Origin of the sequence: Dactylosporangium sp. NPDC051485, from assembly GCF_040682015.1 — a bacterium.
Classification (GTDB): Bacteria; Actinomycetota; Actinomycetes; order Mycobacteriales; family Micromonosporaceae; genus Dactylosporangium.
Genome location: NZ_JBFAZW010000086.1, coordinates 1 through 46566, shown reverse-complemented (window position 1 = coordinate 46566; position 46566 = coordinate 1). Strand labels below are relative to the sequence as shown.

Sequence of the window (46566 nt, the reverse complement as noted above, 5' to 3'; positions counted from 1 at the left end):
GGCCCACGGACGGGGCCGCGGCCGGGCGCGGGGCCGGCGGCGCCGCACCGACCGGCCCGGCCGGGAACGGAGACGGGGACGGCAGCGTGGCCGACGCTGGGTGCAGCGGCGGCGGAGGCACGGCCTTCGGCAGCTCCCAGCCCGACGGAGTCTCCACCGGCTGGGTGACCTTGTGCGACGCCGCACCGTCGGTCACCACCCGGCTGTCGACGGCGACGAAGGCGGTGAAGCGGCACAGCACGTGGAAGCGCAGCGACGTCTCGGTGATGCGGGTCTCCAGCGGGGCCGACTCGTGGGTGCCGCTGACGTACTGGTCCTCCAGGTCGCGCAGCAGCGACCGCGCCCAGACCGCGGTCAGGGCGGTCGAGTCGTGGCGCTCGGCCGGGACGGTGACCGACCACGGCCGGCCGTCGCGGGTGGTGCCGGCGACGGTCACCGCGCCGGCGACGTCGCCGCGATACCGGCCGGTGACCACGAACGGCACGCCCGGAAAGACGTCCGGGAGCCGGGACGGGGCGCGGGTGTCGTCCAGCAGCGTCAGGCCGCCCTCAGGAGTCAGGGTCAGGCCGCTGACGACCGGGGCGCCGATCCGGCGGTGGATGTGGTCCATCGCCTCGTCCAGGTGGTCCTCGCTCTCCACCAGCTCGCACCGGCCGCCGCCGGCGATGGCCAGGCGGCCCAGGAAGCCGGCGTTCACGGCTCGGTCGATGCCGACCGTGTGCACGCGCACGCCGCGCAGGTGCGACGAGATCGTGTGCAGGATCTGGTCCTCGTTGCCGACCTGGCCGTCGGTGACCAGGACCACCACGCGGTCGCGGGACTCGTCGTCGCCGAGCAGGCGCAGGCCCTCCAGGAGGGGGTCGAGCAGCTCGGTGCCGCCGCGCGCGGTCATCCGGGACAGGTGCTCCACGGCGCGATACCGGTTGCGGTCGGTGCCGCCGCACAGGCCGGCGCCGAGGGACTCCGGCGTCTCGATGCGGTCGTCGAAGGCGAGCACGGCGAAGCGGTCGTGCGCCGACAGGGTGTCGACGATCCGGCTCGCGGCGCGGCGGGCGGCGACCATCTTCCAGCCGCCCATGCTGCCGGAGCGGTCGAGCAGCAGCACGACGTCCTTCGGGCGGGGCGCCGCGTCCGGCTCCGGCGGAAGGACGGTCAGGCGGTAGGTGCCCTCCTCGCCCTCCGCGTCGGGGGACAGCGCGAGACTCTGGGTGCCCGGCCCGTAGGCGAGCCGCAGGACGAAGTCGCGGTCGGCGCGGTCCCCGGCCAGCACCGAGACATGGTTCTCGTCCCGCGAGATGGCGTGGAGGCTGGAGCGCACGGCGCCGAGGGGTAGCCCCGACGGGTCGATGTCGACGTCGATCGACAGGCGCAGCGGGTTGGGGAAGCCGGGCAGCAGGACCGGCGGGCTGATGCGGGAGGCGTCCGGGACGGCATCGGTGTCCAGCGCGTGCCCGTCGCCGACACTGTCACCGTCGAGGGGGCTGCCCGGCACATACCGCGGCGCCACCACGAGCGGGAACCGGAACGTCGCCTCCCCGTCCTCGAAGGCGAGCGGGCCGACCAGGCTGAGCCGCACGCTGACCCGCTCGCCGGGCAGGATGTTGCCGACGCGCATGGTGAACACGTCGGGGCGCTCCTCCTCGGCGATCGAGGCGCGCTGGCCGGCCGCGATGGCGGTGTCGTAGGCCTGCCGGGCGGCACCGCGCTCCTGCAGGTCGGCCTCCACGACCCGGTCGTCGGCGGTCATCGCCATGGCGACGACGGCGGCGCGGTCGGGCAGCGGGAAGATATACGTCGCCTCGAGCGGCTCGGCGTGAACGTTCACGAACTCCTGCGTGAGGTCGGTGCGGGCCACCAGGCCGGTGATCGCGGCGCGCACCTCCAGGCGGTCGAGCGGCAGGTTGCCGCGCTCGGTCCGCAGCGCCCCCAGCCCGGCCTCGTCAATCGGCGCGGCGACCGTGCGCGCCTCGTCGTCGGTCATCGTCGCGAGTCTCATTCGGCGCTCCCTCTCGAGTCCGCTTGCTGGGTTGCGATCAGGCCGAGCTCGTGCAACACGTCCATCAGCTCGCGCGCCGCCCCTCGGATGCGCGCGACATCGTCCTCGCCGGGGGTCGCCGGGAGCAGCAGCACCGCTCCCCCGCCCAGTGGCACCCCCGTGATCAGCTGTTCCTCCGGCGCCGCCGGCCGTTCCACTACCCGCGGCGCGGCCGCCGGTATCTCCACAACCCGGGGCGCGGCCGCCGGCAACTCCACCACCCGCGGCACGTGCGCCGCGGGCTGCGCCTTCCAGAAGGGCATCTCCGCGATGCGCATGAGCACGTCGTCGGGTGCCCCGGCCAGCTCAGCCTGAATGTCAGCGAGCTTGTGGCCCTGCGACTGGAGCCGCTTGATGGCGACGAGCTGCGCCAGGTGCCGCGGGCCGTAGAGCGCCGTTCTTCCCTGCATGACCGGCCGGTCGACCAGGCCGATGGTCGAATACCACCGCACTGCCCGCGCGTCCGGGACCTCGCGGACCCGGCCGTTGGGCGCGCCCGCATAGGCGGTCAGATCGAGCGTGGCGACGACCTTGCCGATCAGCACGTCGAGCGTCCAGGTGGTTTCGGCCATGCACCAATCTTGACACTGTCACAGCAACACTGTCAAGATGTGGTCGTGACAGCGTCAGGGCGCAACAGGCAGCGTGATCGAGGTGCCGCCGAGGATCTCCTGGCGGACCGGGCGCAGCTCCACCTCGTGGCCCAGCGGGGCGCCGGTGCCGGGGTTGCGGGAGAAGCGAGGGTGGGCGCCGCCGCTGATCTGCACCCGGATGCGGCGGCCGGCGATGAAGCGGTGCGCGGCGGGCCACAGCTCGACGCGGATGGGGGCGGCCGGGTCGCGGTGGTCGGTCGCGCGGGCCAGGCCGTCGCAGACGTTCCAGGAGCGGTCCTGCTCGTCGACCTCGCACAGCCGGACGAAGACGTCGAAGTGCGGCAGCGTGGCCCGGACGAACACCTCGGCATGGATCGGGCCGACGATGTCGAGGGGCTCGGCGAGCGGGGCCGAGGTGAAGGTCAGCACGTCGGGCCGGGCCTCCAGCGCGCGGTTGTCGCGGCGCCCGGCAATCTTGCCGACCAGCCGCGGGCCGCCCACGGCCGGCGTCGGGTCCTTCGGGTCGTAGACGAAGGAGGCGAGGATCTCCCCCTCGGCGGCGGGCACCTCGGACAGGGCGGCGGAGGGCCCGGCGTACCACTGCTGGGGTTGGCTCTTCGGCGGCGGCCAGTCGGACATCTCGTGCCAGCCGTCGGCGCCCCCGACGTGCACCCGCACCGGGCGCTCGCGGATGGCCTCGGGGCCGCCGGTGTGGGCCCGGAACCAGGCCACCGCCTCGGCCGCCGACTGCTGGAACAGCCCGGCGCTGCCGTGGTGCCAGGGGCCGATGGTGAGGTAGGGCTGCTGGCCCGCCGCCCGCAGCGCCGCGTAGTCGGCGAGCTGCCACGGGAGAAAGATGTCGTACCAGCCGCCGATCATCAGGACCGGCGCGGTGACGTTGGGCAGGCGGTGGGCATGCCCGCGCTCCGTCCAGTAGGGCGAGGTGGGGTCGGCCTCGGCCAGCCAGCGCTGGAAGAACTCGATCTCGTTGCCCGTGGTGACCCGGTCGGCCTCGGCCATCGGCACCCGGGCCAGGCCGCGCTGCAGGCGGGGCTGGCCGCGCAGCAGCTCGACGGCGTTGTCGAGGCGGCGGCCGCGCTGGGCGTCGAGCAGCGCGGACCAGGTGAGCACCGTGTCGAGGGAGAAGGCGCCGCCGGCGTAGGTGGGCGGGCCGAAGTCGGAGGCGGTGACGATGGTGGCCATCGCCTTGAGCTCGTCGCCGGCCTCGGCGGCCAGCGCCCACTGGACGAAGCCGACATAGCTCGGGCCGTAGGTGAGGAGGCGGCCGTCGTACCAGGGCTGGCAGCGCAGCCAGTCCAGCGAGTCGAGGCCGTCCTCGCGCTCCTGCAGCAGCGGCTCGAAGGTGCCGCCGGAGTCGCTCGTGCCACGGCAGGACTGGATGAACACGTTGAAGCCGCGCTGCGCGACCGCCCGGCACAGGAGGCTGACCGGGGCGCCGCGGCCGTAAGGGGTGCGCACCAGCACCGTGGGCACCTCGGCGTCCAGGGCCGGGGCGTAGTGGTCGGCCCGCAGGATAACGCCGTCGCGCATCCGGATCGGGATGGCCCGCGTAACCCTGACCCGGCCCGTCAGCGCGGCGGGCAGCTTCAGCAGACGTCCGACCGGATCAAGCCTCATGCGTTCCGAGACTAGCCGCGGCCAGCCCGCGGACCGCGGCGACGGTCTCTGCCTCGGCCTCCAGGGCCGCCGGGTCCACCGGGCGCCACAGCGACACTGTCACTTCCAGCCGCTTGCGCACCGCCCGGGCCCGCCACGTCCCCGCGAGGTCCCCGTCCGCGAGCACGACCCCGGGGTTGCCCAGGATCCGCCAGACCTCCTTCTGCTGCGACTTGTCCGGCACGAGGAGGTCGCGGTCGCGCGCCTGCAGGAAGGGGTCGGACGGTGGCAGCAGCCGCACCCCGCGCACCGGCGGCGCGGCCAGCAGCGCGCCGAGATCCTCCTCCGGCAGCCACGCCCTGCGCCCGTCGACCGAGACCTCGGCCAGGTCTGCGGGCCAGACCGCCTTCAGCGCGGTGACGCTCGTGCCGAGGTACTTGGCCGCGTCCCCCGGCGTCGCCGGCCCGAGCAGCCGCAGGTAGGCGCGGACGAACGCGGCGGTGCCGGCGGCCTCGGCGGGGATCGGCGGGCGCGGGTCAGCCGGGAGCAGGACGGTCCTGGGCGCGTCCTCGTCGAGCCGGACACCGCCGGCCGGGCCGCACAGCTGGAACAGGCCGCCGGAGATGTGGCGGGACCGGCAGGCCTTGCAGTCGTACGTGAGCTCGGCCGGCACCCGGTCGCTGACCGCGCGGCTCACCTCGCCCTTCGCCGTCGGCCGCGTGACCACCTCCCGCAAGGCGGCGGCGGTGGCCCGGAACGCCTCGATGCCGAGCTTGCCGGCCTCCTTCGGCAGCTGGTTGGTGGCGAAACGGGCGGCGGCGTCGGCGTGGCCGAGGGGCCACAGCGCGGCGGCCAGCCCCGGCAGGTCGGCCGGGCGGTGCAGGTGCGGGGCGCCGCGGGTGGACCAGGCCAGCACCAGGCCGCCGCCGAGCGGGTCGGCGCAGCGCGCGGCCAGGGCCTGGCGGGCCGAGCCGGCCGGCACGTTGGGCACCCCGAGGTCGAGCACGGCCAGGTCATCGACGGTCTTGACGCGCTCGTGCAGGTCGTTGCGCATGATTCGGTACCGCATGACCTGGCCCCGCCCGACACTGCTCATGCTTGTCATTCTCGCCGGTGACGCGGGAGGATCGGTGCGTGGAGGAGCACTTCACCGACGACGAGCTCGCGTTCCTGCGCCACGCCCGGTTCGGGGAGCTGCCGAAGCGGGTCCGGCCGGAGGATCGCGTCGAGCTGGAAGAGACCGAGACCCCGCGCGCCTGGATCGACGTCGGGCCGAGCCAGGAGCAGCAGCGGGCCCTCATTGCGGGAGCCGGCTGACGGTTTCGCACAGGTTGTCCGATCCGCGGCCGGTGGTAGCTGGCTGAATCGAACCTCGTGACCCCGGTTGAGCAATTTGCATATGGCTGGATTACGCCCGCGCTGGCCCTGGCCCTGGCCTTCCTGGGCTGCCTGCTCGGGACGTTCCTGGCCAGCCGCTCCCGGGCGTCCAGCGGCGGCAGCCGGGCCCGGTGGCTGACCCTGTCAGCCGTCGCCATCGGGGGCACCGGGACCTGGGTGCCGCACTTCATGGCGATGCTGGGCCTCGACGTGCCGGTGGGTGCCGTGCGGTACCACGTCGCCACCATGGCGCTCGGGCTCGGCATCGCCGTGGTGGTCTACTGCCTGGGGCTCTACGTCGTCGGCTTCGGCCGGCCGAGCCCGTGGAAGATCCTGCCGGCCGGGCTGCTCACCGGGATCGGCCTGGTCGCCGTCTACGCCACCGGGCCGCTGTCCATGCGGCTGGCCGGGAGGATCGAGTACGAGCCGGGGATCCTGCTGGCCGCGGCCGGCGCGGCGATCGTCGGGGCGACCGTGACCCTGTGGTGTGCCAGCGTCATCCGCGGGACGGGGGCGATGGTGGGCGCCGCGACGATCATGGCGATCACCGTGTGCTGCACGCACTACACGGTCATGGCGGCGGTGCGCATCGAGCCGGCCCCGCCGGCCGAGCCTGTGTCCGGTGTCACAATCTTCGCGATGCTCGTGCCGGTCTGCGTATTCGCCGGGCTGCTGCTCCCGGCGCTGGCGTACAGCACCGTCGGCTTCACCGTGCGCCAGGACACGGCCACGGAGGAGGCGCTGCTGCGGCGGGCGCGGGACATGTACTCCATCGCCACCCTCGCCCGGCCGCACCGGCACCGCAACGCGGAAGGGGACCGCGGCATGGCCACGGTCCCCTCCCAGCAGTGAGCCCCCACCTGCTCACGTGAGCTTTGTTGCCTACTTGAGCTGCGCGGCCGGGTCGGCGGCCACCTGGGTCAGCTTCTCCGGCGTGACCGAGCCGATGAGCACCCGGCCATCGTCGGTGAACAGCACGCTCACCAGCTTGCTGTTGAACGTGCGGCCGCCGTTGCCGGTGGGCAGCTGGCCGATCGCGTCCTGCACCTTCTTGGTGTCGTCCGCGTTCGCGTCCGCCCCGGCGCCGGAGGTCCGCAGCACCAGGACCGAAGTCCAGCCGGTGCCGACGACCGCGGTCTTCGGCTTCTCGCCGGTGGCCCCGGCGTGCTGCTGCTCCTGCTGCTCCTGCGCCGCCTTGGCCGCGCCGTTGCCCTCGGTGACCTTGGTGCCGGCCGGCGGGTTGAACGCGAACTCGGCGTTGTCCGGGCGGGTGAAGCTCACCTGGGTGAACGCGACCTCGAAGGCCGGGTTCGCGGTGCCGCGGGGCAGCACCTGCACCCGCAGCGGCAGCTTCTCCTGGGCGTCGACGGCCAGCCGCACCTCGCCGACCAGCGACGCGGTGTCCCGCGGCCGCAGGACCAGCTCGTAGGCGTTGCGGCCGGCGATCTTCGCCGAGTTGCCGATCGTCACCTGGGTCGTCGGGTCGATCGCCTTGAGCGCCAGGTCGGCGGCCTCCTGCGGCGACGTCGGCAGGTCGGTCGGCGTCGGGCGGGCGCCCGGCTTGTCACCGTCCCCCGGCGAGCCGGTGAAGTGCTGCGCCTCCTTGGCCTGGCTGTCCCAGATCCAGGTGTCGTTGCCGTTGTGAATGATGTCGCTCTGCCCCTGCGTGCCCAGCAGTGACACCCGTGCCTTGTCGGGGCCCGAGTACCACACGCGCAGGGTGTGCTTGCCGGCCACCAGCGACGAGAGCTTGGCGCTCTGGTCGCCGGTCAGCAGCGGGATCGCCGGCAGTCCGAGATCGGCTCGCTCCACCACCGTGCCGGACAGCCCGTCGAGGCGGGCGGTCTGCAGGTCGACGAGTAGCTGCGCGGCGGTGCGCGGCGGCAGATCGGGCTCGGCGGCGACGGCGAGGGTCTTCGCTGCCACGCCAGCACCGACCACAGCGACCGCAGCTGCCGCGGGCACCGCCCACCGAAGGACCGGGCGGGACGTGAAGTTGGACATTGGTACACCTCCTGCCGACCATGTTGCTCGGCCCCGGCTGTGACATCGCTGAGACCGTCTGTGCCGGAGCACAGCCGAGCATGCCACGCTGTTACTCGTGCGGCTGCTGGTGGTTGAGGACGAGATGCGCATGGCCCACGCGCTGCAGCGGGGCCTGCAGGCGGAGGGTTTCGCGGTGGACGTGGCCGGCGACGGCCCGAACGGCCTGGAGATGGCCAGGCACGGCGGCTACGACGCGGTCATCCTCGACATCATGCTGCCCGGGCTGTCGGGCTACCGCGTGGTGCAGACCCTGCGGGCCGAGAAGAACTGGGTCCCGGTGCTCATGCTCTCGGCCAAGGACGGGGAGTACGACCAGGCCGACGGCCTCGACTGCGGCGCCGACGACTACCTGACCAAGCCGTTCTCGTACGTCGTGCTCGTCGCCCGGCTCCGCGCCCTGCTGCGCCGCGGCGCGCCGGAGCGTCCCAGCGTGCTCACCGTCGGCGACCTGACCCTGGACCCGGCCCGGCGCCGGGTGACCAGCGGCGGCGATGAGATCGTGCTCACAGCGCGGGAGTACGCGCTGCTGGAGTACCTCATGCGCCGCCCCGGCCAGGTGGTCTCCAAGACCGAGCTACTCGACCACGTGTGGGACGCCAGCGTCGACACCGCCCCGAACGCCGTCGAGGTCTACGTCGGCTACCTGCGGCGCAAGCTCGGCCGCGACCTGCTGGAGACCGTCCGCGGCGCCGGATATCGGCTTCGCCAATGAAGTGGTGGGCTTCCCTTTCGCTCCGCGGCCGGCTGGTCCTGCTCGGCACCAGCGGGCTCATCGTCGGGCTGGTGATCGCGGGTATGGCCATGGCGACGGCCATGACGTACAGCTTCCGCGGCTCCCTCGACCGCTCCGCCGACGCCACCGTGACCGAGATGGCCGCGCTGCTCGAAGAGGGCGGCCGGCTGCCCGAGCCGCTGCCGGCCCCCTCCAACCAGATCGTGCAGATCCTCGATTCCCAGCGGCGCAGCGTCATCGCCGGCGACTCGAGTGCCGATCTTCTGGTACCGCTGCTGCGCGGCCCCGAGGTCGACCGCGCACTGGACGGCGAGCGGATCGAGGTGCCGGGCGACCGCGCGGTGCAGCCCGACATGCTGCGGGTCACCGCCCGGCAGGTCCCCGACGGCCGGATCGTCCTGGTCGGCTTGCCGCTGGGCGACTACCACCGCAGCCTGGAGCTGTTGCGCAACGCGCTGTGGGTGACGTACCCCGCGCTGGTCCTCGTCCTGGTCCTGATCGCCTGGCGGGTCGTCGGCGCCGCCCTCTCCCCCGTCGACCGCCTGCGCCTGGGCGCCGAGCGGATCACCGGCGCCGCCACCGACGAGCGCCTGCCGGTCCCCCCGTCGTCGGACGAGATCCAGCGTCTGGCCATCACCCTGAACCACATGCTCGACCGGCTGGCCGTCTCCCGCACCCGCCAGCGCTCCTTCATCGCCGACGCCGCCCACGAGCTGCGCAGCCCGCTCGCCTCCATCCGCATCCAGATCGAGGTCGCCCAGAAGCTCGACGACTGGCCCTCGGTGGCCGACGAGATCATCGCCGACCTCGACCGCCTGACCCGCCTGGTCGACGACCTCCTCCTGCTGGCGCGCGCCGACGCCTCCGACGCCCGCCGCGCCGCCCAGGAGCCCGTCGAGCTGCGCACGCTGCTGACCTCGCTGGCCAAGCGCTACGACCGGGTCACCGTGGAGCCGGGCGAGTCCCTCTGGACCGAGGGCGAGCCGGACGCGCTCCTGCGCATGGTGCTGAACCTCGTCGACAACGCCGTGCGCCACGCCCACACCGCCGTGACCCTGGCCGTGGTCGCCGAGGGCCAGTCCGAGGTCCTCGTCACGGTCACCGACGACGGCGAGGGCATCCCGGCCCCCCTCCGCGAACGCGTCTTCGACCGCTTCGCCCGCCTGGACGACGGCCGCGCCCGAGACGCCGGCGGCAGCGGCCTGGGCCTGGCCATCGTCCGCGAGCTGGTACGCCGCCACGGCGGCACGGTCCGCCTGACCGACGCCCGCCCGGGCGTCCGCGCCGAGGTCCGCCTCCCCCGCCTCCCCGACAGCACCATGTGACACCTCGGACCGAAGCTCCCAAGCCGAGGTCCGCCTCCGCAGGTCCCGGCCAGCCTCGCCCGGACCAGACACCTCCGCCAGCCGGCCCGAGACCCCTCCACCCCGCCCCTGGCACCTCCGCCAGCCGGCCCGGAACCCTCCACCCCGACCCGCCCCGGCGCCTCAGCCAGCCAGCCGCTGGCCGGAGCATCCCGCCCCTGACACCTCCGCCAGTTGGCCCGGGACCTCGCCACCGCGACCGGCCCTGGCGCCTCAGCCAACTGGTCCGGGACCTCGCCACCGCGACCAGCCCCGGCGCCTCAGCCAGCCGGCGGCTGGCCACAGCATCTCGGCCACGCTGAACCAGTCGCCCGGCCTGGACCGGTCGCCCCAAACCCCGGCAACCCCGCGTGCCGATCCCCCGTGCCGCGTTCCTGCGCCGCGGGGTCGCTGCAGCGCGACGGCCCGGCGGGCGGGCGGTGCGGTCAGGCGGTGAAGGTGATGTCCTTGGTCGCGACCGTGCCGCCCTTGCGGCCGGGGGCGGTCTGCCAGTCCCAGTACATGTTGGTGTGGGCGACGACCTGGTCGGGGGCCGGCGCGCCCCACTGGCTCAGGTCCTCGGTCGTGTGGGCATCGCCGACCAGGGTGGCGTCGTACCCACGGACCAGGGCGCCGTGCAGGGTCGAGCGGATGCAGGCGTCGGTCTGGGCGCCGGTGACGATCAGGCGGCCGACGCCGCGGGCGGACAGGTGGGACTCGAGGTCGGTGTCCTCGAAGGAGTCGAAGTAGCCCTTGTGCACCAGGGGCTCGGAGTCGAGGCGGGTCAGCTCCGGAACGTGCTGCCAGGCGTCGGAGTCGCGCGGCAGGTTCTCGTCGTGGTGCTGGACCCACACCACCGGCACCTGCTCGGCGCGGGCCTTGTGCAGCAGGGTGTTGATGTTGGCGATCACGGTGTCGCGGTTGTGGGTGCCGTTCACGGTGCCGTTCTGCACGTCGATGACGAGCAGTGCGGTGTTCGGGCGGTTCGGCAGGGTCGTCATGGGCTCCTCCTCGAGGGTTCGTGATCCGGGTCCGAAATCGGGCGGCCGTCATCAAGTCTGGACCAGCGGCCGGTACTCGCCCTCCGTCAGGCCGAAGGTCCAGGCCACGCCCTCGCGGGCGGTGCTGGTCTGCGGGGGCACGCGCAGCCAGTACACCCGGCTCGTGCCGTCCGGCTCCGGGGTGCTGTTCACGACCTCGACCATGGTCAGGGGCTCGTCGTCGGCGAAGGTCACGCGCCACAGGACGCCGGTCTCGTCCGCGGCGACCCGTCGGGCGCCCGCCTCGCGGACATATCGTTCGTACCCGAAGTGCTCCAGCATCACGCGGCGCAGCTCGGCGTTGCGCTCGGCGGCGATCTCGCGGTGGGTCAGGCGGGACAGCCGGTCGACCAGGTCCGAGGGGATCGGCATGCCGCGCCAGGCGTGAATGGCATACCCGTCGCTGTAGTGCAGGGCCGGGGTGTCGGCGGCGTGCAGCCGGCCGAGGTTGTCGCGGTGCAGGGCGTCGGGCCGGTCGGTGAGGATCACGACGTTCGCATACGGCCACCACCACGAGGAGGAGCGGGCCACCCCGGCCAGGCCGGCCAGGAGCTGCACGGCGTGCAGGGCCGCGCCGCCGCCCGCCAGGCCGGACCCGAACGCGCCGACCGGCGCATGAGCAGCAGGCGACGAGCCGCCGGGCGCGCCCGCCCGAACAGCCCCCGCCGGGCCGGCGCTGAAGTCCATGGGAGCGGGCGCCGGCCGAGCAGCCGGCGGCAAGGCCGAAACGGACGCGGCGGCGGAGCCCGACGACCCAGCCGAGCCGGGCGCCCCAACCACGCCGGGCGACCCGGCCGGCCCGGGTGGCGGCGGCACGGACCCCGGTGGCGGGGGCGGGGCGGCGGCGTCGAAGGCGGCGAGCCAGCCCGCGTCGTGCTGGCCGCCCACGGCGTCGAGAAGGACGGCGCGGGCGTGGGCGGGCAGCTCCCCGCGCAGGTGGGTGCGCAGCGGGGTCGCGATGCGGTCGTTGACCAGGCGCCAGACGTCGGCGGCGCAGGCGGACCACAGGACGGCCCAGCCGTCTGGGCCGAGCAGGGCGTGGGCCTCGGCCCGGGCGGCGGCCCACGGGGCGGTGCGGACCGCGTGGCGCACCGACGGGCCGGCGCTGCCGCTCACCGGCGGGCAGCCCAGGGCGCGGAGCTCGGCGGCGATGGCCTCGTCGGCGGGGTCGGGGGCGGCGCCGGGCAGGCCGCGGCGGCCGGTGAGCAGGGCGGCGGCGCGGGCGGCGGCCAGCGGGGAGGCGAACCACACCACGTGGCGGGGCTCGGGAAGGCCGGCCGAGCGATACGCCAGGCGGGCCGCCTCGGTGGCCGCGGCCCGGTCGGCCGGGGCGGTGGACAGGCCGGCGGCCAGCCACTTCGCGGAGACGGCGCCGAGGGCCGCGGCCCGCGACTCGGGGGTGGGGGCGGTAGTCATCGGTCAGCCACATTCCGGTAGGCGCCGGGCGCGCACCCGCGCCGGCGGACGATGCGACGGGGGGCCACGGGAACGAATGCGCGCCGGGTGGCGCAGGACACATCCCCACGCCGGCGAACGATGCGGCGATCGGTGGCGGTCAACGCGGCCAGACGGAGCACGGCGCGGTGGTGAAGGTCGGCGGGCACGACGCGCATCAGTCGGCCACGTAACGGTAGGCGCCGGGGATGTACTCGCGCTGGCGGACCACCCGGTAGGTCCCCGCCGGGATGGTGATCGGCCCGTGCTCCTCGTGGACCACGTGGGCACGGGTGACGATCTTCACGAAGAGCGTGGACGGGTCGTCGGGGACGGTCAGCAGGGCGGTGTCCGGGCCGACGATGACGTGGGCGTGGCCGGTGGCCTCGCCGCGGGCCAGGATCATGCGGCCGGTGCGGTCGCGCGGGGCCGGCACGGCGGTTGCGGGTAGCTGCGTGCCGGGCACGGGGACCAACAGAACGTCACCTTGGCGATACACGGATGTCTCCCCTCGACGGCCATGCGTGAGTGAGCGGCGAAGGAACCGCCGATCACGCGGTGTCGAGCAGGACGATAGACGTGGGGTACGACAATTTTTCGGCCCCGCGCGTCCGGACGTGACGGCCTGATGGACAATGGTTGACGAGCTACAGGAGGGGAGTATTCCCCCGCGACGGTCGTCGTCAGCACGGTGCCTCGGCACCCGGCGCCGTCGGTCATCCCGCGGATGCGGATGGCGGAAGAGACCTCCGGTGTCAACTGCACAGTCCACGCGTCCCCACGGGGTCGGCGTGGCCTGTGGTGTGTCTACCGGAGGTTATTGCACGTGGACGTTGCCGGCTGGATTTGGACAGCGACGCTCGTCGGTCTCGGCGCCGTACTCCTGTTCGATCTCGCGATCGTGGCTCGCCGACCTCACGAGCCGTCCATCAAAGAGTCGACGATCTGGGTGACGGTGTACGTCGCGCTCGCGCTCGCGTTCGGACTGTTCGTGTACGCGATGTGGGGCGGGGCCTACGCCGGGCAGTTCTACGCCGGGTGGCTGACCGAATACAGCCTGTCGGTCGACAACCTGTTCGTCTTCGTGATCATCTTGTCCCGGTTCAAGGTGCCGCGGCAGTACCAGCAGAAGATCTTGTTGATCGGCATCGTGCTGGCGCTGATCATGCGCGGCGCGTTCATCGCCTTGGGGTCGGCGGCGATCAACCGCTTCTCGTGGGTTTTCTACATCTTTGCCGCGTTCCTGGTCTACACGGCGGTCAAGCTCGTGATGCAGGGCGAGACCGACGAGTCGGACTTCAAGGAGAACGCACTGATCCGCTGGTCGCGGCGGGTGCTGCCGATGACGCCGGAGTACCGGGAGTCGCGGCTCACGGCGCGTGACGAGCGCGGCCGCCTGCACATGACGCCGATGATCGTGGTGCTCATCGCGATCGGGACCACCGACCTGATCTTCGCGCTCGACTCGATCCCCGCGATCTTCGGGCTGACCGCCGAGCCCTACCTGGTGTTCACCGCGAACGTGTTCGCGCTGATGGGACTGCGGCAGCTGTATTTCCTGATCGGCGGCCTGCTTGATCGACTGGTGTATCTGTCCATCGGGCTCGCCGCGGTGCTCGGGTTCATCGGCGTGAAGCTCTTCCTCGAGGCGCTCGCGGACAACAACCTTCCGTTCATCAACGACGGGGAGCCCGTCGAGTGGGCGCCGCACATCGGCATCGGGCTGTCACTCGCCGTCATCATCGGCACCCTCGCCATCACCACCGTCGCGTCACTGGTCAAGTCGAGACGGGATTCGCGTGCACAGCGCGCGCAACCGGACAAGACGCGCAATGCTCACTGATGCCCCGGCAGGACTCGCGCTGAGCGCGAATCGGCGCAAGGATGAGGTACCACGGCCGGGCGGGTGATGCATCTTGCACGAAATGACACAGCGGGGATTGATCGTTGCCCCGTCGGTACTGTGCCCATTCCAGCCCCGGATCTCCCCGCACGCGGACGCCGTGCAGCGCTGGTCGCTGCAGTGGGCGACCCGGCACGGCCTGCTGGACCGGCCGGGCGCTCGCCAGGCATTCGCCAAGGCCCGCTTCGCCAACCTCATGGCCCGCGCCCACCCGGACGCCGGCGAGCCCGAGTTACGGCTGGCCACGGCCTGGCTGATCAGCATCTTCGTGCTCGACGACCTGCTGGAGCGGGCGCTGGTGCGCGACCCCGAGCCGGCCCGGGCGGCCGTCGCCGAGGTGGTGCGCCTGTTACGCGACCAGCAGCCGGCCCCGATCCTGGCCACGACGCTGGGCCGGCCGCTGGCCACCGCGCTGGGCGAGGTGTGGCGGCGCACCGAGCCGCGGGTCGGGGCGGCCTGGCGGGAGCGGTTCGTCGGGCACGTCGCGGACTACCTGGCCGGCACGGTCTGGGAGGCCGGCAACCGGGCCGCCGACCGGCCACCGCTGCTGGAGGAGTACCGCCGGATGCGCCACCAGAGCGCGGCCACCGACATGTTCTTCGACCTCATCGAGCCGATGCACGGCGTCGAACTGCCCGCCGGCCTGCTCGGCGACCCGGACTTCGACACCGCCCGGCGGACCGCCGGCACCGTGATCGGGATCTTCAACGACCTGATCTCGTGGCCCAAGGAGGCGGCGGTCGGCGACCACCACAACATCGTCTTCGCGCTGCAGCGCGAGCACCGGCTCGGGCTGGACGAGGCCGTCCAGGCCGCCGTCGCCGAGCACGACGAGCAGGTCGTCGCCTTCCAGGTGGCCCGCGACCGGCTCGAGACGCGGCACTGGGCCGATCAGGCGGCGATCACCGGGATCACCGACCTCGTGCACTGGATCCGCGGCAACCTGGACTGGTCGATGGAGTCGGGCCGTTACGCCCCCGCCGACCTTCCCGGCCCCCGCCAGCCACTGGACTGAGGTGGTACTTCCTGTGCTCGCTCGAGCACAGGAAGTACCACCGGGAATCGATCAGGCGTGCGCCCTCTTGCGCGCGACGCGCTCGCGGTCCTTCTGGTCCAGCATGACCTTCCGGATGCGGATGGCCAGGGGCGTGATCTCCACGCACTCGTCCTCCCGGCAGAACTCGAGCGCCTGCTCCAGGGACAGCTTGCGGGGCGGGATCAGCTTCTCCGTCTCGTCGGCGGCCGACGAGCGCATGTTCGTGAGCTTCTTCTCCTTGGTGATGTTCACGTCCATGTCGTCGGCGCGGGAGTTCTCCCCGACGATCATGCCCTCGTACACCTCGGTGGTGGGCTCCACGAACATCGAGCCGCGCTCCTGCAGGTTCATCATCGCGAACGGGGTCGCCACGCCCGAGCGGTCGGCGACCAGCGAGCCGGTGGCGCGGGTGCGCAGCTCGCCGAACCAGGGCTCGTAGGACTCGAACACGTGGTGCAGAATGCCGGTGCCGCGGGTGTCGGTGAGGAACTCGGTGCGGAAGCCGATCAGGCCGCGCGCGGGGACCAGCCACTCCATGCGGATCCAGCCGGTGCCGTGGTTGACCATCTGCTCCATGCGCCCCTTGCGGGTGGCCAGCAGCTGGGTGATCGGGCCGAGGTACTCCTCCGGGGCGTCGATCGTGAGCCGCTCGACCGGCTCATGCACCTTGCCGTTGATCTCGCGGGTCACCACCTGCGGCTTGCCGACGGTGAGCTCGTAGCCCTCGCGGCGCATCTGCTCGACCAGGATGGCCAGGGCCAGCTCGCCGCGGCCCTGCACCTCCCAGGCGTCGGGGCGCTCGGTCGGCAGCACGCGCAGCGACACGTTGCCGACCAGCTCGCGCTCCAGCCGGTCCTTGACCAGCCGGGCGGTGACCTTGGCCCCCTTCACCTTGCCGGCCAGCGGCGAGGTGTTGGTGCCGATGGTCATCGAGATGGCCGGCTCGTCGACGGTGATCCGCGGCAGCGCGATCGGGTTCTCGGCGTCGGCCAGGGTGTCGCCGATCATGATGTCGGCGATGCCGGCGACGGCGATGATGTCGCCCGGCCCGGCCTGCTCGGCCGGCTTGCGCTCCAGCGCCTCGGTCATGAGCAGCTCGGAGATGCGCACCGAGGTCTGCGTGCCGTCCTCACGGCACCAGGCCACCGTCTGGCCCTTGCGGATCGTGCCCTGGCGCACCCGGCACAGAGCCAGGCGGCCCAGGAACGGCGAGGCGTCGAGGTTGGTCACGTGGGCCTGCAGCGGGGCGTCCTGCGCGTAGGCGGGCGCCGGGATGGCGTCGAGCAGGGTCTTGAACAGCGGCTGGAGGCTGTCGCTGTCCTCGGGGACGGTGCCGTCCTTGGGCTGGGACAGCGAGGCGATGCCGTCGCGGGCGCACGCGTAGACGATCGGGAACTCGATCTGCTCCTCGTCGGCGTCGAGGTCGAGGAACAGCTCGTAGGTCTCGTCCACGACCTCCTTGATCCGCGCGTCGGGCCGGTCCACCTTGTTGATCACCAGGATGATCGGCATCCGGGCCTTGAGCGCCTTGCGCAGCACGAACCGGGTCTGCGGCAGCGGCCCCTCGCTCGCGTCGACCAGCAGGACGACCCCGTCGACCATGGTCAGGCCGCGCTCGACCTCACCACCGAAGTCGGCGTGGCCGGGCGTGTCGATGATGTTGATGGTCACCGGGTCGCCGCCGTCGCCCGGCACGTACCGAACGGCGGTGTTCTTGGCGAGAATGGTGATGCCCTTCTCGCGCTCGAGGTCCATCGAGTCCATGACCCGGTCGGTGAGCTCGGCGCGTGCGTGGAACGCGCCGGCCTGCCGCAACATCGCGTCGACGAGGGTGGTCTTGCCGTGGTCGACGTGGGCGACGATTGCCACGTTGCGGAGGTCTGAGCGGGTCTGCATATCCCCATTGTTCCAGGCACTCCCGGAGGGCCGTGGACCGCTCCGGGCGATGTGACTTCGCGCGCCGGTACATCGAAACGCGGGGCTGACCACGTCCTTGTTTATGGGTAGCCTGATCGGGCACGGGGGAGGAGACAGGTATCGATGAGCGACGACTTTTACGAAGAGGGCGACACCGCCGAGTTCGCACCGCTTCGGCGCAAGCGCAACTGGGGCATGATCGTGCTGGGCGTCGCCATGGCCGTGGTGCTGGTCGGCTGTGGGGTCATGGCCACCATGCTCAAGGGCAACGACCAGGACAAGCGCCCGGCGGCGGCCGCGCCGAAGGAGTCGAAGGACTGGGCCACGCCGGTCCAGCCGGCCGCGCCGGTGGTGGCGACCACTGAGGCGCCGGCCGCGCTGCCCAGCAGCGGCGCGGCGAAGGTGCCGACGACGACCAAGCCGCCGGCGCCCTCGAAGAAGCCGACGATCGTACTGACCACCCAGGCGCCCGCGCCCAAGCACTCCACGCCGGCCGGGTGCACGCCCAGCCGCGGGCCGAACCAGCTGGCCAAGGCCGAGGTCAAGGGCCTGCTCAACACGGCGGCGGGCACCGCGTTCTGGGGCACGGCGACCAAGGTGGAGTACGCCGACATCCGGGTGCCGGCCCGCCTGCTCTACGCGATCGCGGAGCAGGAGAGCGGCTGGCAGTCCGACATCAAGGCCTGCGACGGCGGCCTGGGCCTCATGCAGATCATGTCCACCACGCAGAGCTTCGTGAACACCCGCTTCGGCAAGAGCTGGGACCGCACCAAGCCCTCGGACAACGTGATGTGCGGCGCGAACTACCTGGCCTGGCTCATCGCCTACTACGGCGACAAGATCGCGGTCAAGAACAACACGGACGCGAACTACGACATCGCGACCAACGCGGAGCTGCTCAAACCGGTCATCTCGGCCTACAACTGGGGCACGGTCGGCGTGGAGCCCGGCGGGCCGTATCCGAACGGGACGTACGTGCAAAACGTCCTCGCCCTGATGGACCACAGCCGGGCGGGCAATTATTAGTCCTCGGAGGTGGAGGGCCCCACGTCGGTGTAGCCGCCGGCGTCGGGGTCCCACTCGAACTGGCGGCCCTCGGAGCCTGCGGTGACGATCCGGCCGAACGCTGGGTAGCGCTCCACCAGCCACTCCAGGTCGGGCATGAGCAGCTCCCCCGCGTCGGCCAGCTGCTCGTCGGTCTCGTCGCCGACCAGCAGGTTCCAGCCGCTGGCCCGCCGGCCGTCGGGGGTGGCCGGAAGCGTGGCGTCCTCCGGGTCGTGGTACACGTAGCCGGGGGTCAGCGACTCGTCCTCCACCAGGCGCCGGGACGCGAACGCGATCAAGTAACCCATGCCGACCAGTATGGCCTCGCCCGCTGGGGCCGGCCGAGGAGGACCCATGCCCACGCCGCCGGACGACCACCGCGCCGTCGCCGCCCGCTTCACGCAGGTCGTCGAGGGCACCACCGACTGGTCCGCCCCGGCGCCCTGCGACGGCTGGACGGCCCGGGACGTCGTCGCTCACCTCGTCGGGTGGCTGCCCCCCTTCCTGCGTTCCGGGGCCGGGATCGAGCTGCCGGCCGGCCCGCCGGTCGAGTCCGACCCGGCCGGGGCCTGGCGGGCGCACGCCGCCGCCGTCCAAGCCGTCCTCGACGACCCGGCGAGCGACTCGGTCACCTTCGCCAACCCGCACACCGGCACGATGCCCCTGCCCGCGGCGATCTCGGCCTTCTACACCTCCGACGTGTTCCTGCACACCTGGGACCTGGCACGGGCCACCGGGCAGGACGAGCGCCTCGACCGGCAGCGCTGCGCGCAGATGCTGGAGGACATGCGGCCGATGGAGGAGCCGATGCGCGCCAGCGGCCAGTTCGGCCCAGCCGTCACCGTCCCCGACGACGCCGACCCGCAGACCCGGCTGCTCGCTTTCATCGGCCGCCGGCCCTGATCGCGGCGGGGATCCGCTCCAGCACGCCGCCCTCGAACACCTCGTACAGCGGCAGCGTCCGCAGGTGGACGTAGCCGATGTGGCAGTCGCAGGCCGCCTTCGGGCAGGGGCGCGGGCCCCGGCGGGCCGCCCACGAGCCGTCGTAGAGGTTGCCCAGCGGCTCGGCGACGAAGTGGCAGCGGCGGACCGTCCCGTCGCCGAAGACCGAGATCACCTCGTCGCCGGTGCGGCAGTCCCGGCCCAGGGACGCGTGCGGGCGGACGCTGTAGCCGAAGAGCGGGTCGAGCGCGGTCCAGGCCGCCTCCTCCTCGGCGGTGTAGGCGTGCCCGTCGGCCGCGTTCACCCAGAGGTACACCTCGGGCGGCAGCCGGCTCCTCAGCTCCCTGGCCGGGCCGAGGTGCTCCGGCAGCCCGACGACGCCGACCGAGTGCCGCACGCCGTGGCGGTGCAGGGTGGCGCACGCGGCCAGGAAGCGCTCCGGGGTCGTCTGGCCCGGGTGGTACGTGCACCAGAGCGCCAGCCGCGACCGATCCGCGTCGGCGACCCAGCCCAGCCGGCCGGACAGGTTCGTCTGGATCGCGGCCCGTCCCACGTGCGGCAGGTGGGACAGCTCGACGAGCGCCTCGCGGTACCACGATCGGGTGAGCCCCTCCCCCCAGGGCGTGAACAGCACCTCGATCGGCTCGTCGGCGGCCCGCACCCAGTCGACGAACCGCCGCAGCGCCGCCCGGTCCGCACGTAGCCGCTCGGGCGGGTCGCGGCGCTTGGCGAACGGGCAGTACGGGCAGTCGTAGTTGCAGCTGGCGAGCGGGCCGCGGTAGAGGATCCTCATCGCGTCACGTGCCCCGCCATGGCCGCGCGGACGCCGGCCGAGATCAGCCACGGGCCGATCGCGTCGGAGTGGGCGAGGCCCTGCGCGGTGAGCCGGTGCCCGTCGACGTAGCCCGCGTCGCGCAGCCGGGACAGGGCCGGGAAGTCCTCGTCGACGCCGGTGCCGAACCGGGCCGCATACCGCCCGGCGTCGAGCCCCTCGGCCCGCAGCAGCGACTTGAGCAGCCAGCGGCGGCGCTGCTCGGCCCCGCCCAGCGCGAACCCGACCTCGGCGAAGGCGAAGTCGTCCTCCGGGCGGGCCAGGTAGTCCTCGATGATGGCGCGGACGGGCCGGACCCCGACCGCGTAGTCGAACGAGTAGTGCAGCGCGGTGGTGTAGGAGCGTGCCCCGCAGCCGAGGCCAATCATGCCGTCGTCCTGGCAGCAGTACTGCGGGCCCTCGACCGGCGCCCCGGCCCGCCGGAACTGCCGCATCGACAGCTGCTCGTACCCCTCGGCGGCGAGCCGGGCGGCCGCGTGCCGGTAGAGCGCGAGCCGCTGGGCGTCCCAGTCCGGATCGCTCGGCGTCGGGTCGCCCCGCCGCCCGAGGCCGGTCAGCGGCCGGACGTACAGCGGGTAGAGGTACAGCTCCTCCGGGGCCCAGGCGAGCGCGGCGGTCAGCGACTCGTCCCACGTCCGCCGGGTCTGCCCCGGGATCCCGTAGATCAGGTCGATGTTGAGCTCCGCGGGGCCGGCGGCCCGGATCGCGCCCAGCGCCCGCTCGACCTCGGCGCGCCGCTGCGGCCGGCCGGCCGCGCGCGCCTCGGCGTCGAGGAAGCTCTGCACGCCGATGCTGATCCGGGTGGCGCCCCGATCCATCAGCACCGCGAGCCGGTCGGGGGTGGCGGTGGCCGGGGAGGTCTCCACCGAGGTCGGCACCCGCGTGAGCCCGGCGGCCTCCTGCAGCAGGTCGAAGAGCTCGGTCAGCTCGGCCGCGGTCAGGTACGTCGGGGTGCCGCCCCCGATCGCCGCCCGCGCGAAGCGGGCACCGGGCAGCGCGTCGGCGACCTGGCGGGCCTGCCGGCGCAGCTGGGCCAGGTAGGCCGCGGCGTGCCCCTCCGGCGGGTTGGCCCGGGTGAACAGGTTGCAGAAGCCGCAGCGCATCTCGCAGAAGGGCACGTGCGCGTAGAGGAACAGGGCGCCGGTGTCCTCGCCGGCCCACACGTCGGCCAGCCGCGGGCGCGGGTCGAGCGGGCGGTAGGCGGTCTTGTGCGGGTACGCGTACAGGTACCCCTGGTACGGCGGGCCGAGGTTCACCATGCGTCCGCCTCCAGCGTGAACTCGGCGTAGGGCACGGTCCACACGACCTCGTGGGCGATCCGGTGCCCGGTGTGGCCGTCCTCGCCGTAGGCGGTGCCGTGGTCGCTGCACAGGATCACCCGGCACGGGCGGCCGCGGGACGTGGCCAGGCGCAGCAGCGTCGGCAGGTGCGCGTCGACGTACTCCAGCGCGGCCCCGTGCGAGGCCGGCCCGTCCTGCGCCGCGCCCGGCAGGTAGTGCCGGTTCGGCTGGTGCAGCGCGGCGACGTTGACGAACGTGAACAGCGGCCGGTCGCGCGGCATGACCTGGGCGAGCCTGTCCAGCTGGGCCTCGAAGCAGGCCGGGTTGGTGACGCCGAACTCGGGGGTCCAGTGCGCCTCGTCGAACAGCGCGGGCAGCACCCGGCCCTGCGGCGAGGTCATGGCGAAGAACCCGACGCCCCCGAGGCAGATGGTGTGGTAGCCCTCGGCGCGCAGCCCGGTGACCACGTCGGGCGCCTCAAAGACCCAGGTGTCGGGGCCGATCGTGGAGGCGCCCGGGAACCTCGCCGCGAACGCCCGCTCGTGCGGGCCCGGGGCCACCGGGGTGGGCAGGAAGCCGCCGAAGAAGGCGTGATGGGCCGCATACGTGAACGACGCCGGGGTGTGCCGCCGCTCCCACTCCCCGCCCGGCAGCGCCCGGGCCAGGTTGGGGGTGCGGCCGGCGGCGAGCAGCTCGGCGGCGACGTCGTAGCGCAGCGTGTCGAGCGTGACGAAGAGCAGGTCGTGGCTGCCCAGCAGCGACTTCACCGCGCCGCCACCTCCGCCGCACGGGCCGCGACGGGTGCTTGCAGCAGCGCCGCCACCTCCGCCGCGTAGGTGTCGCGGCCGGCGACCAGCAGGCCCGGCAGCAGGTCGCCGAACGCGTTGACCTCGGCCACCGCCACCTTCTCGAAGCCCGGCGCCAGCATCAGGTCGACGCCGACGTGCAGGCTGCCCGGGAAGCAGGCCGCGGCCCGCTCGCAGGTCGCCATCGCCGCCGCCCAGCGCTCCCGCCCCACCGCGGACCGGATCGCGGCCAGGTCGCCGCGGGCGTTGCCGAGGTGCAGGTTGGTCAGCGGGGTGCGGCTGGTCCGGGCCACCACGTGGGCGGCCCGCCCGGCGATGACGACGACCCGCAGGTCGAACACCCGCCCGGCGTGGTCCGCCTTCGGGAACCAGCGCTCGACGTGCAGCCCGTCGGCGCCGAGCCGGTCGATGATCGCGGCCACCTCCCGCTCGCCGGTGTAGTGGTGGACCCGCAGCTCGTTGAAGAGCCGGCCGCCGTCCAGCGCGGCCGACGTGTAGGCGCTGACCCGGCCGCGGTGCATCGCGAGGGCGACGACACCGGAGGCCGAGCTGCCGTGGGCCGGCTTGACGAACACGCGGCCCCACCCGGCGTCGCGGACCTGCCCGTAGCCATCTGCGGCGAACCCGTCGGGGACCGGCACGCCGTGCGCACGCAGCCGGGCGTGGCAGCGACGCTTGTCGAACAGGACCGCGAGGTCGTCGACCGGGTTGAGCAGCCGGCCGGTGACCCGCTCGGCGACCCGGCGGGCGGCGGCCAGGAACCCCCGATACCAGGCGGCGAGGCCGATGATCTCGCCGTGCGCCGCCGGGGCTGGCACGCCCCGCAGCAGCCGGTCGACCTCGGCGTCCTCCCCCGGCGACTCCAGCCGCACCGTGGAGCCGGGCGCGAGGGCGAAGTCGCCGGCGCACACGTCGCGCCAGTCGACGAACGCCGGCTCGCCCAGCCCCGCCGCGACCGCGGCGGCCCGGAACAGCTCCACCCGCCGGTGGCCCCGGATCCCGACGACGCTCAGCGCGGTCATCGCCGCTACTCCGTCACCGACACGTAGCGGTCGCCGTCGTCGGCCTGCTGCTCGTCGCTGGTGTCGACCCTGACCCCGGGCAGCTCCTCGCCGAAGCGGGCGGCGACGTCGCCGGAGATGAAGTGGTGGGACAGGTTCAGGGCCCGCAGGTGGGTGAGCGGCTGGCCGAGCAGCAGCGCCTCGGCGCCCGCGTCGGACAGCGCCCCCAGCGACAGGTCCAGCTCCTCCAGCCGGGCCACCACCGGCGCGCCGGCCAGGGCGCCGGCGAGATCGTCGGCGATCTCAGCGTTGCGCAGCGCCAGCCGGCGCAGGGCCGGCAGCTCGGTCCCGTTGAGAATCGGGGCGAGGTCGGCGACGGTGGCGTCGCCGCCGTACATCTGCACGCCCAGCCACAGCTCCAGCGCCTCGAGGGCCGGGAACGACGAGTCGGCGAAGCCGCGCACGAACTCGGCCGGCAGCCCACCGGCCTCGACCGCCAGCTCCCGCAGCCGCCGGTGGCGCACCGGGGACATCTGCAGGCCTTCGGAGCCGCGGATCCGAAGGATCTCCAGGCGCGGGAACGCGGCCAGCAGTGGCGAGACGTCGCCGTGATGAATCCAGGAGATCTCGCACTCCTCGTAGGTCATCTCCCCCACGAAGAGGGCCCGCAGGCGCGGCAGCCGGTCGCGGGCGGCGATGAGCAGGTCCAGCGGCGCCGGTTCCTCGTAGGGCGAGCCCCATTCGCCGATGACCAGGGCCTCGATCGTGCCGCCGCCGACGGTGTCGAGGAGCAGGCCGAGCTCCTCGGCGAAGCGGTCCTTGTCCGCGTCGTAGTCCACTGAGAGGCGCCAGGCCACCTCGCGGGGGCGCTCGCCGCGCCGGAAGTCGCGCACTGCAAGCCCGCCGAAGGTGGTGATGTGGGAACCGATCGCCATGGCGCGGACGTTAGCAGGACCCCCCGACAATTCTGGTGGAGCCGCTCGTCGCAGGCCTGCACGGGCGCGGCTCGACCCACGCCACCCCGCGCGCGGCAAGCCCGTCGCGGGGTCCTCGAGCCGCACAGACCAGCCACTCGAGCACGGTCTACCCTTGCTGGATGGTTCTGGAAGTCGCACTTATCGACGTGCTCGAAGGCCGCGAGGACGAGTTCGCCGCCGCGTACCGCAAGGCCCACGACATTCTCGCCACCACCCCGGGCCTGCGCTCGGTGCGCATGACCCAGGGTATCGAGAGCCCGTCGCGATTCGTGCTGCTCGTCGAGTGGGACTCGGTCGACGCGCACCTGGACAACTTCCGCGCCACCGACCGGTTCACGCAGTGGCGCGCGCTCATCGGGCCGTTCTTCGACGGCGCGCCCCGCGTCGAGCACTTCACCGACGTCGAGGCCTAATCGCCCGTCTTCCGGTAGACGACGTAGTCGAGGTTCGCCGAGTACAGGGCGCCGGGGACCGCTTCGCCGGCTCGGGTCATGAACCAGGCGTAGCGGCCCTCGCTCGTGCGCACGCACACCTTCGAGCCCGGCACCAGCGCCGTCAGGGCGATCTGGCCGGTCCAGCCGGTTTCCGGCACGGCCGTGCAGGCGGCCAGCGAGGGCGTGTCGCCGCCGGGCAGCGCGGCGAACTTGGCCCCGTTGGCCGCGGACAGGCCCAGGGCGCTCGCGGTGGCGTCGGCGCCGGCGACCTGCTTCTGACCGGTGTCGAAGTCGTAGGCGTCGTCGGGCTGCCCGGCCACGATCGCCAGCTGGGCCGTGCCCGAGCGCAGGATCCCGGTGCCCGGTGACCCGCTCGAGCTCGGGTCGGCGCTCGCCGCGGCGCCGCCGGCCCGGCCGCTCGGATCGCCGGCGGCCGCCGGCATCGCCGTCGTCGGCTCGATCGCCGGCGTGGTCACCGCGGACGAGTCAGCGCCGTCCGTGCTCGACTTGTCACGCGTCGCCAGCACCCCACCGACGGTCGCGATGACCAGCACGATCAGCCCGATGAGGAGCGCCGCCACGCGCCAGCCCCGGTTGCCCTGCGGCACCGCCTCCGGCCGCTCCGGGGGTGGCTCCGCCGGGGCGGCGGGCGGGGTCGCCGGGGCGTCCTGCGTCGGCCCGGGCTGGCGCGGCACGACCGCGTAGGCGGACGTGGGCCAGCCGGAACCGCCGTCCAGCGGCGAGTCGGACATCCAGCCGCGACGGCTCCTGGGCGGCGGGGGTGGCGACCCGTTCACCTGGTCGTGACTGTGCTCCGTCGGCGAATCGTGCCGTGGGGGGTGTCCCGGCTCCATGCAGCGTGTCCTTCTGGTCCTGGCAGATGTGCAGTTGCCCGGCAGAGTATCGCTGACCACCCACGACTCGCGCCACGGCGGAACGGCCCGTCAGCGGGCCAGCATTTGGGCGACCGCGCTCGCCCCCGCCGCCGTGTACCAGCCGCTCACGGCCAGCATGCCCAGCACCGCGACGCCCACGAACAGGGCCCGCGTGTCCGGGTTCGGGCGCATCCGGGCGCTGTGCCGTGCGCGCCGGCGGCGGGTCGTCGCCGGGTCGCTACCCTCCGCGATGCATCCAGCCCAATCGCGGCGTGCCAGGCCCGGCCGGCCCAGGCTGTGTCGCCCCACTGTCATGATCGCCCCCGAATTTTCGCCTGAGTCGGAAGGTATCTTGACAAACCACCCAATCCGTGCCGACCACGCCGGGCGGACCCCGGACGCCGCGCCCGATTCACCTTCCGGTGTGATGGTGGCCATGAAGATGGTGGGGCTGACCGGCGGAATCGGGGCGGGAAAGAGCGCGGTGGCCTCCCGCCTCGCCGCGCTCGGCGCGGTGATCGTGGACGCCGACCGGCTGGCCCGCGAGGTGGTCAAGCCCGGGACGGAGGGGCTGGCCCGGGTGGCCGAGGAGTTCGGGCCCTCGGTGCTCGCGGCGGACGGGTCGCTGGATCGGGCGGCCCTGGCCCGGATCGTCTTCGCCGACGACGACGCGCGACGGCGCCTGGAGGCGATCACCCATCCGCTGGTGCGCGCGCGGACGGCGCAGCTGGTGGCGGCCGCGCCCGAGGACGCAGTGGTGGTCAACGACGTGCCGCTCATCGTGGAGAAGGGCATGGCCGGCCTCTACGAGCTGGTCATCGTCGTCTTCGCGTCGATCGAGACCCGGCTGGCCCGCCTGGCCGGGCGGCGCGGGATGACGCGCGAGGAGGCGCTGGCCCGCATCGCCAAGCAGGCCACGGACGAGGAGCGCCGGGCCGTGGCGGACATCGCGATCGACAACGACGGGACGCCCGAGGAACTGGATCGCGCGGTCGCCGCGGCCTGGGAGCGCATCAGGTCCGACTGATGCCGTTATTGCCGCAGTTGTACGTCATGTGCCGGCGGCCGGGCCCGAGACGTACGACTGGAGGGTTTTCTGGGGTTTGTGCCCGGTGCGCAGGGGCGCTCGCGGCGGCCGGTCGCGCGATGCGCGCGAACCCTCCGCGGTGCGCTCGCCGGCCGTGACGGGCCGGGGCTGCAACCGGGGCCCGGGAGGACCCGCGTGATGGGCGGGCCGGCTCTCCGGGCGGCCGCCGCGAGCGGCCTACGGCAATAACCGTAGCCCGGTGATGTTTCCCACACAATCGTCAAGCTGAATACGATCGAGTACCCAGGGCGAGCGCCCGAAAGTTGTCATACCCCCCGCGTACGGTTGTGGCATGGCGCTCGACATCCCACGCTTGGACCGCCGTTTCGAGGTGGTCAGCGAGTACAAGCCCTCCGGCGACCAGCCCGCGGCGATCGACGCGCTCGCCAAGCGGGTGCGGGCCGGCGACCGGCACACGGTGCTGCTCGGCGCGACCGGCACCGGCAAGAGCGCGACCACGGCCTGGCTGGTGGAGCGGCTGCAGCGCCCGACGCTCGTGCTCGCCCACAACAAGACCCTGGCCGCGCAGCTGGCCAAGGAGTTCCGCGACCTGATGCCGCACAACGCGGTCGAATACTTCGTCAGCTACTACGACTACTACCAGCCCGAGGCCTACATCCCGCAGACCGACACCTACATCGAGAAGGACTCGTCGGTCAACGAGGAGGTCGAGCGGCTGCGGCACTCGGCGACGATGAGCCTGCTGACCCGGCGCGACGTGATCGTGGTCGCGACCGTGTCCGCGATCTACGGCCTGGGCACGCCCGAGGAGTATCTCGACCGGGCGGCCAAGGCCAGCGTCGGCGAGGAGATCGACCGGGACAAGCTGCTGCGGCGCCTGGTCGACATCCAATACACGCGCAACGACCTCGCGTTCAACCGCGGCACGTTCCGGGTGCGCGGCGACACGCTGGAGATCATCCCGGCCTACGAGGAGCTCGCGATCCGCATCGAGTTCTTCGGCGACGAGATCGAGCGCCTGTCGTATCTGCACCCGCTGACCGGCGACGAGATCCGCCAGACGGACTCGCTGCTGATCTTCCCCGCCACGCACTACGCGGCCGGTCCGGAGCGCATGGAGCGGGCGATCGCCGCGATCGAGGTCGAGCTCGAGGAGCGCCTGGCCGAGCTCGACCGCGAGGGCAAGCTGCTGGAGGCGCAGCGGCTGCGGATGCGGACCACCTACGACGTCGAGATGATGCGCCAGGTCGGGTTCTGCAACGGCATCGAGAACTACTCGCGCCACATCGACGGGCGCGAGGCCGGCAGCCCGCCGCACTGCCTGCTCGACTACTTCCCGGACGACTTCCTGACCGTCATCGACGAGTCGCACGCCACCGTGCCGCAGATCGGCGGCATGTATGAGGGCGACGCCTCCCGCAAGCGCACGCTCGTCGAGCACGGGTTCCGGCTGCCGAGCGCCCAGGACAACCGGCCGCTGCGCTTCGACGAGTTCGAGGAGCGGGTGGGGCAGACGGTGTACCTGTCGGCCACCCCCGGCCCGTGGGAGCTGGGCAAGACGCAGGGCGAGTTCGTGGAGCAGGTGATCCGCCCGACCGGCCTGATCGACCCCGAGGTGGTGCTCAAGCCGACCAAGGGCCAGATCGACGACCTCATGCACGAGATCAAGCTGCGCACCGAGCGCGACGAGCGGGTCCTGGTCACGACGCTGACCAAGAAGATGGCCGAGGACCTCACCGACTACCTGCTCGAGCACGGCATCCGGGTGCGCTACCTGCACTCCGAGGTCGACACGCTGCGCCGGGTGGAGCTGCTGCGGGAGCTGCGCCGCGGCGAGTTCGACGTGCTCGTCGGCATCAACCTGCTGCGCGAGGGCCTCGACCTGCCCGAGGTGAGCCTGGTGGCGATCCTCGACGCGGACAAGGAGGGCTTCCTGCGCTCGGGGACCAGCCTCATCCAGACGATCGGCCGCGCGGCCCGCAACGTGTCCGGCCAGGTCCACATGTATGCCGACAAGATGACCCCGTCGATGGCCCTGGCGATCGACGAGACCAACCGCCGCCGCGAGAAGCAGGTGGCCTACAACAAGGCCAACGGGATCGACCCGCAGCCGCTGCGCAAGAAGCTCGGCGACATCCTCGACGACATCTACCGCGAGGCCGAGGACACGGCGGGCGCGGTGAGCGGCCACGGGCCGGGCGGCGCGGTGGTCATCGGCGGCGGGCGGCAGATGAGCCGGGGCAAGTCGCCGGAGAACACGCGGGCGCGGCAGAAGGGCGGCGGGACGAAGGGGCAGACGACCGCGGCCGGGTCGGCGCCGGCGCGGGCCGGGATGGCCCGGGCGGAGCTGGCGACGCTGATCCAGGACCTCAACGAGCAGATGCTGGGCGCGGCCCGGGAGCTGCAGTTCGAGCTGGCGGCACGGCTGCGCGACGAGGTGGCGGAGCTGAAGAAGGAGCTGCGGGCGATGGACGTCGCCGGCGTGAAGTAGCGGCGCTCATCGGAGCGTGCGGGACCGCCGGCCGGCTCGCGGAGGCGCTCGCCGCGCCGATGCGCCTGGGCGGCCAGGTCGTCACGGGGGGCCGGGTCGCGTGCCCCCTCGGACGTCCGGGGCGGCGCGCTACTTGAGCATCTCGGTCCAGGGCTCGATGCCGGCGACGGTCAGGTGGGAGCCCATTCAGGGATCCTGCTCGAAGCGCGTGCGGACGGCCTGCTCCGAGGGGGCGTCGACGACTCGGTACTCGTCGGAGCGCCACCGCCGCGCAGGCACCGGCCGTGAGCCGCCGGACGGCCCGGGCGACCGTCGGCCCAGTGATAGTCGTCGTCGCCACGGGCGGAGATCACAGCCGGAGTCCGGCCGCTCGACTGGCCTGAAGATGCTCCCTGCGGCCCGCTGGGGCCGCGACGCTGCGGTCCGCTACCCGGCCGCCCGCAGCGAGCGGCCGGCTCAGCTCCTTGGGGGCGTCGCGGCGGTGGGTTCTGCTCGGCCAGTCCGGCGCCCAGGGCGGGTGGCTGGCCCGCCTCACCTCGCGGCCGGCCGGGTGCCGACGGGTCTGTCAGAGCCGATCACCCACCATGAGGCTGGTCGCCGAACAGCGGCGGCGACAGGTGCCGGCCGGATCCGGCGGGTTCGTCAGAGCCGATCACCCGCCATGAGGCCGGTGGCCGAGCAGCGGCGGCGACAGGCGGCGGCCGGTTTCGACGGTGGTGGCGGGTGATGGCCGGCGGAGACGGAGAGGCCCCGGTCCCTTGCGGGACCGGGGCCTCTCTCAGGACTGGCTAACCGGCTGGCCGGTCAGTTCAGCTCTTGCCGCCGGCGAGCTTCTCGCGCAGAGCGGCGAGGGCCTCGTCGGTGGCCAGGGTGCCGGACGGCTCCTCCGGGGCGCGGGCGGCCGTCGGGGTCGACGACGTGACCGAGCCGGTGGCCGGGGCGGCCGCGGCGGGCTCCGCCGTGGCGTCGGCCTGGCGGGCCGTCTGGACCTGCTTGGTGTGGGCCTCCCAGCGCTGGCGGGCCTCAGCGTACTGCTGCTCCCACGCCTCGCGCTGCTTCTCGAAGCCGGGCATCCACTCGGCGGTCTCCGGGTCGAAGCCCTCCGGGTAGATGTAGTTGCCCTGCTCGTCGTAGGTGGCCGACATGCCGTAGAGGGTCGGGTCGAAGTGCTCCTCGCCCTCGACGAAGCCCTCGTTGGCCTGCTTGAGCGACAGCGAGATGCGGCGGCGCTCCAGGTCGATGTCGATGACCTTGACCATGACGTCCGAGCCGACCTGGACGACCTGCTCCGGGATCTCCACGTGGCGCTCGGCCAGCTCGGAGATGTGGACCAGGCCCTCGATGCCGTCGTCGACGCGGACGAAGGCGCCGAACGGGACGAGCTTGGTGACCTTACCCGGCACGATCTGCTGGATCGCGTGGGTGCGGGCGAACTGACGCCACGGGTCCTCCTGGGTCGCCTTCAGCGACAGGGAGACGCGCTCACGGTCCAGATCGACGTCGAGGACCTCGACCTCCACCTCCTGGCCGACCTCAACCACCTCGGACGGGTGGTCGATGTGCTTCCAGGACAGCTCGGAGACGTGGACCAGGCCGTCGACACCACCGAGGTCGACGAACGCACCGAAGTTGACGATCGAGGACACGACGCCCTTGCGGACCTGGCCCTTCTGCAGCTTGTGCAGGAACTCGGTCCGGACCTCGGACTGGGTCTGCTCGAGGTAGGCGCGGCGGGACAGGACCACGTTGTTGCGGTTCTTGTCCAGCTCGATGATCTTCGCCTCGAGCTCGCGGCCCACATACGGCTGCAGGTCGCGCACCCGGCGCATCTCGACGAGCGACGCGGGCAGGAAGCCGCGCAGGCCGATGTCGAGGATGAGACCGCCCTTGACGACCTCGATGACCGAGCCGCGGACGACGCCGTCGTCCTCCTTGATCTTCTCGATGGTGCCCCACGCGCGCTCGTACTGCGCACGCTTCTTCGAGAGGATCAGGCGGCCTTCCTTGTCCTCCTTCTGCAGGACCAGGGCCTCGATGTGGTCACCGACCGACACGACCTCAGCAGGGTCGACATCATGCTTGATCGACAGCTCGCGCGAGGGGATGACACCCTCGGTCTTGTAGCCGATGTCGAGCAGGACCTCGTCCCGATCGACCTTGACGACGGTTCCTTCGACGATGTCGCCGTCATTGAAGTACTTGATGGTCTCGTCGATCGCGGCGAGGAACGCTTCCTCGGAACCGAGGTCGTCGATAGTGACCTTGTTGCTGCTGGCGCTCGAGGTGGCCTCGATGCTGCTCGTCATGTGGGCTGTTGCTCCGGTCGGTGGATTTGCCTGGTGAACCTGCGCGCTCCCGCGGACCCGTCGTCGGGCACAACCCGCCTGTCACATTGCAGGATCAGTGCATTGGAAGCGCTCAGGATGTGTTCGGCGACCGTGAGCCTGCTCCATGCCGAGGCGCACAAACCCACGAGTGCACCGATCAGCCTACCCTGCGCAATACCACATGGTCCAACCCTCCCCCAGACCCGATCTGCCGACTTCGTCAGGGCCTAACGTTGCTCCCCATGGAATCGTCACCTGACGCAGGCGTCACACGACGCGCCGTGAGCCCTTCCGAGAGCCGCCGCGCGAGCCGGGGCTGGTGGGATGCCGACGCGGACGCGTACCAGGCCGAACACGGTTCCTTCCTCGGCGAGGTGGACTTCGTGTGGTGCCCGGAAGGCCTGCGTGAGGCCGATGCGCGCCTGCTCGGCGAGGTGACCGGCCGCCGCATCCTGGAGATCGGCTGCGGCGCCGCGTCCTGCTCACGGTGGCTGCACAAGGAGGGTGCGAGCGTCGTCGCGGCCGATCTCTCCGCCGGCATGCTCCGCCACGCGCGCACCGGCAACACCCGTTCGGGTGTCGAGGTGCCGCTCCTGCAGGCCGACGCGAGCGCCCTGCCGTTCGCCGAGGGCGTATTCGACATCGTCTGCACGGCCTTCGGCGCGATCCCGTTCGTGGCCGACTCGGCCCGGGTCATGCGCGAGGTCCACCGCGTCCTGCGCCCCGGCGGCCGCTGGGCGTTCTCGATCACCCACCCGATGCGCTGGGTCTTCCTGGACGACCCGGGCGAGGGCGGCCTGGTCGCCGTCCACTCGTACTTCGACCGCCGCGCGTACGTCGAGGAGGACGAGCGCCACGTCCCGACCTACGTCGAGCAGCACCGCACCCTGGGCGACCGCATCCGCGAACTGGTCGGCACTGGCTTCGTCCTCAGCGACCTGATCGAGCCGGAATGGCCCAACGGCCACGAGGCGACCTGGGGCCAGTGGAGCCCCCTGCGCGGCCGGATCTTCCCTGGCACCGCGATCTTCATCGCTACCAAACCCGCCTGAAACGGAAATTCCGGCCGCCACAACGCCACCGGAAATATCACCCGCGTTGCCGAAACCCCGCAGCGCGGGACCCTTCACTACCCCGGCGCACCAACAGGTGATCCGCGAATTCTCGCGTTTCGGACATTTAGCATTTTCAGCCCGACAGGCGAAAAATCCGATAAGTCGTGGCGCGGAGCGCCCGACTTATCGAAACAACTCCGATCGACTCGAAACAGCATCGGGCAGGCCGGGGCAGCCCGAGCCCGAAGCAGCGCCCGCCACGTAACGAGCCAACGCCCAGCGGAGGCCGCGGGAAGCGGCGACCCCCTGCGCGGGGACAAACTCCCGACCTGGTCGAAACCGCAGAATCACCCACGAAAGCACCCAAGGGGACGTCCAGCGACTCCACCGCCGGGAACCCGCCCCGGGCCGTCGGAAGGCGGGCCGCCACGGAGGCGCACCCGCTGGAGAAGCCAGCGCGGAGACGGGCGCCGCTGAAATGAGCTCACCGCCCCGGCCGGGATTCGGCGCCCGCGGGCGGGCTCGCCGCTGCGGCAGGGTAGGGCGGGCACCGCAAAGGCGGGCTCCCGCAGCGGCAAGACAGTGTCACCGCGGAGGCGGGCTCGCCACAGCGGCGACAGAGGAGCGCTACGAAGGCGGGCCCGCCACAGCAGCAAGGGAAAGGCGCTGCCGAGGCGGGCTCGCGTGACGACAAGGGAGAGGCGCTGCGGAGGCGGCTGCCGCAGCGGCAAGGAGGAACGCTGCGGCAGCCGGCTCGCCGCGACGGCCGAGGTGGGCGTCGCGGCGAGCCGGGGGCCGGGCGGGTCAGTGGTCGGCGGCGTTCCAGTCGCGGCCGATGCCGACCGAGACGCCCAGGGGGACGTCCAGGGGGTAGGCGGCGCCCATTTCCGTGCGGACCAGGGACTCGACGGTCTCGCGTTCGCCCGCGGCGACCTCGAAGACGAGTTCGTCGTGGACCTGCAGGAGCATGCGGGAGCGCAGGCCGGCGGTGCGCAGGGCCTGGTCGACGCGGAGCATCGCGACCTTGATGATGTCGGCGGCGGAGCCCTGGATCGGGGCGTTGAGGGCCATGCGCTCGGCCATCTCGCGGCGCTGGCGGTTGTCGCTGTTGAGGTCGGGGAGGTAGCGGCGGCGGCCCAGGACCGTCTCCGTGTAGCCGTCGCGGCGGGCCTGGGCGACGATCTGGCGCAGGTAGTCGCGGACGCCGCCGAAGGTGGCGAAGTACTCCTCCATGAGGACCGTGGCCTCGGCCGGGGTGATGCCGAGCTGGGTGCCGAGGCCGTAGGAGGACAGGCCGTAGGCGAGGCCGTAGTTCATCGCCTTGATCTTGCGGCGCTGGTCGGGGACGACCTCGTTGACGGGGACCGCGAAGACCGAGGAAGCGGTCGCGGCGTGGAAGTCGAAGCCCGAGTTGAACGCGTCGATGAGGGCGTCGTCCTTGGACAGGTGGGCCATGATGCGCATCTCGATCTGGCTGTAGTCGGCCGTCAGCAGGGTCTCGTAGCCCTCGCCGACGACGAACGCGCGCCGGATGCGCCGCCCCTCCTCGGTGCGGATCGGGATGTTCTGCAGGTTGGGGTCGGTGCTGGAGAGCCGGCCGGTGGCCGCGACCGTCTGGAAGTACGTCGTGTGGATGCGCCCGTCGTCGCTGATCGACTTGAGCAGCCCGTCGACGGTCGTCTTGAGCTTGGCCACGTCCCGATGCCGCAGCAGGTGCTCCAGCAGCGGGTGCTCCGTCTGCGCGTACAGCGACTGCAGCGCGTCGGCGTCGGTCGTATACCCCGTCTTGATCTTCTTCGTCTTCGGCAGCCCGAGCTCGTTGAACAGGATCTCCTGCAGCTGCTTGGGCGAGCCGAGGTTGAACTCCCGCCCGATCACCTCGTAGGCGCCCTGCGCCGCCGCCTTCACGCCCGCGGCGAACTGCCCCTCGAGCTCCCCGAGGTAGTCGGTGTCGGCGGCGATGCCGACCCGCTCCATCTCGGCCAGGACGTTGACCAGCGGCAGCTCCACGTCGGCCAGCAGGCGGGCGGACGAGTCGCCGTCGCGGTGCAGCTCCTCGTCGATCGCCTCGGCGAGGTCGAGCGTGGCCCGGGCCCGCAGCATGAGATTCTCCTCGGCCTCGCCGGTGTTGCCGCCGAGGCCCTCGAGGGTCAGCTGGCCGGTGTCCGGCGCGTCGACCCTCAGCTCGCGCTTGAGGTAGCGCAGGGCGAGGTCGTTGAGGTCGTAGGAGCGCTGGTCGGGGCGGGCGAGATAGGCCTCCAGGGCGGTGTCGCTGGCCACCCCGTCGATGTCCCAGCCGCGGGCCAGGAACGCCAGGCGGGCCGGCTTGAGGTCGTGCAGCACCTTCGGCCGGTCCGGCGCGGCCAGCCAGGCGCCCACCGCGGCGTCGTCGGCCGCGTCGAGCTCGGCCGGGTCGAACCAGGCGGCCGGCCCGTCGGCCACGGCGACCGCGAGGCCGGTCAGCTCCCCGGTGCCGCGCCCGAACTTGCCGGCCACGGCGACGCCGACCCGGGTGCCGGCCGGGGCGTGCTCGCCCAGCCAGGCCCCGACGTCGCCGCGCAGCACCTCGCCGGCCAGATCGAAGCCGGACTCGGCCTCGGGCTCGACCGCGTCGAGGTACTGGTACAGCCGGTCCCGCAGCACCCGGAACTCGAGGGAGTCGAACACCCGGTGCACGGCCTCGCGGTCCCAGCCGCGCCAGCGCAGGTCGTCGGGGGCGACCGGCAGCTCGAGCTCGTCGACCAGGTGGTTGAGGTCGTAGTTGCGCATGACCTCGGAGAGGTGGGCCCGCACGTTCTCGCCGGCCTTGCCCTTGATCTCGTCGACCCGGGCGATGATCCCGTCGAGGCCGCCGAACTGCACGATCCACTTGGCGGCCGTCTTGTCGCCGACCCCGGGCACGCCGGACAGGTTGTCGCTGTCCTCGCCGACGAGCGCGGCCTTGTCCCGATACTGCGACGGCGGGATGCCGTACTTCTCCTCCACCTTCGCCGGCGTCATGCGCTCCATCTCGCTGACCCCGCGCTTGAGATACAGCACCGTCACCTCGTCGCTGACCAGCTGGAACGAGTCGCGGTCGCCGGTGACGATCGAGGTCGGCATGCCCTGCTCGCGGGCGTGGCGGGCGAGCGTGGCGATCACGTCGTCGGCCTCGTAGCCCGGCTTCTCCACGAACGGGATGCGCAGGGCGTTGAGCACCTCCTTGATCAGGTCGACCTGCCCCGAGAACTCGGGCCGGCTGGCGGCGCGGTTGGCCTTGTACTCCGCGTATTTCTCCAGGCGGAACGTCTGCCGCGACACGTCGAACGCCACCGCGATGTGCGTGGGCTGCTCGTCGCGCAGCATGTTGATCAGCATCGAGGTGAAGCCGAAGACGGCGTTGGTCACCTGGCCCGTCTGCGTGGAGAAATTCTCCGTAGGCAGGGCGAAGAACGCCCGGTAGGCGAGCGAGTGCCCGTCGAGCAGCAACAGCCTGGAGTCAGTCGAACCCGTCACGCTTAGCGAGCCTAGTCCGGAGGTACGACAGTTTCCGCCGCGGCCCGCCGCGAACTTCGCCCCTTTTGTCCGGATCACCATGAGGAAGAAACCTCGGACAATGCGAATCGCGTTGCGGTTGCGAACAAGAAGATTACGACTGCGCAACTTCCTAGGGCGTGTTGCCCCGAAGGACTAGTGCCGTCCGGTGAGTGTCATTAAGTTGTGCCTTCATCAGCGTCTTGGCAACTAGGCGCAACCACGCCTACCGCGCGCTGCTAAAAAGGAGACAGGTGATGATCCGCCCCAATCTCGGATGGCGCTCGGTCGCTGTGCTGAGCACCGCGTGCCTGGTGCTCGGCGCGTGCGGTGACAAGTCCGACAGCCCGTCCACGACCGCCACCTCCGGCGGCGCCGCGGCGGCCGGTGACGGCGTGCTCAAGATCGGCACGATCCTGCCGCAGACTGGCTCCCTGGCCTTCCTCGGCCCGCCGGAGTTCGCCGGCGTGGACCTGGCCATCAAGGAGATCAACGACAACGGCGGCGTGCTCGGCAAGCCCGTCACGATCCAGCACATGGACTCGGGCGACACCTCCACGGACATCGCCACCCAGTCGGTCAACAAGCTGCTCACCGACAAGACCGACGTCATCATCGGTGCGGCCTCGTCGTCCGTCTCGCTGTCCGTCATCGACAAGATCACGGGCGCCGGCGTTGTCCAGATCTCCCCGGCGAACACCTCCACGGCGTTCACCACCTACAACGACCACGGCCTCTACTTCCGCACCGCTCCCCCGGACACCCTCCAGGGCCGCGTGCTGGGTGACCTGATCGTCCAGGACGGCAACGCCACGACCGGCATGCTGGTCCTCAACGACTCCTACGGCGTGGGCCTGGCCCAGAACGCCAAGGCGGAGATCGAGAGCGGCGGCGGCAAGGTCATCGAGTCGGTCACCTACGACCCGAAGGCCGCGGACTTCTCGGCCGACGTCGCGAAGATCAAGCAGGCCAACCCGGACGTGATCGCGATCATCGGTTTCGACGAGACCAAGAAGATCGTCCCCAAGCTGGTCGAGGCCGGTCTCAAGACCAAGAAGTGGTACTTCGTCGACGGCAACGTCGCGGACTACTCGAAGGACTTCCCGGCCGGCACGCTGAACGGCTACAAGGGCACCCAGCCCGGCGCCGAGGCCAAGGGCGACTTCAAGCAGAAGCTCCTCGCGATCAACAAGGACCTGAAGGACTTCAACTACGCCGCTGAGTCCTACGACGCCACCATCCTCGCCGCCCTGGCCGCCGAGGAGGCCAAGTCGGACAACCCGGCCGAGATCGCCAAGCACCTCATCACCGTCTCCAAGGGCGGCGAGAAGTGCACCGCCTTCAAGGCCTGCGTCGACCTCATCAAGGCCGGCAAGGACATCGACTACGACGGCGTGAGCGGCCCGATCTCGTTCAACGACGCCGGCGACCCGGCCGAGGCCACCATCGGTGTCTACACCTACGGCCCCGACAACAAGCTGCTCCCGGACGTCAAGTACCAGACCGGCAAGATCTGAGCCTGACGGCCCCGGAGGCCCCCGTCGCGCAAGCGGCGGGGGCCTTTTCGTGCGCCCGGCAAGGGCGGGAAGCGTCGCGACGAGCCCGACGCGGAACCGGGTCAAAAGCGCAAAACCGAAAAGCCTCCTGGCTCCGGTCCGCGTCACGACAGACCGTTGCTCCCGTCAGCGCCTGGTCTGGATCGATCGGAGCGAAGCCAAATCGAGCCAGACTGGGCGAAGCGGCCGGGGCCTGCCTTAAGGGCGGCCCCGACCTGCCAGGTCCGCGGTGCCAAGGGCCCGCGAGCCTGCGGCCGCGAACACACCGGTGATGACCGACAGCAACAATTGCTCCGCATTAGGAACGCGGTGGCAAACCAAGATCGGCGTTAATGCAACGAACCGCAAGATGGCATTTGTAAAAACGCCGTGAAATCAGGCGCAGAAGACCCCCGCCGCGGGCAAAGAAATCCCGCGCCGCCAGAGGGAGCGACGCGGGATTCGGCCCGGCAAAAACGTTGGTTCAGGCCCGGGCGAGCGTCCCGAGGTACAACTCGATCACCCGCGGGTCGTTGATGAGTCCCTCGCCCGAGGACGTGTAGGCGTTGCGGCCCTGGTCGAGCACGTACCCCCGGTCGCAGATCTGCAGGCACCGGCGGGCGTTCTGCTCCACCATCACGACCGTCACCCCGGTCGAGTTGATCTGCTTCGTGCGGAAGAACACCTCGTCCTGCAGCGCCGGGGACAGGCCGGCCGACGGCTCGTCCAGCAGCAGCACGGTGGGCTCCATCATGAGCGCCCGGGCCATGGCCACCATCTGCCGCTCGCCGCCGGACATGAGCCCGGCCCGCTGCTTGCGCCGCTCGGCGAGGGTCGGGAACAGCTGCGTGACGAAGTCGAAGCGCTCCTTGAACCGCTTCGGCTTGAGGAAGGTCCCCATCTGGAGGTTCTCCTCGATCGTCAGCGCGGCGAAGACGTTGTTCGTCTGCGGCACGAAGCCGATGCCCCGCTCGACGAGCGCGTGCGCCTTGAGGTTGGTGATGTTCTCCCCCCGCAGCGTCACCGTCCCCGACCGGACGTTGACCAGCCCGAACATGGCCTTGAGCAGCGTCGACTTGCCGGCGCCGTTGGGCCCGATGATGCCGACCAGCTCGCCGTCGTGCACGTAGAGGTCGGCGCCGTTGAGGATGTTGACGCCCGGCAGGTACCCGGCGACGACGTCGTCTGCCCGCAGTACCGCACCCTCGGCTTTGGCGAGATGCTCGGTGCGGTCGACGATCTCGTTGCTGACGGGCGCGCCCGCCGCGTCCTCGGTGAGCTCTTCGGGGTCGGTCACGGTCGTTCCTTCCCGTCGGCGCCCTCGGAGGAGGCCGCCGCTTCGCTCTCGAGCTCGTCCACGGCCGGGATCAGGGCCACCTCGCCGCCCTCGGCCAGGTCGCCGGCGTCGATCTCCTCGCCGCCCACGGTCTTGACCGCGCCGTCGTGGTGCGCGCCCAGGTAGGCGTCGATGACCCGCGGGTCGGCCATGACCTTGTCCGGGGTGCCCTCGGCGATCACGCCGCCCTGCCCCATGACGATGATCCAGTCGCTGATGTCGTGGACCATGTCCATGTCGTGCTCGACGAAGAGCACCGTCATGCCATCCTCGCGCAGCTGCTTGACGTGGCCGAGCAGCGACTGCGTCAGCGCCGGGTTGACCCCGGCCATCGGCTCGTCGAGCATGACCATCTCCGGCTGGACCATGAGGGCCCGGGCCATCTCCAGCAGCTTGCGCTGGCCGCCGGAGAGGCTGCCGGCGAAGTCGTCCTTCTTGGCGATGAGCTTGAACCGGGTGAGCAGATCCTCCGCGCGGGCGGTGATCTCGTCCTCCTGCTGCTTCCACAGGCCTGGCACGAGGGCGCGCCAGAAGCTCTCGCCCTTCTGCCCGGTCGCGCCGAGGCGCATGTTGTCGATCACCTTGAGCTTCGACAGCGCCTTGGTCAGCTGGAAGGTGCGCACCATCCCGGCGCGGGCCACCTTGTGCGCCGGCACGCCGGACAGCGACGTGCCGTTGAACGTCCAGGAGCCCTCGTCCGGCACGTCGAAGCCGGTCAGCAGGTTGAAGAACGTCGTCTTGCCGGCGCCGTTGGGGCCGATGAGCGCGGTGATCGAGCCGCGCTGGATCTCGACGTGCTTGACGTCGACGGCGGTGAGGCCGCCGAAGCGGCGCACCACGTTGTCGGCCACGAGGATCGGGTCGGGCTTGGGCACGCCCGGCTCCCCGGGCAGCTCCGCAAGCGCGGCGACCGCCCGCTCGCGGGCCGTGCCGGTGGCCGTGGACGCAGCGGACAGGGACTCAGCGGACATCGAGCATGACCTCCCTCTTGTCGCCGAAGATGCCCTGCGGCCGGTAGATCAGCATCAGGATCAGGCCGATGCCGACGAGGACGTAGCGGACCGAGCCCGCCTGGGTGGTGGTGATCAGCCAGGAGGGAACGTCCTGGTGGTTGATCGCCTCGGAGATGACCGAGTCGACGAAGACCAGCAGCACCCAGAAGATGGCCGCGCCGATGACCGGGCCGAAGACCCGGGCCGCGCCGCCGAGGATGACGATGGTGTACGCGAAGAACGTGAACTCCGTGCCGAAGGTGTCCGGCTGCACCGCCGCCCGGTCGAGGGCGAAGACGAAGCCGCCGAGGGAGCCGATGATGCCGCCGAGGACCAGCGACTGCATCTTGTACGAGAACACGTTCTTGCCGAGGCTGCGCACCGCGTCCTCGTCCTCGCGGATGGCCTTGAGCACGCGGCCCCACGGGCTCTTCATGAGCAGCCACACGACCAGGCAGCTCAGCACGATCAGGCCCCAGCCGACGACGAGCACCCACGTCTCACGGTCGCTGAAGGTGATCAGGCCGCCGATGTCGATGCCGCCGCTGCCCTTGAACGGGTTGGCGTTGTAGAAGTCGGTCGAGAAGCCCTGCAGGCCGTCCGACGCGCCGGTCCACTTGCGCAGGTCCGTGGAGCGGTAGATGAGCCGGATGATCTCGGCCGCCGCGATGGTGACGATGGCCAGATAGTCCGCCCGCAGCCGCAATGTCGGGATGCCCAGCAGCAGCGCCAGGACGACGGCCGCGGCCAGGCCGATGGCGACGCCGAGGAAGAACGGCAGGTTGAACGTCGAGACCGTGATGGCGATGCCGTACGCCCCGACGCCCAGAAACGCCGACTGCCCGAAGTTGAGCAGGCCAGTGTAGCCAAAGTGGACGTTGAGGCCGATGGCCGCGAGCGCGTAAGCAATAGTGGTGGACCCGATGATCGCTTCCAGCGTCACGCTGAAGATGCTGTGCCAGTTCATCGCGTCCTCCTCAGCCGATCCGCGTCCGGCGGCCCAGGATGCCCTGTGGCCGGAAGAGCAGGATCACGATCAGCGCCCCCAGCGCGCCGACGGTCTTCAACTCGGTAGGAATCCACAGGGTCGAGAACTGGATGAACATGCCGATCACCAGGCTGCCCAGCAGCGCGCCCCACGCGGTGCCGAAGCCGCCGAGCGTGACCGCCGCGAAGACCAGCAGCAGGATCTGGAAGCCCATGCCGAAGCCGACGTTCTGGTAGACGCCGAGGATCACGCCGGCCAGCGCGGCCAGGCCGCCGCCGATCGTCCAGACCAGCCGGATGATGCGGTCGACGTTGATGCCGGAGGCCGCGGCGAGCGCCGGGTTGTCGGCGACGGCGCGGGTGGCCTTGCCCAGCCGGGTGCCCAGCAGCGCCCAGGAGACGGCGACGAGCACCACGATCGCGATGGCGTCGCAGATGAGGTTCTTCGGGGCGATGAGGAACGGCCCGTACTGGTGGCCGGCCTGCGCGTTGAAGTCCGAGTAGGCGCGCGCCTCGCCGCCGAAGAAGTACAGGAAGAGGTAGCGCACGGCGAGCGACAGGCCGATCGAGATGATCATCGTGGTGACCAGGTTGGTGCGGCGCCTGCGCAGCCAGCCCCAGAAGGCGAAGTCCTGCACGTAGCCGGCCCCGGCGCCGATCGCGACCGCGATGAGGCCGGACAGCCACAGCGGCAGCCCGATCGTCACGTTGAACAGGAAGGCCATGAGGGCGCCGAAGGTGACCAGCTCGCCGTGGGCGAAGTTGGTCAGGCCCGTGGTGCCGAAGACCAGCGAGATGCCGAGCGCGGCCAGCGCGATGATGAGCGAGAAGTGCAGGCCGGAGTAGAGCAGGTCGGCGTACCGGTCGAAGCTCGACGGCTTCGCCGGCGTCCCCGGCTGGTTGTTCTGGCCCGGTGTCCCGCTCGCGGCGCCGGCGCTGAGCGGGAACAGCACGTTGCGGGCCTGCCCGTCGGCCACCGGCGGGGTCAGGCTGGCCCGGCCGTTGCTCAGCGTGACGCCCGAGGGGAGCGTCGACGTGTCGAGGTCCACCCGGTACGTCCCGGCCGAGGGGACCGGGATACTCCACTTGCCCTGGGCGTCGCTGGTCGCTTCGCCAACGGGCGCGCCGTCCTGTGTGAACGCTTTGATCTTGACCCCGGCGACGGGGGCGTCGCCGTTCTTCAGCATTCCCTGCAGTGACTCCCCGTCGGCCCAAGCGCTCGTGGCGCCGATGCCGAAGGAGAGCATTACGCAGGCCAGGAAGGCCGTGAGCATGATCACGGCTCTACGCAATGGTGCTCCTCGAATAACGGTTGTCGGCTGAACCCGCAAGGGGGCGGACAGCATCCCGCCCCTCGGGATTGGCGGATCATAGCCCGCGCCGCAAGCCAATTGCGGGCCGTTATCAAGCCGTTATTCGATGCTGCGCAAGCCGTCGCAAAGCGCGCCATGCGCAGGTAAAAGGTCAGGACTCCGCGGTTACGGTGCTGTTTCCGCCGGCCGTTTCGGTGATGATCCGGTCGGCGACTTCACGCATCGTCATGCGGTGGTCCATCGCCGTGCGCTGGATCCACTTGAATGCCTGCGGCTCGTTCATGCCATAGGTCGCCATGAGCTGGCCTTTGGCCCGCTCGACCACCTTGCGGGTCTCCAGCCGCTCGGTCAGCGTGGCCACCTCGGACTCGAGCACCGACAGCTCCGCGTAACGCGACACCGCGATCTCGACCGCCGGCACCAGGTCGCTCTTCTGGAACGGCTTGACCAGATAGGCCATCGCCCCCGCGGCCCGCGCCCGCTCGACCAGGTCGCGCTGGCTGAACGCGGTCAGGATGACCACGGGCGCGATCCGCCCGCCGGCGATCTTCTCGGCCGCCGCCAGCCCGTCCATGATCGGCATCTTGATATCCAGGATCACCAGGTCGGGCTTGAGCTCCTCGGCCAGTCGCACGGCAGTCTCGCCGTCGCCGGCCTCGCCGACAACGTCGTACCCCTCCTCGACGAGCATCTCCCGCAGGTCGAGACGGATGAGCGCCTCGTCTTCAGCGATGAGCACTCGACGGCTCTGTGCCTCAGCCACTGGCCTCTCCCGAATCGATCCGACAAAACCTTCGACGGCGATTACCGTCGCGATCAGAGTAGTGGGTACCCTGGTGCGGCGTACTGGTCCCGGTATCCCAATCGGCAGAGGAACGGAGCTCAAACCTCCGACAGTGTGGGTTCGAATCCCACCCGGGGCACCACAACTCGGACAGATCACCCAGTTTACCGTGACGCCGAACACGCTCGCGACGGTCGTTCAGGCGGGTATTCATTCAAGCCTGACCGGTTCCGCGCCGTCGGTCAGCAGGTCCAGCCCGGCGCCGCTGACCACCTGCGCCGGTTGACGGTCCCGCCCCGCGATGGCGGCGAGCCGTCCGATCGGCAGGCGGTCGGCCTCGGCGGCGGCGGCGAAGACCACGTTGCCGAAGCGGCGGCCGCGCAGCAGCTCCGGCCGCACGATCAGGCACACGTCGGCGAAGGCGGTGCGCAGGGTCGCCGCCTGGCCGCGGGAGAAGGCCAGCGGGGCCAGGTCGGCCACGTTGACGGCGTACACCCCGCGGGGGGCCAGCACGCGGGCCACCTCCGCGGCGAACGTGACGTCGGAGACGCTCTCGGGCATCTGGGCGGCGTCGTAGACGTCGCCGATGACCAGGTCGTAGGCGCCGGAGTCCAGGCCGGCCACCGTCTGGCGGGCGTCGCCGATCGTCAGGGCGATCTCCGCCTCCGCCGGCAGCGGCAGGACCCGCTGCACGAACGCGGCCAGGCGCCGGTCGCGCTCCACCACCAGCTGCGCCGAGCCGGGGCGGGTGGCGGCCACGTAGCGGGGCATGGTGAAGGCGCCGCCGCCCAGGTGGAGCACCCGCAGCGGGGCGCCGGCCGGGGCCATCGTGTCGACGACCGAGCCGATGCGGCGGGTGTACTCGAAGTACAGGTGCGTGGGGTCGTGCACGTCGACGTACGACTGCTGCACCTCCTCCACCAGGAGGGTCCAGCCGCCCTTGCGGCGGGGGTCGCGCAGCAGCCGGGCCGCGCCGAAGTCAGCGTCCTCGGCGATCCCGTCGATGATCTCCCGCCAGCTTCCCATCGGGGGACAACCGTACCGCGAACCGGCGAAACCCTCAGATGCAGGGCGTCGGGGCCGAAACGACGGGCATGGAGGGGCGCGCCACCACGATCATCCGCACGGTCGACGACGTCATCGACGCCCGGGCGATCACCACCGTGTTCCAGCCCATCGTGCGGCTCGACTCGTGGAACCACCGGCGGCACGAGGTCGTCGGCTACGAGGCCCTCACCCGCGGCCCGGCCGGGACGCCCTGGGAGGAGCCGCTGCGGCTGTTCGAGGCGGCGGCCGGGGCGGGCCGGCTGGCCGAGCTCGACTGGGTGTGCCGGGCCGGGGCGTACCGGGCGGCGATCGACGCCGGGCTGCCGGTCGGGCTGACCCTCTTCGTCAACGCCGAGCCCGCCGCGCTGAGCGCACCCTGCCCGCCCGACCTGGCCCCGACCATCCTCGACGCCCAGCTGCGCCTGCGGGTGGTGACCGAGCTGGCCGAGCGGGCCATCGGCGACGACCCGGCGGCCCTGCTCACCGCGGCGGAGGCCTGCCGCGGATCGGGCTGGGGCGTGGCCCTCGACGACATCGGCGCCGAGCCCGCCTCGCTGTCGGTCCTGCCCTTCGTCCACCCCGACGTGGTCAAGCTGGACCGGCACCTCACCCAGCGGCCGGGCGGGGCCTACGCGGCCCGGGTCGTCAACGCGGTGGTCGCCTACGCCGAGCGGACCGGGGCGGCGGTGCTGGCCGAGGGCATCGAGACCGAGGAGCACCTGGCCGGGGCGCTCGGCCTCGGGGCCACCCTCGGGCAGGGCTGGCTCTTCGGCCCGCCCGGCCCGCTGCCGCCGGACGTGGCCGGGCGGCGCTGCTCGCTCAGCGTGCCCCTCGTCGCGCCGCCCGCGCCGGCCGGGGGCCGCACGCCGTACGAGATCGTGGCGGCCCGCCGGCCGACCGCCGAGGCGACCAAGCGGATGCTGCTGCCGCTGAGCCACTACCTGGAGACTAAGGCCCGGGACCCGGCCGAGCCGCCGATGCTGCTCGCCTCGTTCCAGGAGGGCGCGCACTTCACGCCGGCCACCGCCCGGCGCTACGCGGCGATCGCCGAGACCGCGGCGCTGGTGGCGGTGCTCGGCACCGAGCTGCCGGGCACCCCGGCGCCGGGCGTGCGAGGGACCGCGTTCGCCGGCAACGACCCGCTGCGCGGCGAGTGGAACGTGATCGTGGTCGGCCCGCACTTCGCGGGCGCCCTGGTGGCGCGGGACCTGGCCGACACGGGGCCGCAGGAGCGGCGCCGGTTCACGTACGCGCTGACGTACGACCGGGATCTCGTTTTGGATGCGGCCCGTGCGCTGCTGCACTGGATCGTGCCAACATAGGCGGGCATGAGGCGCCTGCTGCCGGTCGCGTTGCTCGTGCTCGTCTCGCTGGGCGGCGCCGCGCTGGCCGGCCACGGCACGCCCGCCGGGCCCGCACCCGCCGCCACCCCGGCCTTCAAGGTGCGGGTCGAGCTGAGCCAGGGCCGGGTCGACGAGGTGCGCCACTGGGTGCAGGTCTCCCTGCGCAACGACGGGCCGGAGAAGCTCGTCGTCGACCGGGTCGAGCTGCAGGCCCCGTCCTTCAAGGGGATCGAGCCGGTGCAGGCCGACGCCTGGCTGCCGCCGGGCGGGCTGCAGGTCGACGTCCCGATGTCCTACGGCACCGGCATCTGCACCGGCGACGAGCTCAGGCCGCACGCCGCGCCCTCGTTCGTGGCCCTGCGCGTGCACACCGACGGCGGCCCGGCGCGGGACCTGCGGCTGCCGCTGGAGACCCCCAACGCGATGCTCGACCAGTTCCTCGCCATCGACTGCCAGCAGACGTACCTCGACCGCCAGGCGACCTTCACCTTCGGCCCGTGGACGCACCTGCCCAGCGGCTGGGTCAGCGGGACCGTGCTCGTCCGGCGGACCGGCTTCAAGGGCACCGTGACCCTGCAGGAGTTCACCGGCAGCATCCTGCTCGAGGTCGTGCCGACCCCGCGGCGCGAGGCCACCCCGAAGCCGTACGGCGTGCTGCCCCCCGGACAGGACGAGCTCGCCATCCCGATCGTCGTCGACGGCGAGCGCTGCACGCCGCACTCGCTCGGCGAGATCAAGAAGCCCTTCGTGTTCCCGGCCTGGGTGAGCCTCGACGGCGGCCCGCTGCTCTACACCGAACTCAAGATCACCGACGCCGAGATCGCCGCCTTCAAGCCCGTCGTCGACACCTGCGCGGCCCAGCACACGCAGATGTAGTCCGCCAAGGTTTAAGCCAGGTTTAGGCCGGTTGCACGCGCGCGAGCGCGAATGCCATGCTCCCAGCCATGTCCGAGGCCGGTCGGCGAGCCCGCGCCGCTCTCCCCGCGGTCGCCCTGCTGGTCCTCGCCACCGGGGCGATGCTGGCGCTGTCCACCCTGCTCGGCTTCGCGCCGCTGCCGCCCGCCTGGCGGCTCCTGCTGACCCTGCTGGTGGCGCTGCTGCTGGCCCTGGCCGCCGCCGACCAGGTGCGGGCCGCGCTCACCGACTGGCAGGGCGCGGCCGCGGCCGAGACCGGGGTGCACCGCCGGGGCCGCCGGCGCGATCCGGAGCGCTCCGGGGAGTACACCGGCGAGTTCACGGGCGAGTTCACCGGGGAGGCGCGCCGGCCCGAGCGGCCGAAGCCCCGCCGCCCGTCGTGGGTCCGCATCGCCGTGACCGCCGCCGTCGCCGCCGTGCTCGGGGTGCTGCTGTGGGTGCCGCAGTTGCCGGTGCACGCCCCCGCCCGCGCCACGGCCACGTTCCTGTTCGGCTACGCCGCCTACGCGCTGCCGGTGCTGCCGCTGCTGCTGGTCTGGCCGCTCCCCCGCCTGCCGCGCGAGCCCTGGCCGTGGCAGACCCTGCTGGTGCCCGTGGCCGACCGCCGGCGGTGGC

The 46566-nt window shown here is 71.9% G+C and carries 40 protein-coding genes, 1 tRNA gene and 1 pseudogene; 17 read left to right on the top strand and 25 right to left on the bottom strand.

Annotated elements, in window-relative coordinates:
• From AB0M46_RS36910 to AB0M46_RS36895, 4 genes are all read right to left on the bottom strand, one after another.
• Positions 1-1996, bottom strand: a 1996-nt coding sequence (locus AB0M46_RS36910; RefSeq protein ID WP_363343941.1) for a VIT domain-containing protein, incomplete at its 3' end; no start/stop codon positions are given.
• Positions 1993-2607: a MerR family transcriptional regulator gene (locus AB0M46_RS36905; protein ID WP_363343939.1), complete on the bottom strand. Its 615-nt coding sequence runs from the start codon at positions 2605-2607 to the stop codon at positions 1993-1995. The genes AB0M46_RS36905 and AB0M46_RS36910, both read right to left, overlap by 4 nt.
• A 54-nt stretch (positions 2608-2661) precedes the next feature.
• The gene (locus AB0M46_RS36900) at positions 2662-4266 is read right to left on the bottom strand and encodes a CocE/NonD family hydrolase (protein WP_363343937.1); all 1605 of its coding nucleotides are present in this window, start codon (positions 4264-4266) and stop codon (positions 2662-2664) included.
• Positions 4256-5341 carry a winged helix DNA-binding domain-containing protein gene (locus AB0M46_RS36895; RefSeq protein ID WP_363343935.1) on the bottom strand — a complete coding sequence of 362 codons (1086 nt, stop codon included), beginning with the start codon at positions 5339-5341 and terminating at the stop codon, positions 4256-4258. The genes AB0M46_RS36900 and AB0M46_RS36895 overlap by 11 nt, the downstream gene beginning before the upstream one ends.
• A 38-nt stretch (positions 5342-5379) precedes the next feature.
• On the opposite strand from AB0M46_RS36895, the gene AB0M46_RS36890 reads away from it, so the two are divergent.
• Together AB0M46_RS36890 and AB0M46_RS36885 are read left to right on the top strand one after the other, a co-directional pair.
• Positions 5380-5562 carry a hypothetical protein gene (locus AB0M46_RS36890; protein WP_363343933.1) on the top strand — a complete coding sequence of 61 codons (183 nt, stop codon included), beginning with the start codon at positions 5380-5382 and terminating at the stop codon, positions 5560-5562.
• A 57-nt stretch (positions 5563-5619) separates the two neighbouring features.
• Positions 5620-6474 (top strand): MHYT domain-containing protein, encoded by an 855-nt coding sequence (locus AB0M46_RS36885; protein ID WP_363343931.1) that lies wholly within the window; start codon positions 5620-5622, stop codon positions 6472-6474.
• A 30-nt stretch (positions 6475-6504) separates the two neighbouring features.
• On the opposite strand, the gene AB0M46_RS36880 is transcribed toward AB0M46_RS36885, so the two are convergent.
• Complete coding sequence (locus AB0M46_RS36880; RefSeq protein WP_363343930.1) at positions 6505-7626, bottom strand: hypothetical protein; 1122 nt, start codon at positions 7624-7626, stop codon at positions 6505-6507.
• A 97-nt stretch (positions 7627-7723) separates the two neighbouring features.
• Between AB0M46_RS36880 and AB0M46_RS36875 the strand changes: the two genes are divergently transcribed.
• Both AB0M46_RS36875 and AB0M46_RS36870 read left to right on the top strand, forming a co-directional pair.
• Positions 7724-8380: a response regulator transcription factor gene (locus AB0M46_RS36875; protein ID WP_363343928.1), complete on the top strand. Its 657-nt coding sequence runs from the start codon at positions 7724-7726 to the stop codon at positions 8378-8380.
• Positions 8377-9726 carry an ATP-binding protein gene (locus tag AB0M46_RS36870; protein WP_363343926.1) on the top strand — a complete coding sequence of 450 codons (1350 nt, stop codon included), beginning with the start codon at positions 8377-8379 and terminating at the stop codon, positions 9724-9726. The genes AB0M46_RS36875 and AB0M46_RS36870 overlap by 4 nt, the downstream gene beginning before the upstream one ends.
• A gap of 464 nt (positions 9727-10190) precedes the next feature.
• On the opposite strand, the gene AB0M46_RS36865 is transcribed toward AB0M46_RS36870, so the two are convergent.
• The 3 genes from AB0M46_RS36865 to AB0M46_RS36855 form a co-directional block, all read right to left on the bottom strand.
• Positions 10191-10745 (bottom strand): isochorismatase family protein, encoded by a 555-nt coding sequence (locus AB0M46_RS36865; protein ID WP_363343924.1) that lies wholly within the window; start codon positions 10743-10745, stop codon positions 10191-10193.
• Between the two features lie 51 nt (positions 10746-10796).
• The gene (locus AB0M46_RS36860; RefSeq protein WP_363343922.1) at positions 10797-12200 is read right to left on the bottom strand and encodes a DUF6745 domain-containing protein; all 1404 of its coding nucleotides are present in this window, start codon (positions 12198-12200) and stop codon (positions 10797-10799) included.
• Between the two features lie 196 nt (positions 12201-12396).
• Positions 12397-12684, bottom strand: coding sequence for a hypothetical protein (locus tag AB0M46_RS36855; RefSeq protein ID WP_363343943.1), 288 nt, complete (start codon positions 12682-12684; stop codon positions 12397-12399).
• A 360-nt stretch (positions 12685-13044) separates the two neighbouring features.
• Here AB0M46_RS36855 and AB0M46_RS36850 point away from each other — a divergent pair, with 360 nt between their 5' ends.
• Both AB0M46_RS36850 and AB0M46_RS36845 read left to right on the top strand, forming a co-directional pair.
• Positions 13045-14061, top strand: coding sequence for a TerC family protein (locus tag AB0M46_RS36850; RefSeq protein WP_363343920.1), 1017 nt, complete (start codon positions 13045-13047; stop codon positions 14059-14061).
• A gap of 82 nt (positions 14062-14143) precedes the next feature.
• A complete protein-coding gene (locus tag AB0M46_RS36845) occupies positions 14144-15136 on the top strand; it encodes a hypothetical protein (protein WP_363343918.1) in 993 nt (330 codons plus the stop codon).
• Positions 15137-15187: 51 nt separating this feature from the next.
• On the opposite strand, the gene typA is transcribed toward AB0M46_RS36845, so the two are convergent.
• Positions 15188-17053 (bottom strand): translational GTPase TypA, encoded by a 1866-nt coding sequence (gene typA, locus AB0M46_RS36840; RefSeq protein WP_363343916.1) that lies wholly within the window; start codon positions 17051-17053, stop codon positions 15188-15190.
• 144 nt (positions 17054-17197) lie between these two features.
• On the opposite strand from typA, the gene AB0M46_RS36835 reads away from it, so the two are divergent.
• Entirely contained in the window at positions 17198-18100 is a 903-nt protein-coding gene (locus AB0M46_RS36835; protein ID WP_363343914.1) for a transglycosylase SLT domain-containing protein, read from the top strand.
• Here the strand turns inward: AB0M46_RS36835 and AB0M46_RS36830 are convergent.
• Entirely contained in the window at positions 18097-18426 is a 330-nt protein-coding gene (locus AB0M46_RS36830) for a hypothetical protein (protein WP_363343912.1), read from the bottom strand. The two genes, AB0M46_RS36835 and AB0M46_RS36830, sit on opposite strands and share 4 nt — an antisense overlap.
• A 46-nt stretch (positions 18427-18472) precedes the next feature.
• Here AB0M46_RS36830 and AB0M46_RS36825 point away from each other — a divergent pair, with 46 nt between their 5' ends.
• Positions 18473-19021: a TIGR03086 family metal-binding protein gene (locus tag AB0M46_RS36825; protein ID WP_363343910.1), complete on the top strand. Its 549-nt coding sequence runs from the start codon at positions 18473-18475 to the stop codon at positions 19019-19021.
• Here AB0M46_RS36825 and AB0M46_RS36820 read toward each other — a convergent pair.
• From AB0M46_RS36820 to AB0M46_RS36800, 5 genes are read right to left on the bottom strand one after another with little or no spacing between them, the layout of a single operon-like run.
• The gene (locus AB0M46_RS36820; RefSeq protein ID WP_363343908.1) at positions 19002-19853 is read right to left on the bottom strand and encodes an STM4011 family radical SAM protein; all 852 of its coding nucleotides are present in this window, start codon (positions 19851-19853) and stop codon (positions 19002-19004) included. The two genes, AB0M46_RS36825 and AB0M46_RS36820, sit on opposite strands and share 20 nt — an antisense overlap.
• Positions 19850-21151 carry an STM4012 family radical SAM protein gene (locus AB0M46_RS36815; RefSeq protein WP_363343906.1) on the bottom strand — a complete coding sequence of 434 codons (1302 nt, stop codon included), beginning with the start codon at positions 21149-21151 and terminating at the stop codon, positions 19850-19852. The genes AB0M46_RS36820 and AB0M46_RS36815 overlap by 4 nt, the downstream gene beginning before the upstream one ends.
• Positions 21145-21939 (bottom strand): STM4013/SEN3800 family hydrolase, encoded by a 795-nt coding sequence (locus tag AB0M46_RS36810; RefSeq protein ID WP_363343904.1) that lies wholly within the window; start codon positions 21937-21939, stop codon positions 21145-21147. Before AB0M46_RS36810 ends, AB0M46_RS36815 begins: the two co-directional genes overlap by 7 nt.
• Complete coding sequence (locus AB0M46_RS36805) at positions 21936-23000, bottom strand: STM4014 family protein (RefSeq protein WP_363343902.1); 1065 nt, start codon at positions 22998-23000, stop codon at positions 21936-21938. Before AB0M46_RS36805 ends, AB0M46_RS36810 begins: the two co-directional genes overlap by 4 nt.
• Before the next feature lie 5 nt (positions 23001-23005).
• On the bottom strand, positions 23006-23914 hold the full coding sequence (locus AB0M46_RS36800; RefSeq protein WP_363343900.1) for an STM4015 family protein: 909 nt from the start codon (positions 23912-23914) through the stop codon (positions 23006-23008).
• Positions 23915-24075: 161 nt separating this feature from the next.
• Here AB0M46_RS36800 and AB0M46_RS36795 point away from each other — a divergent pair, with 161 nt between their 5' ends.
• A complete protein-coding gene (locus AB0M46_RS36795) occupies positions 24076-24369 on the top strand; it encodes an antibiotic biosynthesis monooxygenase family protein (protein WP_363343898.1) in 294 nt (97 codons plus the stop codon).
• Here AB0M46_RS36795 and AB0M46_RS36790 read toward each other — a convergent pair.
• Positions 24366-25142: a hypothetical protein gene (locus AB0M46_RS36790; protein ID WP_363343896.1), complete on the bottom strand. Its 777-nt coding sequence runs from the start codon at positions 25140-25142 to the stop codon at positions 24366-24368. The two genes, AB0M46_RS36795 and AB0M46_RS36790, sit on opposite strands and share 4 nt — an antisense overlap.
• 192 nt (positions 25143-25334) lie before the next feature.
• Positions 25335-25457: a hypothetical protein gene (locus tag AB0M46_RS36785; RefSeq protein WP_363343894.1), complete on the bottom strand. Its 123-nt coding sequence runs from the start codon at positions 25455-25457 to the stop codon at positions 25335-25337.
• A 244-nt stretch (positions 25458-25701) separates the two neighbouring features.
• Between AB0M46_RS36785 and coaE the strand changes: the two are divergent.
• Positions 25702-26271: pseudogene (gene coaE, locus AB0M46_RS36780) on the top strand (dephospho-CoA kinase); the annotation flags it as partial.
• Positions 26272-26644: 373 nt separating this feature from the next.
• Positions 26645-28804, top strand: coding sequence for an excinuclease ABC subunit UvrB (gene uvrB, locus AB0M46_RS36775; protein ID WP_363343892.1), 2160 nt, complete (start codon positions 26645-26647; stop codon positions 28802-28804).
• Positions 28805-29613: 809 nt separating this feature from the next.
• On the opposite strand, the gene rpsA is transcribed toward uvrB, so the two are convergent.
• Complete coding sequence (rpsA, locus tag AB0M46_RS36770) at positions 29614-31110, bottom strand: 30S ribosomal protein S1 (RefSeq protein WP_363343890.1); 1497 nt, start codon at positions 31108-31110, stop codon at positions 29614-29616.
• A 263-nt stretch (positions 31111-31373) separates the two neighbouring features.
• Between rpsA and AB0M46_RS36765 the strand changes: the two genes are divergently transcribed.
• Positions 31374-32183 (top strand): class I SAM-dependent methyltransferase, encoded by an 810-nt coding sequence (locus tag AB0M46_RS36765; protein ID WP_363343888.1) that lies wholly within the window; start codon positions 31374-31376, stop codon positions 32181-32183.
• Positions 32184-32990: 807 nt separating this feature from the next.
• Here AB0M46_RS36765 and polA read toward each other — a convergent pair.
• The gene (gene polA / locus AB0M46_RS36760; RefSeq protein WP_363343886.1) at positions 32991-35681 is read right to left on the bottom strand and encodes a DNA polymerase I; all 2691 of its coding nucleotides are present in this window, start codon (positions 35679-35681) and stop codon (positions 32991-32993) included.
• Between the two features lie 275 nt (positions 35682-35956).
• Between polA and AB0M46_RS36755 the strand changes: the two genes are divergently transcribed.
• On the top strand, positions 35957-37216 hold the full coding sequence (locus tag AB0M46_RS36755; protein WP_363343884.1) for an ABC transporter substrate-binding protein: 1260 nt from the start codon (positions 35957-35959) through the stop codon (positions 37214-37216).
• Positions 37217-37718: 502 nt separating this feature from the next.
• Here the strand turns inward: AB0M46_RS36755 and AB0M46_RS36750 are convergent.
• The 5 genes from AB0M46_RS36750 to AB0M46_RS36730 form a co-directional block, all read right to left on the bottom strand.
• Positions 37719-38531, bottom strand: a complete 813-nt coding sequence (locus AB0M46_RS36750) for an ABC transporter ATP-binding protein (RefSeq protein ID WP_363343882.1) — start codon at positions 38529-38531, stop codon at positions 37719-37721.
• On the bottom strand, positions 38528-39541 hold the full coding sequence (locus AB0M46_RS36745; RefSeq protein ID WP_363343880.1) for an ABC transporter ATP-binding protein: 1014 nt from the start codon (positions 39539-39541) through the stop codon (positions 38528-38530). The genes AB0M46_RS36750 and AB0M46_RS36745 overlap by 4 nt, the downstream gene beginning before the upstream one ends.
• Complete coding sequence (locus tag AB0M46_RS36740) at positions 39531-40529, bottom strand: branched-chain amino acid ABC transporter permease (RefSeq protein ID WP_363343878.1); 999 nt, start codon at positions 40527-40529, stop codon at positions 39531-39533. The genes AB0M46_RS36745 and AB0M46_RS36740 overlap by 11 nt, the downstream gene beginning before the upstream one ends.
• 10 nt (positions 40530-40539) lie before the next feature.
• Positions 40540-41841 carry a branched-chain amino acid ABC transporter permease gene (locus AB0M46_RS36735; protein WP_363343876.1) on the bottom strand — a complete coding sequence of 434 codons (1302 nt, stop codon included), beginning with the start codon at positions 41839-41841 and terminating at the stop codon, positions 40540-40542.
• 172 nt (positions 41842-42013) lie between these two features.
• Positions 42014-42625: a response regulator gene (locus AB0M46_RS36730; protein WP_363343875.1), complete on the bottom strand. Its 612-nt coding sequence runs from the start codon at positions 42623-42625 to the stop codon at positions 42014-42016.
• A gap of 86 nt (positions 42626-42711) precedes the next feature.
• On the opposite strand from AB0M46_RS36730, the gene AB0M46_RS36725 reads away from it, so the two are divergent.
• Positions 42712-42788: transfer RNA gene (locus AB0M46_RS36725), tRNA-Leu, on the top strand.
• Between the two features lie 68 nt (positions 42789-42856).
• On the opposite strand, the gene AB0M46_RS36720 is transcribed toward AB0M46_RS36725, so the two are convergent.
• Positions 42857-43672 carry a fused MFS/spermidine synthase gene (locus AB0M46_RS36720; protein WP_363343873.1) on the bottom strand — a complete coding sequence of 272 codons (816 nt, stop codon included), beginning with the start codon at positions 43670-43672 and terminating at the stop codon, positions 42857-42859.
• A gap of 38 nt (positions 43673-43710) precedes the next feature.
• On the opposite strand from AB0M46_RS36720, the gene AB0M46_RS36715 reads away from it, so the two are divergent.
• The 3 genes from AB0M46_RS36715 to AB0M46_RS36705 form a co-directional block, all read left to right on the top strand.
• Positions 43711-45015 (top strand): EAL domain-containing protein, encoded by a 1305-nt coding sequence (locus AB0M46_RS36715; protein WP_363343871.1) that lies wholly within the window; start codon positions 43711-43713, stop codon positions 45013-45015.
• A gap of 6 nt (positions 45016-45021) precedes the next feature.
• Positions 45022-45912: a hypothetical protein gene (locus AB0M46_RS36710; protein ID WP_363343869.1), complete on the top strand. Its 891-nt coding sequence runs from the start codon at positions 45022-45024 to the stop codon at positions 45910-45912.
• Between the two features lie 68 nt (positions 45913-45980).
• Positions 45981-46566 (top strand): hypothetical protein (locus AB0M46_RS36705; protein ID WP_363343867.1); only part of this gene is annotated, 586 nt, incomplete at its 3' end.

Coding starts and splice junctions, on each gene's coding strand:
- AB0M46_RS36905 (WP_363343939.1), bottom strand. CDS start 2,607: ATGGCCGAAACCACCTGGACGCTCGACGTGCTGATCGGCAAGGTCGTC.
- AB0M46_RS36900 (WP_363343937.1), bottom strand. CDS start 4,266: ATGAGGCTTGATCCGGTCGGACGTCTGCTGAAGCTGCCCGCCGCGCTG.
- AB0M46_RS36895 (WP_363343935.1), bottom strand. CDS start 5,341: ATGAGCAGTGTCGGGCGGGGCCAGGTCATGCGGTACCGAATCATGCGC.
- AB0M46_RS36880 (WP_363343930.1), bottom strand. CDS start 7,626: ATGTCCAACTTCACGTCCCGCCCGGTCCTTCGGTGGGCGGTGCCCGCG.
- AB0M46_RS36870 (WP_363343926.1), top strand. CDS start 8,377: ATGAAGTGGTGGGCTTCCCTTTCGCTCCGCGGCCGGCTGGTCCTGCTC.
- AB0M46_RS36865 (WP_363343924.1), bottom strand. CDS start 10,745: ATGACGACCCTGCCGAACCGCCCGAACACCGCACTGCTCGTCATCGAC.
- AB0M46_RS36860 (WP_363343922.1), bottom strand. CDS start 12,200: ATGACTACCGCCCCCACCCCCGAGTCGCGGGCCGCGGCCCTCGGCGCC.
- AB0M46_RS36845 (WP_363343918.1), top strand. CDS start 14,144: ATGACACAGCGGGGATTGATCGTTGCCCCGTCGGTACTGTGCCCATTC.
- typA (WP_363343916.1), bottom strand. CDS start 17,053: ATGCAGACCCGCTCAGACCTCCGCAACGTGGCAATCGTCGCCCACGTC.
- AB0M46_RS36835 (WP_363343914.1), top strand. CDS start 17,198: ATGAGCGACGACTTTTACGAAGAGGGCGACACCGCCGAGTTCGCACCG.
- AB0M46_RS36830 (WP_363343912.1), bottom strand. CDS start 18,426: ATGGGTTACTTGATCGCGTTCGCGTCCCGGCGCCTGGTGGAGGACGAG.
- AB0M46_RS36825 (WP_363343910.1), top strand. CDS start 18,473: ATGCCCACGCCGCCGGACGACCACCGCGCCGTCGCCGCCCGCTTCACG.
- AB0M46_RS36820 (WP_363343908.1), bottom strand. CDS start 19,853: ATGAGGATCCTCTACCGCGGCCCGCTCGCCAGCTGCAACTACGACTGC.
- AB0M46_RS36815 (WP_363343906.1), bottom strand. CDS start 21,151: ATGGTGAACCTCGGCCCGCCGTACCAGGGGTACCTGTACGCGTACCCG.
- AB0M46_RS36805 (WP_363343902.1), bottom strand. CDS start 23,000: ATGACCGCGCTGAGCGTCGTCGGGATCCGGGGCCACCGGCGGGTGGAG.
- AB0M46_RS36800 (WP_363343900.1), bottom strand. CDS start 23,914: ATGGCGATCGGTTCCCACATCACCACCTTCGGCGGGCTTGCAGTGCGC.
- AB0M46_RS36795 (WP_363343898.1), top strand. CDS start 24,076: ATGGTTCTGGAAGTCGCACTTATCGACGTGCTCGAAGGCCGCGAGGAC.
- AB0M46_RS36790 (WP_363343896.1), bottom strand. CDS start 25,142: ATGTCCGACTCGCCGCTGGACGGCGGTTCCGGCTGGCCCACGTCCGCC.
- AB0M46_RS36785 (WP_363343894.1), bottom strand. CDS start 25,457: ATGCGCCCGAACCCGGACACGCGGGCCCTGTTCGTGGGCGTCGCGGTG.
- uvrB (WP_363343892.1), top strand. CDS start 26,645: ATGGCGCTCGACATCCCACGCTTGGACCGCCGTTTCGAGGTGGTCAGC.
- rpsA (WP_363343890.1), bottom strand. CDS start 31,110: ATGACGAGCAGCATCGAGGCCACCTCGAGCGCCAGCAGCAACAAGGTC.
- AB0M46_RS36765 (WP_363343888.1), top strand. CDS start 31,374: ATGGAATCGTCACCTGACGCAGGCGTCACACGACGCGCCGTGAGCCCT.
- AB0M46_RS36755 (WP_363343884.1), top strand. CDS start 35,957: ATGATCCGCCCCAATCTCGGATGGCGCTCGGTCGCTGTGCTGAGCACC.
- AB0M46_RS36745 (WP_363343880.1), bottom strand. CDS start 39,541: ATGTCCGCTGAGTCCCTGTCCGCTGCGTCCACGGCCACCGGCACGGCC.
- AB0M46_RS36740 (WP_363343878.1), bottom strand. CDS start 40,529: ATGAACTGGCACAGCATCTTCAGCGTGACGCTGGAAGCGATCATCGGG.
- AB0M46_RS36720 (WP_363343873.1), bottom strand. CDS start 43,672: ATGGGAAGCTGGCGGGAGATCATCGACGGGATCGCCGAGGACGCTGAC.
- AB0M46_RS36715 (WP_363343871.1), top strand. CDS start 43,711: ATGCAGGGCGTCGGGGCCGAAACGACGGGCATGGAGGGGCGCGCCACC.
- AB0M46_RS36710 (WP_363343869.1), top strand. CDS start 45,022: ATGAGGCGCCTGCTGCCGGTCGCGTTGCTCGTGCTCGTCTCGCTGGGC.